The organism is Nonomuraea sp. NPDC005501, assembly GCF_040605905.1.
Classification (GTDB): domain Bacteria; phylum Actinomycetota; class Actinomycetes; order Streptosporangiales; family Streptosporangiaceae; genus Nonomuraea.
Map to the genome: position 1 here is coordinate 1 of NZ_JBEXDT010000036.1, position 54,551 is coordinate 54,551.

Consider the following 54,551-nt stretch of genomic DNA (forward strand, 5'->3'; position numbering starts at 1 on the left):
CCGGCCGAGCTCGCTGCTCGGCACGGCCGCCGCCGCGCAGACCGGCTCCAGCCGCCGCACCGGCCTCCTCGTGGTCGGCGGCGTGCTGCTGGTCGGGCTGGCCTGGCTCGGCTTCGGCCTGTACCGCAGGCGGTCACGCCTCTGAGGGCAGCCCCGCGGGTGAGCCGCTCGACGGCACCGGCGAAGGCGTGGGCGGCGGGCTGAGCCCGGCCGTGGCCGTCCACGCGGCGACGTACAGGACGAGCCGGGCCGAGAAGTTGATCCACAGCAGCAGCCCGACGATGACCGCGAACGCCCCGTACAGCGGGTTGTTGAGTGTGTGGCTCAGCAGCAGCCCGGCGAGCTGCTTGAGCAACCCGAAGCCGATCGCCCCGAGCAGCGCCCCCTTGGCGATCACCCGGAACGGCTGGGTGGGCGGGGCGACCCAGCCGAGCACGACGGCGAACAGCACCCAGTCGGCGACCAGGCCGGCGAACAGGCCCGTCAGGAAGAGCCCGGCCTTGTTCACCGGCGTGTCGTCCAGGCCGAACAGGTGCACCGCCCAGGTCGTGGCCTGGGTGGCGAACCCGCTCCCCACGACGGAGGCGAGCATCGTGACCCCCAGCAGGACGAGCGAGGCGAGGTCGCGCAGCTTGCCACGGAAGTAGTCCAGCGGCGGCGTCGTGGTCATCGACATCTCCCGCAGCGCCCCGCGCAGCGCGTCCATCGCGCCGAGCCCCGCGTAGAGCAGGCCCAGCAGGCCGATGATCCCGGCCGTGCCCTTGGCGGCGGCGATGCTGGAGACGTCGAGCCGGCCCGAGATGCCGGGAAGCTGCTCCTCGGCGGCCTTGCGCATCGCCTCCATGGCGGCCTGGTCGTTGGCCAGGACGTAGCCGAGCACGGCGAAGCCCAGCGCCAGCAGCGGGAAGAACGACAGGAACGCGAAGTACGTGACCGCGCCGGCCAGCCGGTCGCCCGACTGGAGCTGGTAGCGCTGCACGGTCCGGATCAGGTGGTCGACGGACGGCCTGCGGACCCGCCAGTGCTCCCTCAGGCGGCGCCCGCGCGCCTTCACCGCCTCGATCCGCTCGGACAGGCCCATCGTTCTCGTGCCACCTTTCGCCCCGGTCAGTGGCTCCTGCCCGGCACCTGCCCGTCAAGTCTGCCATCGGGAAGTGTTTTCGCCGTTCAAGGCGGTGCCGCGCGGGACGAGGGGCCCGGCGCGGGTGTCAGGCGAGCGCGGCGGTGACGTGGCGCGCCGCGGCGGCCAGCGCGTCGAGCGCCGCGGGCACGTCGTGGCCCACGAGCCGCCCGCCGCGCTTGACCACCCGCCCGCCGACCAGGACGGTGTCCACGGCGCTGGTGTCGGCGTTGAGGACGATCGCTCCGATCGGGTCGTACGAGGCGGCCATGCCGAGCGTGGCCGTGCTGAGGAGCACGAGGTCGGCCTGCTTGCCCGGCCGCAGCGATCCGGTCACGTCGCCGAGCCCGGCCACCCGGGCGCCGTCGATCGTGGCCATGCGCAGCACGTCCCTGGTGGTGAAGCCCAGCCCGGCGCCGCCCGGCCGGCCGCGCTCCAGCGTGTACGCGGTGCGCATGAGGCTGAACATGTCGCCGGGCGCGCACGTCACGGTGTCGGCGCTGAGCGAGACGGGCGCGCCGGCGGCCTGTGCCCGCCCGGTCACCGGGTAGCCGATGCCGAGCGTCATCTCGTCGATCGGCGAGACCGACACGCCGCCTCCGGCGCCGGCGATGACCTTGAGCTGCTCGTCGTCGTAGTGGTTGGCGTGGACGAACGTCGTGCCGGGCGTGAGGTGCCCGTGGGACTCCAGGAAGGCGAGCCCCCTGGCGGCGCTCTCCGGCCCGTGGCCGCCGAGGTGGGCGGTGACGGGCAGGCCCAGCTCGCGGGCGGTCTCCAGCTCCTCCAGCGCGTGGTCCTCGGGCAGGATCTCCGGCCCGAGCGCGGCCATGACCATGCTGACCAGGCCGGGGGCGGCGAAGTGGACGTCGCGCACGCGGCGGGTCTCCGCGGCCAGCCCGGAGCGCGGCCCGCCGTGGCAGTAGCCGAGGACGGCGCGGACGCCCGAGGCCCGCAGCGCCTCCACGGCGGCGTCGGTGTGCTCGGGCGTGAACTGGACGTGCGACCAGTCCAGCAACGTGGTGACGCCCGCGTCGAGGCACTCCAGGGCGCCCGCGAGGTTGCCGGCGTGGACGTCCTCCGGCCGGAAGGCCGGGGCCAGCTCGCCGAGGACACGCCCGAGGTAGTCGCCGAACGTGGCGTCGGGCATCGTCGCCCGGATGGCGGCCTGCCAGGTGTGCCGGTGGGTGTCGACGAAGCCGGGCAGCACGATCCGCCCCGTCGCGTCGATGACCTCGGCCCCGTCGGCGGGGGCCAGCCCGGGGCCGACCTCCGCGATCCTTCCGTCCCTGATCCGGACGTCGGCCGGCCCGATGACGACCGGCTCCGGCTCGGTGTCGACGACGATCCCATTCCTGATCACTGTTTCCATGTCGAAAAGCTTATTGAATAGCTTTCTGAAAAGCAATCAGCCCACAAGTATCCTCGTCTCATGAAGCATGACGAGGTGGACGGGCTCGTCCCGCGCTGGCGCGAGGCCGGCATGCCGTCGGCCCTGATCTCCGCGCTGGAGCTCAGCAAGCGGACGTCCCGCCTCGACATGCTCTTCCAGGAGGCCGTCAAGGCGGAGCTGGCCGACCTCGGGCTCACCTACGCCGAGTTCGACATCCTGGCCGCGCTGTGCCGCACGCCGCCGCCGCACCGCATGAAGCCGAGCGAGCTGTCCAAGGCCCTCTTCCTGACCTCCGGCGGCACGAGCAACGTGCTCCAGCGCCTGACGGCCGCCGGCTACGTCGAGCGCGCCGCGGACCCCGGCGACGCGCGCAGCCGATGGGTGCGGCTGACGCCCGAGGGGCTGCGCGTGGCCGACGCCGCGCTGGCGGCCTCGGGCAAGGCGCACACCGAGGTGATGGCGGGCGTCCCCGAGGAGGCCGTGCGGCGAGCCGCGGACGCCCTGCGCGAGGTCCTGCTCGCGGTGGGCCGGCGCAGGGTCCGCTGACGACGCGAAGAGCGCCCGGCCCCCTCAGGGGCCGGGCGCCCGATCCGGGCGGCTCGTGGCCGGGCCGGCGTCCGGTCCGTCAGGCCCCGGGCAGGAAGCCGATCCTGTCGCGGACCTGCTCCATCGTCTCCTCGGCCACCTCGCCGGCGCGCCGGGCGCCGATCGCCAGCAGGCGATCGAGCTCCGCCTCGTCGGCGAGCAGCTTCTCGGTACGCTCGCGGATCGGCGTGAACGTGTCGACCACGGCCTCCGCCACGTCCTTCTTGAACGTGCCGTAGCCCTGGCCCTCGTAGCGGGCGACCAGCTCGGGGATGGGCGTGCCGGTCAGCGCCGACTGGATGCGCAGCAGGTTGGACACGCCCGGCTTGTTCTCCTCGTCGAACAGCACCTCCGAGCCCGTGTCGGTGACCGCGCGCATGACCTTCTTGCGCAGCGGGCCGGGCTGGTCGAGCACGTCGAGGATGCCCGCCGGGCTGGAGGACGACTTGGACATCTTGGCCGACGGCTCCTGGAGGTCGGTGATCTTCTCGACCTCCTTGAGGATGTGCGGCTCGGGCAGGGTGAACGTGTCGCCGAAGCGGTGGTTGAAGCGCTGCGCCAGGTCGCGGGTGAGCTCCAGGTGCTGCTTCTGGTCCGCGCCGACCGGGACCCGCTCGGCGTGGTAGAGCAGGATGTCGGCGGCCTGCAGGATCGGGTAGGTGAACAGCCCGACGCTCGCGGCGCTCTCGCCGAACTTGGCGGCCTTGTCCTTGAACTGCGTCATCCGGGCCGCCTCGCCCATGCCGGTCAGGCAGTTGAGCACCCAGGCCAGCTCGCTGTGCTGCCGTACGTGGGACTGCACGAAGACGGTCGAGCGCTCCGGGTCGAGCCCGGCCGCGAAGAGCTGGGCGGCGGCCACGCGGGTGCGGCGGCGCAGGTCGGCCGGGTCGGTCGGCACGGTGATCGCGTGCAGATCGACCACGCAGTAGAAGGCGTCGTGGGTCTCCTGCATCGGGACCCACTGACGGACCGCACCCAGGTAGTTGCCCAGGTGGAAGGAGTCCGCGGTGGGCTGGATGCCGGAAAGAACACGAGGTCTGGCCATGGCACACAATTGTGTCAGGAATCCTGGTCGGGCGGCGACTCAACCGCCAGGCCGCGCTTCACCCTCACCCTGGCGATACGGCGTCCGTCCAGCTCCGTGACGGTCAGCTCGAAGCCGGGGATCTCCACCGTCTCGCCCACCTCGGGGACGTGGCCGAGCATCGCCATGACGAAGCCGCCGAGCGTCTCGTACGGCCCGCTGGGCAGCTTGATGCCGGTCTCGGTGGCGAAGTCGTTGAGATTGGTCAGCCCGTCGATCTCGATCTCGCCGGCCGGGAGGATCACGGTGTCGTCCTCGATGTCGTACTCGTCCCTGATATCGCCGATGAGCTCTTCGACCAGGTCCTCCAGGGTGACGATGCCGGCGGTGCCGCCGTACTCGTCGACCACGATGGCCAGGTGGTGGCCCTCGCCGCGCATCTCCGACAGCGTGGTGAGGATGCGCTTGGAGGCGGGCACGTACTTGACCGGCCTGATCGGCACCAGCTCGCTGATCGGCTCGATGCGGCCGGTCAGCACGGGGTCGAGCAGGTCGCGGACGTGGACGAAGCCGATGACCTCGTCGTACGACTCGTGGTAGACGGGGAAGCGCGAGTGGGGCATCCCGGCGGCGAGCACCGCGGCCTCGGCCAGGGGCGTGTCGGCCTCCATGAACTCCACCTCGGTCCGGGGCAGCATCACCTCGCGCACCTGACGCTTGCCCGCGGCGAACACCTCGGCGATGAGGTTGCGCTCGTCGGTGGTCAGGTCGGTGTGGCCGACCACCATGTCGCGCAGCTCCTCGGTGGTCACCTCCTCCCTGTCGGCATGCGGGTTGCCGCCGAGCAGCTTGACCACGCCGTCGGTGGACTTCGACAGGGCCCAGATCACCGGCCGCGACAGCGCGGCGATCCGGTCGAGGAACGGCGCCACGAACAGTGACAACCCCTCGGCCCGCTGCCGGGCCAGCCGCTTGGGCGCCAGCTCGCCGAGCACCAGCGACACGTACGAGATGGCCAGGGTGACCAGCACCAGCGCGAGCACGGGCGCGACGGCGACCGGCACGCCCCAGCCCTCCAGCACGGGGACGAGCTGGAGGCCGAGCCGGTCGGCGCCGAACGCGGCCGAGAGCATGGTGGCGACGGTCACGCCGATCTGCACGGCCGACAGGAAGCGGTTGGGGTCGCGGGCCAGCTTGGCCACCCGCTCGCCGCGGCGGCCCTGCTCGGCGAGCTTGCGCACCTGGCTCTCGCGCAGGCTGACCATCGCCATCTCCGCGGCCGCGAAGAAGCCGCCCACGAGGATGAAGACCAGGACGAGGGCGATGTTGGCCACGACAGCGTCAAACATGGTGGTTGGCAGCGTACTCAACGCCTTTCGGGCGTATGCTGAACGGCAAGTCGTACATAATCAAACATATTCGCACAGGAGTAGACATCATGAGGCTTCTGGTCACCGGCGGCGCCGGATACGTGGGAAGTGTCGTGGCTGCCCAGCTCGTCGAGGCAGGGCACGAGGTGACGGTGCTGGACGACCTGTCGACCGGCCACGCGGACGCGGTGCCGGACGGCGCCCGGTTCGTCGAGGGCTCGATCACCGAGGCGCACGACGCGCTCGCCGGCGCGGAGGCGGTGCTGCACTTCGCGGCCAAGTCGCTGGTGGGCGAGTCGGTGGAGAAGCCGGGCCTGTACTGGTCGCACAACCTCGGCGGCACGCTGGCGCTGCTGGAGGCCATGCACGAGCAGGGCGTGCGCCGCATCGTGTTCTCCTCGACCGCCGCCACGTACGGCGAGCCGGAGCGCTCCCCCATCCAGGAGAGCGACCCCACGCGGCCGACCAGCCCCTACGGCGCCTCGAAGCTGGCCGTCGACACCGCGCTCACCGCCTACGCCGGCCTGCGCGGCCTCGGCGCGGTGAGCCTGCGCTACTTCAACGTGGCCGGCGCCTACGGCCGCTTCCGCGAGCGGCACGCGATCGAGACCCACCTCATCCCGAACGTGCTGAAGGTCGCCACCGGAGAGCGCGAGTCGGTCAGCGTGTTCGGCACCGACTACCCGACGCCCGACGGCACCTGCGTGCGCGACTACGTCCACGTGAGCGACCTGGCCCGTGCCCACCTGCTGGCGCTCGACGCGGTCCGCGAGGGGCGGCACCAGATCTACAACCTGGGCAGCGGCACCGGCTTCTCCGTGCAGGAGGTCGTCTCGGTCTGCCGCGAGGTCACCGGCCACGACATCCCCGCCGTCGTCGGGCCGCGCCGCGCCGGCGACCCGGCCGTGCTGGTGGCCTCCTCGGAGAAGATCCAGCGCGAGCTGGGCTGGAAGGCCGAGCGGGCGTCGATCCGGGACATCGTCTCCGACGCGTGGACGGCGCTTTCCGGCAAATGACGCATGCGGCGGCGCGATATGTGCTGTGATACCGAAATGTGAGGACCTTTTCACCTAGGGTCACGTCTTCGCCCAGGGTCATGAAGCTGCTCTTCGGCTCAGCCGTCGTGCTGGGCAGCCTCTCGGCCGCCGCCGGAGTCGTGTTCGCCACGGCCTCATCAGCTCCTCATGCCCCCTCGGGGATCTCCTGCCCCGGCACGGGCGAGCGGAACACGCCGTCGCCCTCCGCCTCCGCCGTCCTCCCGTGAGCGTCCGCGCCCGCTGTCCCCGCGCAAAGCGAAGCGCGCGCCCCGCGAACGGGACGCGCGCCGATACGGACGGCTCGATGGGACCGGGGGCCGCCGGGGAGGATCAGATGAGGCCGAGGGACCTGACCGCGTCCCGCTCCTCGACGAGCTCCTGCACGCTGGCGTCGATGCGCTCGCGCGAGAACGCGTCGATCTCCAGGCCCTGGATGATCTCGTACCGGCCGCCGGCCGAGCGGACCGGGAAGGACGAGATGAGCCCCTCAGGCACCCCGTAGGAGCCGTCGGAGACGACCGCCGCCGAGGTCCACTCGGCGCCGTTGACCCAGTCGAAGACGTGGTCGATCGCGGCGTTGGCGGCCGAGGCTGCGCTCGACGCGCCCCGCGCCTCGATGATCGCCGCGCCGCGCTTGGCCACGGTCGGGATGAACGTCTCGCGCAGCCACTCGGCGTCGACCTGCTCGGCCGCGACCTTGCCGCCCACCTCGGCGTGGAACAGGTCGGGGTACTGGGTGGCCGAGTGGTTGCCCCAGATGGTCATGTTCCTGATGTCGGTGACCGGCACCTGAAGCTTGGCGGCGAGCTGGGAGAGCGCGCGGTTGTGGTCGAGGCGGGTCATCGCGGTGAACCGCTCGGCCGGCACGTCCGGGGCGTTCTGCTGGGCGATGAGCGCGTTGGTGTTGGCCGGGTTGCCCACGACGAGGACCCGGATGTCGTCGGCGGCGTGGTCGTTGATCGCCTTGCCCTGCGGCCCGAAGATGCCGCCGTTGGCGCCGAGCAGGTCACCCCGCTCCATGCCGGCCTTGCGCGGCATGGCGCCGACCAGCAGGGCCACGTTGGCGCCGTCGAACGCCACGTCGGGGTTGTCGGTGATCTCGATGCCGGACAGCAGCGGGAACGCGCAGTCGTCGAGCTCCATCGCGGTGCCCTCGGCCGCCTTCACGGCCTGCGGGACCTCCAGCAGGCTCAGCTTGACCGGCACGTCCGCGCCCAGCAGCTGGCCCGACGCGATGCGGAACAGCAGCGCGTAGCCGATCTGACCGGCGGCTCCGGTGACGGTGACCTTGACGGGCGTGGCCATGGCCTTCCCCTAACTCACAGGACGAATCATTGACTTTGGGATGCTACCCGTTCGTCATCCGCAGGGTTCCATCGCGGGCGGCTTCAGCTCCAAGGTGAAGTCCACCTTTGCGAAATACCGGGTCAGCAGTTGCTTCATGACGCCCGTCCGGTAGAAGTCGGCGATCAGGCTCCTGACCGTCTTGCAGGCCCGCACGTCACCGCCCCGGATGCCGACCGCGTAACGCTCGTTGCTCAGCTTCGCGCCGAGAATCTTGAAGCGGAGGCTCTCGCGACCGGCGAAGCCGGCCAGGATCAGATCGTCACCGGGCACGGCGTCGACGCGGCCGCTGCGCAGCAGGTCCATGCATTCGGCGTAGTTGCCGGCCGTGACGGGCTCCACGTCCACCAGGGCCTGCACCTTGCCGACCGAGGGGCTGTTGACCGCGCACACCTTGCGGCCCTTCAGGTCCTCGACCTTCTCGATGCCGGCGCCGTCGTGCACCAGCACGTCCTGGTGGGCCAGGTAGTACGGGCCGGCGAACTCGACGCCGCTGTCGTCGATGGAGTACGTGGCGAGCACCAGATCGACGGAGCCGTCGGCCAGCATGTCGTCGCGGTTGCCGACGGACACCCGGACGAACGTCGGGTTCGCCGCGCCCAGCTCGGCGGCGATCCGCCTGCCCAGCTCCACGTCGAACCCCTCGAACCCGCCGTCGCGCGCCAGGCCGATGCCCGGCAGGTCGCCCTTGACGCCGATCACGAGCCGGCCGGTGCCGGCGACCTTGTCGATGACGCTGGCGAAGGTCCGCGACGGCGTGGGCGTGTCGCCGCCGGACGGGCCCAGGCCCAAGGCGCGCTGCGGCCAGCCGTTGGCCAGGGCGACGACGCTCCCGGCCACGACGAGGGCGAGCACGGTGACCAGGGCGATCCACCACGCCTTGCGGCGGCGGGTCCTCGCCAGGCCGCCGAGCTGGGTGGGCGGCGCGGGCGGCACCCCGGTGTGGCCGACGAGCGCCTTCAGACCCGCGTGCTGGTCGCCCGGATGCTGATCGCCGGCGTGCTGCCCGATGGACTGGTGATCGCCGGGCTGCTGGTCGCCGGGACGCTGGTCGCCAGGGTGCTGGTCGCCGGGGGGCGCCTGCTCACCGGCGGTCGTGGCCCGCGCCTCGGCCGGCAGGGCGGAGGCGTGGAAGAACGAGGTCTCCGCGTCGGCGTCCGCGCCGTGATCGGTCCCGCCGCCCGTGTGCCCGGGAATCCCTCCCTCGCGCACCCCGGAGGTCCCTCCGGTGTACGCGGCGGGCGCGCCGCCTGCCGCACCGGCGTCACGCGCGGAGCCGCCCGTCGTCGTGCGGGGATGCCCCTGAGGCGCCAGGGTCGTCGAGACGCGCAGGAACGGCGTGGTGTCGTCGGTGGCCACCTGCGCGCCACGGGTGAGGACCGCCGTGGACGCCCCGGCCGTCTCCGGCTGGCCGAGCAGCCGGAGCAGGATCTGGTCGGCCGAGGGCCGCTCCTCGGGCGACTTGGACAGCGCCGAGCGCACCACGCTCCGCAGCGGCTCCGGCATCATGCTCACGTCGACCTCGTGGTTGAGGATCCGGTTGAGCACGACCGCGATCGAGTTGCCCTCGAAGGCGGCCTGGCCGGAGGCCGCGAAGGCGATCGTCGCGCCCCACGCGAACACGTCGGTGTAGGGGCCCACGTCGTCGCCGGCGATCTGCTCCGGCGCCATGTAGGCGGGGGTGCCGATGGCCCGGCTGGTGATGGTCCCGGTCGAGTCGATGATGCGGGCGATCCCGAAGTCGACCACGCGCGGCCCGTCGGCGGCGATGAGCACGTTGTCGGGCTTGAAGTCGCGGTGGATGATCGAGGCGTGGTGGATGGCGGTCAGCGCGGTCGCGGTGCCGATGGCCAGCCGGTCGAGCACCGTGCCCCGCAGCGGCCCGTCCGTGTCGACGATGTCCCGCAGGGCGCGCCCGTCGATGTACTCGCTGGCGATGTACGGCGCGTCGCCTTCGAGGTCGGCCTCGATGACCCGGGCGGTGCAGAACGACGCCACCCGCTTGGCGGCCTTGAGCTCCCTGGCGAAGCGCGAGCGCGCGATCGTGTCACCGCTGAACTTGACGTGCAGCAGCTTGATCGCCGCCCGCTCGCCCTGCTCGTCGACGCCCAGGTAGACGATGCCCTGGCCGCCCTCCCCGATCCGTCCGGTCAGCCGGAACGACCCCAGCTCGCCGGGGTCGCCGGTCACCAGCGGCGAGATCTGCGGCATTCGTCTTCCCCACACTGTGCTTACGGCCCGACGAGGCAAACTTTACGACGTGCAGGAAGTTCTCAGGGTGGCGTTAACCGTTCGTGATCCACGCCCGGGTCTTCCTGTCCGCAACGGTGACACGCGACCGCGGCGGAGTCACGCCCAGGGGCCGCACACGTCGTCCAGCACGGACGGGCTGTCCGGGTCCTGCTCGACGGTCCCGGTGGAGGTCCCCCACCAGCGGCTCACCTCGAAGACCAGCTCGACCGGTTCCGCCCGCACGGCCGGGCAGTCCTGGACCTCCCACGTGAGGTCCAGCCGTACCTCCTCACCGGGCGCGAGGACGTGCGGGAAGCGGCCGCCGCCGGTCATCGCCGCCGAGCGCAGGACGAGCCCCTCCGTGCGAACGCCCACCCCGGTCAGCGTGACCGGCGTCCATCCTTCGTTGACGAACCGCCGTGTCTCGTGAGTGGTGGCACTCTCCTCGGACGAGTCCGCAAAGAATGTGAGGCCGCCCCCACGTCCTCCGTCCCCGAGGCGCGGCACCACGGCGCCGCTCGCCCACAGCAGCGCCAGGAGGGCAGGCACCAGCGCCACCGCGACGGGCGCCCATCCGAGCCCGCGCGCCCCGGCTCTTCGCGCTGTGGCGGCTTCGGCCACGAGTCGGTCTGCTATTTCACTAGAAAGCACTAAAAATCCCCCAGGCGTGAGATCCCGGATTCTGCTACTTTCTCCGCCGTGACGAAAGCCGATTCTTGTTAGCGGCGGCGTTCCTCGTCGTGCTGGCGGGGGTGACGATCGGGGGCGTCGTTCTCCTCGCCCGTGAGCCGGTCCTCGCCGCAGAATCGGTGACATTCGCCCGGCGACAGCGCCTGACGCTCACCCCGTACAACGCGGCCGGCGTCGCCCGCAGACTGCGCGCGGACCGGCGATTCCGCTATGCGGGAGCAGGCGCCGGAGCCGCGGTCGCCCTGGCCGCGATGGTCCAGGAATCGTTCCCGACTTCGCCTTACTATACCGTTATCGGGTGGTTTTTCGGTGTAATAGCAGCCGAAATAGCGCGCAGCCGTTCAATGCCGGACCGCGTCCGGCCCGCGGGCATGCGCCTGGCCCCGCGCGCACTCGCCGGCATCTGGCGAGTCGCCGCCGTCCTCGCCTGCGGGATCGCCCTGAGCACCGTCGCTCGCTCGTTCCGCATGGAGGTCGGTGTCGCCGAGCGCCTCGGCGCGACGCTGGCGCTCGCCTCGGTACCGGCCGTCCATCTGCTGGTCAGGGACCTGCACCGGCGCGCCCTGCCCGCCGGGCCGGTGGACCTGGTCGCCGCCCGGCTGGCGCTGCGGGCGCGGTCGGCGCGCGCGCTTCTCGCGGGTGGCACCGCCGTCGCCCTGTGGACCGCGTCCAGCGGCGGCCTGCCCGACTTCCCGTACGTGCTGGGTGACTCCGCCTCGCTCGTCTGCGACGTCCTGCTGCCCCTCCTCGCCCTGATCCACGCGATCAGGCCGTGGCAGGTCACCCCTGAGCGGGCCGCCGGGCGCCCACGAGGGGCGCTGAAGCGCCTGGTGGGCGCGGCCCTCGCCGTCGCGACGACCGTCGGCCTCCTCGCGGGCTGGACCGTCTGGGGGACCGCGCGAGAGCCCCGGTACGGTCCGTATGACGGGAGCGGACAGGACGCCTGGCTGACCGGCCGGACCGTGACTCCCTGGGACTATGTCACGGGCGCGGACGGCTGGGGCGTGCGGCGGGCCGCCGCCGCGACCGCGCCGAGGCCGCCCCTGTCCCCCGTCGGCGAACCGCTCCGGTACGCCCGGCTGGACCGGGAGCGGCAGAGGTGGGAGCTGTCCGCCACACCCGGCTTCCCCCGTGTCCTCGGTCCGGCCGTCGCCCGTCTGACGAGCGGCGGGCCGCGCGGCCGGCCCGCCCCGCTCGCGCTGAGCCGGGACGGCCACCACGTCGCCTACCTCGACGGCGCCTCACGCCGCCTGGTGCTGCTCGACCTCACCACCATGCGCCTGATCCACCTCACCGGCCCGCTGGACGACGAGAGCGTGCCCGAGCCGGCCCTCTCAGCCGACGGCGGCCTGGTGGCGCTGACCTCGGCCGCCGGCGTGGAGCTGGTCGAGGCGCGGACCGGAGCCCGCTCACGCCTGTCCGGCGTGGGCCGCGTCCTCGGCCTGGGTCCCGACGGTGTGGTCGCGACCGCCGGCCGGCGGGCCCTCCCCGGCGCGCCGGGCACCGAGCTCCTGACCCTCGACCGCCGGGGCGCCGCGCTCACCCGCGTCCCCTTCGACCCCACCCTGGACGCGCTGGGCACCCCCGACGGGCGCGCGCTGGCCGTGATCGCCGGAGACGACCTCGTGACGATGGATCCCCGCACCGGCCAGGTGCTCCGGCGCGTCCCGATGCGCCTGCCCGCCCACTACGGGGCGCCGGAGACCGCCGGCTGGTCGGCCGGCGGCAGGCTGCTCGTCAGCGTCGAGACACGGGACCCGGGCCAGGCGAGGCATCACCTGGTCGACCCCGCCACCGGCGGGAGCGGCCCGGCCGATGGCCTGCCCGGCGCCCTGGACGACGCGGTGTTCGGCCGGCTCCGATGAGGGGCCCGTGGACGTACGGCGCGGCCGTGCTGGCCGTCGTGGCGGGAGTCTGGGTGACCGCGCCCGTGTGGTCGCAGCCTCCCGTCCGGTTCGTCCGGCCTGACCAGGGCCCGGTCGTGCCCACGCCGGGCCCGCGCGAGCTCAGGGGCCCCGCTCCCGCGCCCGTACGGTACGCGTACCGGCCGGCCTGCGACGACGGGGCGGAGACGTGCAAGCACTGGGTGCTCGTCTCCACCCGCGGGGAGCGGTGGTGGCTGCCCTACGCCTTCGGCAGCGGCCCGCTCACCCTCAGCCGGGACGGCACGCGTGCCGCCTACTGGCATCCGAAGCAGCACCGGTACGTCGTCGTGGACCTGCTCAAGGGCACCACCACGCCCCTCCCGGTGAAGACGGGCGAGCCGCCCGAGCCTGGCCGGGGCGGGCAGGAACCGATGTTCTCCCCCGACGGTCGGCGCCTCCTGGTGGCCGATGACCGGGACGATGACACGGGTGAGGTCGCCCCGGGCATCACCATGATCGTGGACGTGGCGGGCGGCGGGGTCCGTCGCCTGCCGCGGGGCGAGCGGGCCCTCGGATGGACCGACCGCGGCCCGGCCCTCGTGAACGTCAAGCCCTCCGGCCGCTTCCCCGGGCACGTCACCTCCGGCTCGTACGTCGTCCGGTCGGCGGACGGTGACGTGGTGAGCCGCGCCGAGCTGCCCGGCCATCTGGCCACGACGGCCGTCCCCTCACCGGCCGGGGACACGCTGGCCACGGTCGCCACCGAGTCCACGCCGGGCGGGCCCGTGCCACGCGGCGTCGTCCTGACCGACGCGCGCCGGGAGCGGCCCGCGCGCACCGTCGTGCCGCGGCTGCCCGCCGGGTGGCGCGTCCGCGCGATCCTGCGCTGGGAGAGCGAAGACGCGCTCCTCACCGAGACCCGCGGCCCCCATGGCGAGGTCGCCTGCCACCTGCTGAGCCCGGCCGACGGGACCATGACCCCGCTGCGGCTGGACGCGCCGTCGCCGATCGTGGTGGGCACACTGCGATAACTGGGAGCTAGTACGGCAGGGCGCGGGTCGTGTACGTGGTGCGCAGGAACGGGTCCTTGAACTTGGGGAACGCCACCGTCGTCACGTCTCCGTCCGAGGTGTAACGCATGTCCGGGTTGTTCTTCAACCAGTCGAGCCACGCCGTGGAGCAGAACTGCGCGCAGTCGCCCTTCTTGTCCATGGCCCGGATGCGCGGGATGCCGAGCGGGTCGAAGGAGCGGCTGAACGGCGACGGCGCCGGGGTGTAGCCGGCCAGGAAGACGCCGGCGTGCTCGTACGACACGTCGCCCAGCTTGCCCCGGGCCGCCCATTCCTTCCGGCTCGGCTGGTTGCCGTACGGCAGGGCCAGCGTGACGGGCTTGACGTAGGCGAGGGCGCCGATCTGCTGGGCGATCGAGCCGATCTGCTCCTCGACCTCCTTCTTCGACTTGCCGCGCAGGTTGACGTGGTCGCGCGTGTGGTTGCCGATGTCGAAGCCGTTCTGCTTGAGCCAGAGCAGCATCTCCGCCTGCTCCTCGCGCACGGTCTTGCCGAACATGTCGCGCGTCACGTAGAACGTCGCCACCGGCCGGAACCCGGGGTGCCTGGCCGCCACCTCGCGCAGGATCGCGACCGCGGTGTCCGGCTTGGGATTGCCGACCTCGTCCAGGGAGAGCTGCGACGGCGAGGAGTCGTCGAAGGTCAGCACGGCCGGGTGTGTCCCGGCGGGGATGTCCATCTTGCCGGTGACGAACTCGGCCGCGGTGACCGGCACGTAGCCGTCGGCGGCGAGCCGTTCGAGATCGGAGCGGAACTGCTCCGGAGTCCTGTCGTCCGTCGTCGTCGGGTTCCTGATGACCCGGTGGAACATCAGCACCGGCACCTGGCCGAGCTCGTTCGCCTTGACCTTGGCCGCGGCGGCGACCTTGGCCGCCCGGGTCTGTTTGGTCTGGGCCGCCGTGTCGGCCTTGCCGCTGCTGGACGTGGGAGCGGGCTCGCTGCCGCAGCCACCCGCGATCACGACCACCGCCGCCAGGCCCACTCCGCTCAAGACACGCAGTCGCATCCGAACCCCCCGAGACGCGTACGACTCCTTGGGGAGGCTCCTACCCTGGTGATCAACTACGCCACGCCCGCCGGAACCCCAAGAGATGGCCCCGAACAGCGAAAAGGGCCGCCCGGAGGCGGCCCTTCCCCAACGGGACGATCAAGCCATCTTCTTCTTGAGGTTCTCGTCCAGCGCGGCCAGGAAGTCCTGGGTGGTGAGCCACTCGGCGTCGCCGCCGACCAGCAGCGCCAGGTCCTTGGTCATCTGACCGCCTTCGACGGTCTCGATGCAGACCCGCTCCAGCGTGTCGGCGAACTCGGTCACCGCGGGGGTGTTGTCGAGCTTGCCCCGGTGGGCGAGGCCGCGGGTCCACGCGAAGATCGACGCGATCGGGTTCGTGGAGGTCGGCTTGCCCTGCTGGTGCTGGCGGTAGTGCCGGGTCACCGTGCCGTGGGCGGCCTCGGCCTCGACGGTGCGCCCGTCGGGCGTCATCAGGACCGACGTCATCAGGCCCAGCGAGCCGAAGCCCTGCGCGACCGTGTCGGACTGGACGTCGCCGTCGTAGTTCTTGCACGCCCAGACGTAGCCGCCCTCCCACTTCAGGGCCGCGGCGACCATGTCGTCGATCAGGCGGTGCTCGTACGTCAGGCCGGCCTTCTCGAAGTCGGCCTTGAACTCGCTCTCGTACACCTCGGCGAAGATGTCCTTGAAGCGGCCGTCGTACGCCTTGAGGATCGTGTTCTTCGTCGAGAGGTAGACCGGGAAGTTGCGGGACAGGCCGTACCGCATGGACGCCCGCGCGAAGTCACGGATCGACTCGTCCAGGTTGTACATCGCCAGCGCGACGCCCGGGCCGGGGAAGTCGTAGACGTCCAGCTCGATCGGCTCGGAGCCGTCCTTCGGGGTGAACGTCAGGGTCAGCGTGCCCTCGCCGGGGACCTTGAGGTCGGTGGCGCGGTACTGGTCGCCGAACGCGTGACGGCCGACGACGATCGGCTTGGTCCAGCCGGGCACCAGCCGCGGCACGTTCGACATGATGATCGGCTCGCGGAAGATGACGCCGCCGAGGATGTTGCGGATGGTGCCGTTCGGCGACCGCCACATCTTCTTCAGGCCGAACTCCTCCACCCGCGCCTCGTCCGGAGTGATCGTGGCGCACTTCACACCCACGCCGTACTGCTTGATGGCGTTGGCGGCGTCGATCGTGACCTGGTCGTCCGTGGCGTCACGGTGCTCGATGCCGAGGTCGTAGTACTTCAGGTCGACGTCGAGGTAGGGAAGGATCAACTGTTCCTTGATGAACTGCCAGATGATCCGGGTCATCTCGTCGCCGTCAAGCTCGACGACCGGACCCTCCACCTTGATCTTGGGCATGCGAATGGTTCCCCTTCAATGAATTGATGCGTCGAGGCTATCGGACGGCCAAGTCAGCGTGCGAAAAGGGACATGATGAGGGCCTTGAGCTCGTTGTTCCCCAGCAACAGGGAGGTCAGCACGAGCACGAAGCCGAACACGCCCAGCGTGACGGCGTCCGTCCTTCTGCTACGCACGGCCAGCACGCCGCCGTACCCCGCGAAGCGCAGGGCAGCGGCCACCATCACCGCGCCGCCCAGCGCGAACCCGCCCCACCGCGGGTCCACGAACAGGGTCACGGCGACGGCCACGACCGCACCCGCCAGGATCAGCGGGTACGGTCCCCAGCTCTCGTCCGACTGAGTCACCTCTCCTCGATCGGCTTCCACTTCTGGTCCCGCTCTCCGATGTACTCGCTGTCGGGACGGATCAGGCGGTTGTCGGCGTGCTGCTCGATCACGTGGGCCGTCCAGCCCGCCATGCGGCTGATCGAGAAGACCGGCGTGAACAGGTCGGTCGGGATGCCGAGGTAGTGGTAGACCGTCGCGGCGTAGAAGTCGACGTTCGGGTAGAGGCCCTTCGTGTCGAAGACGACCTCCTCCATCTCCTTCGACATCCGGTAGTACGTGTCGTCCCCGGACGCCTCCGCCAGCTCCTGCGACATCCGGCGCAGATGCGTGGCCCGCGGGTCCTCGGTCTTGTAGACGCGGTGGCCGAAGCCCATGATCTTCTCGCCCGCGGCCAGCTTCTCGCGGACCGAGCTCGCCACGTCGCCGGGCGAGATCGACTCCAGGGTCTTCATGACCTGCTCGTTCGCGCCGCCGTGCAGCGGGCCCTTGAGCGTGCCGATGGCGGCGACGATCGCGGAGTGCATGTCGGACAGCGTGGCGGCGCACACCCGGGCGGCGAACGTCGAGGCGTTCATCGTGTGGTCGGCGTGCAGCACCAGGCAGGCGTCGAAGAGCTCCACCTCCCGGGCGCCGGGCTCGCGGCCGGTGACCTGGAGAAGGAAGTTCGCCGCGATGCTGAGCCCCGGGTCCGGGTCCGGCGCGCTGCCGCCGGTGCGGGCCGCGTGGTAGCGGGCCACGAGCAGCGGCTGCTGGGCGGTCAGACGGGCGGCCTTGCGCAGGTTCGCCTCGGGGGCGATCGAGTCGCGGTCGGGATCGTCCGCGGCGGTCAGCGAGACGAGGCTGCGCAGCGCCTCCATGGGTTTCTGCTTCTCGGCGATCTCGGCGATGTTCGCCGCGGCGAGCGCGCCCAGCTCTCGGCCTCGCACCAGCTCGGCCCCGAAGGCGTCGAGCTCCTCCCGGGTGGGCAGCTTGCCCCGCTGGAGCAGATGCGCGGTCTCTTCGAACGTCGCTCTGCCTGCCAGGTCGTGGATGTCGTATCCCCGGTAGAACAGGCGACCGGCCTTACCGTCGATGTCGCTCAACGCTGTGGACGCGGCTACGACGTCGGCCAGGCCTTTCGTGGGCTTGTCCGCCATGAGTCTTTCCTCCGGTTATCTTCGGTGGAAGTCTACCCGTGAGCAGGCAAAACCGTCTGCGAAGGTCCAGACCAATTTCACGCGTCATTCTCCTTATGGCAAAGGCGATTCCCCATCCCCTCGTTTGGGTAAGCCGGAGCTGTAGTAACAGTTACGGCGGGCTACCTGGGGAGGAACTGCCGTGGAGGGGCCGTTCATACGCGTCGAGGACACCGGTGAGGTCGTCCCGTTGCGCCCCGAGATCACGACGGTGGGGAGGGGCCGCGGTGTCGACATCCGGCTGACCGATCCCAGCGTGTCTCGACTCCATGCCGAGTTCGTCAGGCGAGGACCCTACCTGTACGTCGTTGACCTGGGCCTGTCCCGCAACGGCACGCGGGTGAATGGCAGGCCGATCGCCCGGAGGGTCCTGGACGACGGCGACGTCGTCTCCTTCGGAGCGGCGCGCGGTCGCATCGGCGGCGTTCCCCGCGAGGACTTCGCTCCCGAGGTCGAGCTCCGCAGGGCGGCGGCCCCCGAGCTGACCAGACGCGAGGTCGACGTGCTGACCTCGCTCTGCCGGCCGGCGCTGTCCGACGAGGCGTTCGTGGCCCCGGCGACGGCGCGGGAGATCGCCGACGACCTGGTCGTGACGGAGGCCGCGGTCAAGCAGCACCTGCTGCGGCTGTACCAGAAGTTCCGCATCCCGGAGGGCACCAACCGGCGCACCCGGCTGGCCAACGAGGTCGTCGCGCTGGGCCTGGTCCGGCCGACCCCCGTGGTCCCGCCGCAGCGCACGGGCACCCCGGCCGACCAGCCGTCCGCGGCGGGCCGCCGGGCCTCGTAGGTGCTCTAGGCGAAGCGGATCGCGATCGGCGCCTCGGCGAGGGGCGCCGGCAGCGTCAGCGGATCGGAGCCGGGCGTCAGCGTGCCCAGCACCCGTGCCCCGGTGGCGCCCGTGCAGCTCGGCACCGTGGCGGGCAGTCCGTGCGCGGTCAGCCAGCCGAACAGCGAGAAGGCGATCGCCTCCTTGGCCCCGGCGGGAACGCCGAGCTCGTCGCTGGTCACCAGCCGGGCGCCCGGCACGCGGGCGCGCAGCATGCCCATGAGCGTGGGGTTGCGGACGCCGCCGCCCGACACGACCACCGTGTCGAGCCGGTGCCGGCGGATCTCCGCCGCCACGGTCTCGGCGGTCAGCGCCGTCAGCGTGGCCACCAGGTCCGGGAGGGGCAGGTCCGCCTTGACGTAGCCCGGGGCGAACAACTCTTTACCGGTCGATTTCGGCGGCTCCTTGGCGTAGTACGGCTCGGCGAGCAGCTCCGCGAGCAGGCTCTCGTTCACGGTCCCGGCCGCGCCGAGCGCGCCGTCCTCGTCGTACGGCGGGGCGGCCGCGTCGATGAGCGCGCACGCGGGGCCGGTGTCGTAGGCGAGGGCCGGCTCGCGCACGGTCAGGTTGGCGATGCCGCCCAGGTTGAGCGCGCCGGAGCGGCCCGGCAGCCCGGCCATGAGCAGCAGGTCGAGGTACGAAACGAGCGGCGCGCCCTGCCCGCCGGCCGCGACGTCGCGCGCCCGGACGTCCGACACGACCGGCAGGCCGGTGCGCTCGGCGATCCAGGCGGGCTGGCCGAGCTGGAGCGTGCCCCTGACCCGGCCGTCCTCGACCCAGTGGAAGAGCGTCTGGCCGTGTGAGCAGATCAGGTCGGCCCGCGGCGCGTGCCCGGCGGCCTCGGCGAACGCCTGGCCGATGAGGGTGTCGAGCGCGCACACCTCGCCCATGTCCACCCGGTTCGGCGGCAGGGCGGCCACGATGCGGGCCCTCAGGCCGGGCTCGTACGGCTCCTCGCCGGTGTGCTCGACCACACCGGTGAGTGTTCCGCCGGACAGCGACCAGTCGACGACGGCGCTGTCGATGCCGTCGTGCGACGTGCCGGAGATGAGGCCGAGAACCCGCATCGCGCTCCTTCGGAATCGGTTACAGCACCACGAAGCCGTTGCTGGGCTTGCTGGTCCGGTTGACCCGGTCCACGGCCACCACGTGGTAGTGGTCTCCGCGCTTGCCCTCCGGGTCGAGCCAGCGCACCTGCCGGTCGCCGGGGACGACGGCGACGAGGTTGCGCGCGTCGTCGAACGCGCCCGCGGCGGGCCGCCCGGAGAAGCGGAAGATCGCGAACTGGAACGGCTCGTCGTGCCCGGTCGCGACCGCGCGCACCTCGACCCCGCCGGGGCGGCGCAGCGCGTAGGCGAGCACGGGGCGGCGCGGCGGCTCGCCGTCGGCCAGGCGCGGCAGCACGGGCGCCAGGGCGGGACGCGTGTAGTGGTTGGTGACCGCCGTGCTGATCGAGCCGATGCGGTCCGCGCGCACGTCGTTGGCGTTGTACCAGATGTCGCCCGACACCTGCGGGTGGGCGCGGTTGAGCGTGAGGTGGTCGGACAGCTCCGCCGGGTCCTGCCAGTCGACGGCCTGCGCCGGGTCGCCGGCCTTGTAGGCGGCCTGGCCGATCCACAGCAGCGTGTTCGTGCCGTCGGCCACGCTCGCCCACCACGGCACGAGCTTGGAGTAGTCGGCGGGCGGCTGGCCCATGTACCAGTAGAGCTGGGGCGCGATGTAGTCGAGCCAGCCCTTCTTCACCCAGCCGCGGGTGTCGGCGTGCAGCCCGTCGTACGACTGGCCGCCGTTGGTGTCGGAGCCGAGCGGGTCGCTGGCCTTGTTCCGCCAGATGCCGGACGGGCTGATGCCCCAGGCGACCTCCGGCTTGACCTCGCGTACGCGCTGCTGCATCTCCGAGACCATGAGGTCGACGTTGTGCCGCCGCCAGGTGGCCAGGTCGGGGAAGCCGGCGCCGTACTGGGCGAAGGCGGCGCTGTCGTCGAAGGCCGTGGTGTTGGTCGGGTAGAAGTAGTCGTCGAAGTGCAGGCCGTCGATGTCGTAGCGGGTGAGCGCGTCGAGCATGGCGTCCTGGCAGAACTTGCGGACCTCCGGCAGGCCGGGGTTGTAGTACAGCTTGCCGCCGAACGGCAGGATCCACTCGGGGTGCTTGCGGCCCGGGTGGTCGGGGTGCAGCTTGGCGGGGTCGGTCTGCATCGACACGCGGTACGGGTTGAACCAGGCGTGGAAGCCCAGGCCGCGCTTGTGCGTCTCGGCCACGGCGAAGCCGAGCGGGTCGTAGCCGGGGTCCTGCCCCTGGACGCCGGTGAGCCAGTGCGACCACGGCTCGAACGACGACGGCCAGAACGCGTCGGCGGTCGGCCGGATCTGCACGAACACGGAGTTGAGCCTGCGCTGCACGGCCAGGTCGAGCCAGGCGATGAGCTCCGCCTTCTGCTCGTCGGCGGACAGCCCCTGCTTCGAGGGCCAGTTGATGTTGGCCACCGACGCGATCCACATGCCGCGCATCTGGTGCAGCGGCGGGACGTACGCGGCCTCCGAGGCGGTCGTGGTGGCGGTGGGGGTCGTGGTGGGATCGGCGTAGGCGGGCAGCGGCACCGCGGACGCGGCGGCGGCGAGGGCGAGACCCTTGAGGAGTGTCCTTCTGCTCGGCATGGGGGGTGGCCTCTCGGAAGCGGTTGTGTCGAGGGCGACGATGACAGAAAATTACCTTCAGTTCAATAATCGTGAAGGAAAATGCCGCGCACGCCGTCCCCCGGCGTCACGGGAGATCATCGTCAGCCACAGCCGCCTGGTCCCGGGACCGGCGTAGGAGGTCCCATGAGCACTGACCTGTACGGGCTCGCGTCCGCCGTGCTGCAACCCGGCTACGACGGCGTCGAGGTCCCGGACTGGATGCGCCGGGCACTCGGGGAGGGCCTCGGCGGGGTGGTGCTGTTCGCCCGCAACCGCCCGGACGCCGAGGTGGTGCGGCGCCTGCGCGCCGAGAGCCCCGACGTGGTGGTGGCCGTCGACGAGGAGGGCGGCGCGGTGACCCGGCTGGAGGTCGAGCACGGCAGCTCGTTCCCCGGCAACCGCGCCCTCGGCGTCGTGGACGACGTGCACCTGACCGAACGGGTCGCCCGCCAGATCGGCCGGATGCTCGCCGAGGCCGACATCACGCTCGACTACGCGCCCTCGGCCGACGTCAACGCCAACCCCGACAACCCCGTCATCGGCGTCCGCTCGTTCGGCCCCGACCCGGACCTCGTGGCCCGCCACACGGCCGCCTACGTACGGGGCGTGCAGGGCGCCGGGGTCGCGGCCTGCGCCAAGCACTTCCCCGGCCACGGCGACACCACCACCGACTCGCACCTGGCACTGCCCACCGTGCACATCTCGCGGGAGGTGCTCTCGGAGCGCGACCTGCCGCCGTTCCGCGCCGCCGTCGAGGCCGGCGTCCAGTCGATCATGAGCGGTCACCTGCTCGTCCCGGCGCTCGACCCCGAGAGGCCCGCGACGCTCAGCCGTACCATCCTGACCGACCTCCTCAGGGGCGAGCTCGGCTACGACGGGATGCTCGTCACGGACGCCATCGAGATGCGGGCGGTCGCCGCGATGCACTCCCCCGGCGAGATCGCGGTGCGCGCGCTCGCGGCCGGGGCCGACGCCATCTGCGCCGGCCTGGTCACCGAGCGGGGCCTCGCCGAGCTGCGCGACGCCATCGTGGCCGCCGTCCGCGAGGGCGTCCTGCCCGAGGAGCGCCTGGCGGAGGCGGCGGCCCGGGTGCGCGCGGTCTCCCGCTGGTACGGCGCCCAGGCGGCGGCCCGCGAGAAGGCCGTCGCCGACGCCGACCCCGGCGCGGGGCTGGAGGCGGCCCGGGCGGCGTTGACCACGACCGGCACGGCCCGGCTCACCCGGCCGCCGCTCGTCGTGGAGGTCAACACCCGGCTCAGCCAGGCCGTGGACCCGTCCATGCCGACGGGACTCACGGCGGCGCTGGCCGAGCTGCTGCCCGGGACCGAGCGGGTGCGGATGACGGACGAGGGCACGCTGCCACCGCTCAGTGATCGGCCCGTCGTGCTGGCCGTCCATGACGCGGCCCGGCACGCCTGGGTGCGGGAGCGGGTGGAGCAGGCCGTACGGGTGCGGCCGGACACGATCGTGGTGGACACCGGCATCCCGGGCCCGCCCCAGGGGGCGGCACACGTCGCCACGCACGGCATCTCACGTGTGTCGGCGCGCGCGGCGGCGGAATGGCTGACCCGATGACCACCGCGCGCAAGGCCGCGACCGCCTCGCCTGCCGAACCCGCCAACCCGTCCGCCGCCGTCCGGGCCGTGCTGCCGTCCCTCACCCCGGCGGCGCGGGCCATCGCGCGCATCATCCTCGACGACCCCGAGCTGGTGGTACGGAGCACGATCACCGAGTTCAGCGTGGTGTCCGGCACCAGCGAGGCGACGATCGTCCGCACCGCCCGGGTGCTCGGCTACAGCGGCTACTCCCAGCTCAGGTTCGCGCTGGCGGCGGCCGTGGCGGTCGCCAAGGAGCCCGAGCGCCTCGTACCCGGCGACCTCGGCCCCGAGGACCCGCTCACCGACGTGATCGCCAAGGTGGCACGGGCCGAGTCGGAGGCCCTGGCGGACACGGCCGCGCAGCTCGACCCCGGCCAGCTCGGCGAGGTGGTGACCGCCATCGCCGCCGCCCGCCGCGTGGACGTCTACGGAGTCGGCGCGTCGGGACTGGTGGCCACGGACATGTCACAGAAGCTGCTGCGGATCGGCCTGTCGAGCCACCCGTTCGCGGACGCCCACCTGGCACTGACCAGCGCCGCCCTGCTCAGGGAGGGTGACGTGGCGGTGGCCATCAGCTGCAGCGGCGAGACGCCGGACGTGCTCGTCCCGGCCCGCACGGCCGCCGAGGCCGGCGCCCTGGTCGTCGGCATCACCAACAACCCGCGCTCGACGCTGGCGGGACTGGCCCATCACACCATGGTGTCGGCGGGCCGCGAGACCGCCTTCCGCCCGGGGGCACTGGCCAGCCGCATCAGCCAGCTCCTGATCGTGGACTGCGTGTTCGTGGGCCTGGCCCAGCGCACGTACGACACGGCGGACGCCGCCATCCGCGCCACCCGCGAGGCCACGGACCGCTACCGCCTCCGCTGACCCCCACCTCAACCCTCAGCCCGAAGCCCCAGAAACCCAAGCCCCAAACACCGAAACCCCAAAGGCATGGCCCTCGCTCCGCTCGGACGCCCCGAGCGGGGCTCCGCCCCGCACCCCGGTACCGGGGGCCCGGCCCCCGAACCCCCGAGCCCTTGCCCGTACGGACAGACACCCCGCCGGGGCCGCCGACGCTGCAGTAGCCGTTCTGGACCTTGAACAGCGCGCCGATGGCCGCGAGGAACTCGTCGCGCTGTCCGACGGGAACAGGGAGTCGGCCGAGTCGTGGGCCGGCCGGACGCTCTCAAGGTGTCGCGCCGATGGGCGTCCGGGCCGATGCGCCGAGGATCATCCACCGCTGACACGGCTCACTCATCCTCCAGGACAGCGGCCAGGGACTCGCGCGTGTGACCGAAGGCAGCGAGTACTTCATCGAGCGACACCCGCTCCCCTGTGTCGCTGGCGGCTCGCGCCAGCACGAGCGCCAGATCACGCAGATCAGCCGCCGCCGACTCCAGCTCATCGAGCCGGCAAATGCTCACCACAGCCCCAACTGGCTGATGCCGACGAGTCACCACCAGATCGGTCTCCAGCTCCGCATCGGCCAACAGACGGGCAACTTCTCGGTGGGCCGCCTCTGTAACCCCCGATGCCACCGTAACCACAGGGGGGAAGCACGCGGACGGTCTTCAGGCAGCCGGGGCCCGCGGCGTCAAACGAACCTCGACATCCGCGTCCAGGGCCCGCGCCAGGCGCTCCAGAACGGGCAACGTGGGAATGGTGCCACCGGCTTCGAACCGCGCCACCGCCGACTGCGTCATGCCGGCCTCGCGGGCCAGGTCGTCCTGGGTCCAGCCACGCCCTTCGCGCATCCCACGCACCGTCCTACCCAGCTCGTAGGCGAGGCGTGCGGCTTCATATGCCTCGGCTGCCCCGGGCTCGGCCATCCGACGCTCTCGGAGCTCCCGCCAGCTCTCCTGCTCGCTCATATCGCCTCTTCTTCCTCCTCGACGGTGTGCGCCAGCTCGACACAGCGACGCATAGCCCGCCGAGCCCGCTCGGTTTCCCGATCATCGCGCGTCCGCGTCTTGTGGAACACCGTCAAGAGCACGATCCGACGCCCAGGTGCGATCCAATAGGTGATGCGCCAGGCGAACTCGTCGAGGTGGAACCGGAGCTCACGCAGCTTGCCGTCGAGTTGCTTGGTGTAGGGCTCCCCCAGCAGAGGACCCTCTGCGGCAAGCAGATCGACGTAGAAGGCCGCCCTCGCGAAGGATGCCGCAGGCAGGTCTTCAAGCCACTGCCGGACCTCTGGTTCCAGCTCTACGATACCCCAGCTCATAGCATTGATGCTATGACCAAGACTTCTGTCGCGCCTTGCGTTCGCCTGGACACGATGGGCGATCCCATGCGCCCTTGGCCGCGAGCCACCAAGGGATGAGACACGCGACATCCATCACCGCGACAGCGCTACTCCTCCGACATGCCAGGTCTCATCGGGCCTGATCCGGCGGCCGTGCGGTGGGGACGGTTGGCGAGGCGGTGCAGGGCGATGAGCCCGTAGCCGATCAGGACGAAGCAGACGGCCAGCCCCACCGCCATGATCGAGACTCCGCCGTAACCGTACGTGTCCACGTTCAGGAACGGATAGGGGTATCTCTTCCATGCGCCCGGAGGCAACAGGGCGCCCCGGACCAGGGCGAAGGCCAGGTACGCCACCGGATAGGCCAGCCACACGGGAGCGGCCGCCCATCTCGGCCGGGCGGCGGTCCGGTCGAAGAGCAGCCAGTCGACCACGGCCATGATCGGTGTCACGTAGTGGAGGAGGAAGTTGCCGAGGCCGAGACCTGAGTGGGACAGGCGCTCGAAGGGGTTGGCCCCGCGCATACGCAGGAAATGCCAGATCAGCCCGGTGATCACGATGTAGAGGGTCACCGCCCCCTTGACCTCGAGGGAAGGCCGCCGCCTGCTCACCACCCGCCAGGCGCAATAGCCCGCGAGCATCAGATTGCTCTGAACGGTGAAGAGCACCAGCGGGTGCAGCGGGCCGGCCAGGGCCATCCACGTGTAGACCATGCCGGTCACCCCGGCCGCGATCAGTACCAAGCGGAACATCGTCGCCAAGACCATGAAGATCACCTTGGCACATGTACGTGACGACCTTCGCCGTCCACACGTCGGCGTGCGCCCCGGCCGCCGTGACCTCGTCGAGGACGCCGGTGATCCGGTTGAGCCCGGCCCGTTCGCCGCGGACCATGTGGCCCACCCCGCGGCCGGGATCGGCCGCGGGCAGCTCCCCGAACGCGGGCAGCGTGAGGATCGCGGGCCCGCTGGGCGGGAAGCCGATCTCGATGCGGTCGAGCACCTCCTGCACGGGTTCACTCGGGTGCCTCGATCCCGACTGGACACAACCTGTCCTCGATCACGGGCCGCAGCCTGTTGATCACAGCCGTGGGACTGCGATCCGCGTTGCCGTCAGGCGTTGTATCCCAGCACCAGGGCGGCGATCACCGGGGCCATGTACAGCAGGGGGTAGGCGACGGTCGAGTACGAGCGCGCCCGGAGCACGGTGAAGACGGCTCCGGCGAAATACAGCACCAGGCCGATCCCGGCCAGGACGCCGACGACCGGGACGAACAGGCCGACCAGCAGGCCCACGGAACCTGCGGCCTTGGCTGCGCCGAGCCAGGTCCACCACGACTGGGGAACGCCGTACTCCGTCAGCGGCTTCACCACCCACTCGGCGCGGCGAAGGAGGGAGTAGGCAGAGAAACCCACCCAGAGGGCGGCCAGGACGGTGACGACGGTGGCAGTGGTGGACATGGGGGCTCTCCCTGGCTGGTGCTCTCTTGTGAGACCAATCCTGCGAGCCCCGGTTGTCAGATCCGCGATGCGTTCACGATGGGCGGCTTCCCGACACCGCTGCTCGCATCCGGCGCGAGAACACGCGGCTTGACCCCCACGCGGCGTGCAACGCATCCTGTTCTATCGAGAGCTGGACTTCGACCTGGACACCATCGGCGCCATCCTCGCCGACACGACGCTCAGCGACGCCGACCGGTTGCACGAGCAACGCCGGTTGCTGACCGAGCGGATCGAGCGGCATCAGACCATGGTCGCCGTGATCGACAAGGAGTTGGCCGCGCGGAGGATGGGCATCGCCCTCACGCCCGAGGAGCGGCTGGAAGTGTTCGGCAGTACGCGCCTGGAGGACAACGCCGAACCCGCCGAGCAGCGATGGGGCGACTCTCCACTGTGGCGGCAGCGACATCGGCGCACGTCACGGTACTCGGCCGAGGACTGGCGGGAGATCCGTGCCGAGCAGTCCGGAATCCATCAGCGCCTGCTTGAGGCCATGCGTACCGGCATCCCCGCCGGCAGCGCGACCTCGATGGACCTGGCCGAGGAGCACCGGCTGCACATGGAGCGCCGGTTCCATGACTGTGACTACGACACCCACCGTGCTCTGGCCGCGTCCTACCTCGCGAACGAGCGGATCGGCCTCAACTTCGACGACGTGGCCCCCGGCCTGTCCCGCTACATCCACGACGCCATCATCGCCAACGCCGACCGCGCGAAGGCCGACCACTCGTAACCAGCGCTCTGCTCCCCGCCGTACGGGACCAACTCCGGACGTGTTCGCTGGTTCGGAGCGGTGAGCCGCGTGGGCATGTCTACGGGCGAAGCCGGCGAGCGAGGGGGACCGATGAGGCAGCAGGGAGCGGGTGGGGCGGCGACCGTCCGGGAGGCGACGTTCGACGTGCTGAGACGGACCGGGCTGACCACGGTGTTCGGCAATCCGGGGTCCACCGAGGTCACGTTCCTGGGCGGGCTGCCCGACGACCTGAGGTTCGTGCTGGCGCTGCACGAGGGCTCCGTGGTCGGCATGGCCACCGGATGGGCGATCGGGCACGACGCGCCGGCGCTCGCCGTGCTGCACACCACGGCCGGCCTCGGCAACGCGGTGGGGGCCATCGCGACCGCCCGGGTCAACCGGGTCCCGCTGGTCGTCCTCGTCGGCCAGCAGGACCGGCGGCACCTGGCGCTGGAGCCGTTCCTCGCGGGGCGGCTGGCGGGACTGGTGGGCGACTACCCGGTGCGCGTGGACCAGCCGGTCCGGGCGCAGGACGTGCCGGGTGCCGTGGCCAGGGCGGTCCACGAGGCGGTCACGTTCCGGGGGCCGGCGCTGGTGGTGGTGCCGATGGACGACTGGGACGAGCCGTACGAGGGCGAGGTCCTCGCCGCGCCGGGCCGCCTGCTGCGCACCCCCGCGCACGCGACCTCGGGTGGGGCGCCGGCGCCGCTGGCCGAGCTGCTGAGCGGGGCGCGGGCGCCCGTGATCGTGGCGGGGGCGGGCGCGTGCCGGGCGTGGGAGCCGCTGGTCACGCTCGCCGAGCGGCTCGGGTGCCCGGTGTGGCAGGAGCCGTTCGGCGCGCGGCCCGGCTTCCCGCAGGACCATCCGCTGTTCGCGGGCGTGCTGCCCGCCGACCGGCCCCGGCTGCGGGCCGCGCTGTCGGGGCACGACGTGGTGCTCGCCGTGGGCGCGCCGGTGTTCCGGCAGTACCCGTACACGCCGGGGCCGCTGGTCGAGCCGGGCACGGTGGTGGCGCTGGTCACCGACGACCCGTCGGAGGCCCACCGGAGCCCTGCCGATCTGGCCTGCCTCGCGGACCCGGCCGAGACCTGCGCCCACCTGGCGGCCCTGCTGCCCGCGCGGCCCGCCCGGGACGTCGCCTCCCCGGCGGCCGTGGTGCCGCCGGTGCCCGCGGAGGGGCGGCCGTTGCGGGCCGGGCACGTGCTCCGGGAGCTCGCCGACCGGCTGCCGGCCGACGCCGTGCTCGTCGAGGAGACCCCGTCGTCCCGGTCGGACCTGCACCGGCTCGTGCCGGCCCGCAACCCTCTCGGGTTCGTGTCGGCCGCGATGGGCGGTCTGGGGTTCGCGCTGCCGGCCGCCGTAGGGCTGCGCATGGCCCTGCCCGGCCGGCCCGTGGTGGCGGTCACCGGCGACGGCTCCGCCCTGTACGGCCTGCACGCGCTGTGGAGCGCCGCGCACTACCGGGCCGGCGCGCTGTTCCTGGTGCTGGCCAACGCCCGGTACGCCATCCTCGACCGGCTCGCGGAACGGCACGGCGACAAGGCCCCGTGGCCCGCCTTCGACGAGGTGGACGTGGGCGGCCTGGCCAGGTCGCTGGGCTGCCCGTCCCGGCGGGTGGAGACGTACGCGGAGCTGACCGCCGCGCTCGACGAGATCATGCCCACGCTGGCCGGCCGCGAGGAGCCGCTGCTGCTCGACGTGGCCGTGGCCGTGGACCTCGACTTCCAGCCATGAGCGTTCCCCGACAGGGCCCATGACGCCCTCTCCGGGACCCGTCGTACCCTTGCCAGATGTCGTCGGCGAGATCCGCACTGCTGGTCAGCGGCTTCGTGCTGGCCGCACTCAACCTCCGGCCGGCGCTCGCCGGCGTTTCCCCGCTCCTCGACGAGATCATGACGGACGTCGGCCTCGCCCCCGCGGGAGGCGGCGCCATCACCACGGTCATGGTGCTGTGCCTGGGGCTGTTCGGCTGGATGACCCCGTTCCTGGCCCGGCGGATGGGACTCGACCGGACGCTGCTCGCGGGGCTGCTGCTGCTGGCCTGCGGTGTGCTGATCCGCGCGTCGGGCGGCGCGCCCGCCCTCTACCTGGGCGCCGCTCTGGCCGGTACGGCCATCGCCGTCATGAACGTCGCCATGCCGGGCGTGGTCAAGCAGCACTTCCCCGACCAGGTCGGGCCGTACACGTCCGTCTACGTCTCCGGTCTGGTCGTCGGCGCCGCCGCCGCGTCGGCGCTCATGGTGCCGCTGGAGCATCTCACCGGGTACGGCTGGCGCGGCGTGTCGGCGCTGGCGGCGGTGCCGGCGCTGGCCGCCGCGCTGCTCTGGCTCCCCCAGGCCCTGCCCGGGCGCCGGGCCGCGGACGCCCCCGGCCCGGACTCCCCCGGCGGCGCCGGCGCGGGGACGGGGGCAGGGACCGGGACGGCGGTGCGGGCCAGGCCGTTCGCCGCGGTGCTCAGGAGCAGCGTGACGTGGTGGGTGACGGCCTTCATGGGGTTCCAGTCGCTGACGTTCTACATCGTGCTGGCGTGGCTGCCCACGATCTTCCAGGAGTCCGGCGTGCCCGCCGACCGCGCCGGATACCTGCTCGGCCTGACCAACCTGGCCCAGGTCGGCGCCACCCTCGCGGTGCCCGTCCACGCGGGGCGCCGCGCGTCGCAGGTGCCGCACGTGGTGGTGGCGTCGGTGCTCACGATCGCCGGGTACGTCGCCCTGCTGGTCGCGCCGACCAGCGTGCCGTGGCTGTGGATGATCGTGCTGGGGCTCGGGCAGGGCGCGTCGATCGCGCTCGCGCTGCTCATCATCGCCCTGCGCGCTCCCGACCCCGCGTCGGTGACGGCGTTGTCGGCGGTGGCGCAGTCGTGCGGCTACGTGCTGGCCGCCCTGGGGCCGCTGCTGATCGGGCTGCTGCGGCAGGAGTCGGGCGGCTGGACGGTGCCGCTGCTCGCCGGCCTGGCGGCCTGCCTGGTCCAGACCGTGGCCGGCGTGTACGCGGCCCGCCCCCGCCTGTCCCGTCCCTGACCCGGATTCCGGACGATCAGCGACCCCGCAGGTCAGCGGGGATGTCGTCGTTTGATACACAGGAAGGGAAGGCCAACGGCGACAGGAGTGGCCATGCGCGCGACCGTTCTGCACGCGCCCCGCGACGTCCGCATCGAGGACGTCCCCGACCCTGTTATCCAGCAGCCCGGTGACGCCGTGGTGCGCGTGGTGCTGGCCTGCATCTGCGGCAGCGACCTGTGGCCGTACCGCGGCGAGGCCGAGCGGCAGCCCGGCGGGCGCATCGGCCACGAGTTCCTGGGGGTGGTGGAGGACGCCGGCTCCGAGGTGTCCGGCATCCGCCCCGGTGACCTGGTCGTGGCGCCGTTCAACTGGTGCGACGGCGTCTGCGACTTCTGCGCCGAGGGGCTGACGAGCTCCTGCGTGAACGGCGGCTTCTGGAGCGTGCCAGGGTCGGACGGCGGCCAGGGCGAGGCCGTGCGGGTTCCGTTCGCCGACGCGACCCTGGTCAGGCTGCCCGCCGAGGCGGCGTCCGACCAGCGCCTGCTGACCGCGCTGCTCACGCTGGCCGACGTGCTGTGCACCGGCCACCACGCGACGCTCGCGGCGAAGGTCCGGCCGGGCGTCACCGCCGCCGTGGTCGGCGACGGCGCCGTGGGACTGTGCGCCGTGCTGGCCGCGAAGCGGCTGGGCGCCGACCGGATCGTCATCCTCGGCCGCCACACCTCCCGCACCGACCTGGCCCGCGTGTTCGGCGCGACGGACGTCGTCGCGGAACGCGGCGACGCGGCGGTGGAGGCCGTCCTGGAGCTGACCGGGGGCGAGGGCGCGCACGCGGTGATCGAGGCGGTCGGCACCGAGCAGTCCATGCGCACCGCCGTCCACGTCGCCCGTCCCGGTGGCGCCATCGGCTACGTCGGCGTCCCGCACGGCAGCGGCAACGGCCTGGACATGGAGGTCATGTTCACCCGCAACCTCACCGTGGGCGGCGGCGTGTGCCCCGTCCGGCCGTACATCTCCGAGCTGCTGCCCGACGTGCTGTACGGCGACGTGGACCCGTCACCCGTGTTCGACCTGACCGTCGACCTCGACCACGTGCCCGACGGGTACCGGGCGATGGACCAGCGGACCGCGACCAAGACCCTGGTCACGCTCTGACCTCGCCCCGCCTCGGCGTGGCCGGCTCGGGGAGCGTCCGGAACAGCAGCCAGCTCAGGAAGGGCAGCACGACCAGCGGGGCCAGGGCGGTGCGCAGGGAGGTGGCGTCGGCGACGGCCCCGATGACCGGGCCGGCCAGGCCGCCGACGCTGACGGTCAGCCCGAGGGTGATCCCGCTGGCGGTGCCGACGCGCGTGGGCAGGTAGTCCTGGCCGAGGGTGACCTGGAGCGAGAACGGGACGTAGAGTGCGGCGGAGGTCAGCGCCACGAACACGTAGATCGCCGGGCCGGGGACGAACACGGTGCCCGCCACCGCCGCGACAGTCACCAGGTACGCGCCCCGCACGACCGTCACCCGGTCCCGGCGCTCGGCCAGCCTTCCGCCCAGCACGGTGCCCGCCGCGCCGCCGAGGTAGAGGACGAACAGCGCCGCCGTGCCCGCCGCCGTACCGCCGCCGGTGCGCTGCTGGGCGTAGAACGAGATGAACGTGCTGAGCCCGACGAACACCACGGACCGGCACACCACGGCCAGCGCCAGCTTCACGAACGACGCCCTGTCGTCGGCCCCCACCGGGACCGCGGCGCCGGAGCGGGCGCGTGACGTCCGGTCCAGGGCGCGCAGGACGGGCAGGCACAGCGCGCTGCCGGCGAGCGCGGGCAGCACGAGCAGCGGTGTGAGCCGCAGGCCGCCGGTGGCGACGACCGCGGCGACCATGACGGGTGCGACGGCGAACCCGATGTTGCCGCCGAGCGAGAACCAGCCCATCGCGCTGTGGCTGCCCTCGCCGGCGAGCCGGGCGACGCGGGCCGACTCGGGATGGTACGCGGCGACCCCGATCCCCGACCCGGCCACGAACGCCAGCGTCAGCGCGTACGAGCCGCTGAGCCCGCTCAGGCCGATCCCCAGGCCGCCGAGCACCGTGCTCACGGGCAGCAGCCAGGGCATCGCCCACCGGTCGGTGAACGCCCCGAACAGCGGCTGCGCCACCGAGGACAGCAGCGACGCGGCGAGCACGACGCCCGAGGCGGCGGCGTAGGTGTAGGCGCGCTCGGCGACGAAGAAGGGCACGAGCGCCGCCACGGCGCCCTGGTAGACGTCCACGCAGGCATGCCCGACCGACAGCAGGATGATCGCTCTGTTCCTTGGCACCTGCCCATGCTCCCGGCCGGGCTCCCTGTCGTGCTTCCGATAATCTGCCAATCGATGACGAGAATCCGCCACCAGCCGACGGCGCCGACCCGCGCGCAGTGGCTGGCGTCCGGAGCGGCCATCGACGCCCACCGCCATGACGACCACCAGATCGTCTACGCCGCCCGGGGGGTCCTGGCCATCACCACCGGCGCGGGCTCGTGGGTCGCCCCGGCCACCCGCGCCATCTGGGTGCCGGCCGGGACCGTCCACGCCCACCAGGCCCACGGCGAGCTCGAACTCCACTTCGTCGGCCTGCCCGCCGCCGACAACCCGCTCGGCCTGGACGGGCCGACGGTGCTGAGCGTCGCCCCTCTGCTGCGCGAGCTGATCCTCGCCTACACCCGGGCTCCGCACGACGACAGCCCCGAACGTGGGCGGCTGCGGGCCGTCCTGCTCGACCAGCTCCGGGCCTCGCCGCAGCAGCCCGTACACCTGCCGAACCCCACCACCCCACGGCTGCGCGCCCTGTGCGACCTCCTGCGCGCCGATCCGGCCGACAACCGGACGCTGGCCGCCCTGGGCCGGCAGGTGGGTGCGAGCGACCGTACCCTGTCGCGGCTGTTCAAGGCGGACCTGGGGATGAGCTTCCCCCAGTGGCGCACGCAGCTCCGCCTCCACCACGCCCTGGTCCTGCTGGCCGAGAACACGCCGGTGACGGCGGTGGCGCACCAGTGCGGCTGGTCCTCGGCCAGCGCGTTCATCGACGTGTTCCGCCGCGCCTTCGGCCACACCCCGGGCGCGCACCGGCCTTGACCTTGCGAGAATATGTAGACCGGTCTAATTTGTACGCATGGGACAGAAGGGCGCCGAGACGCGGGACCGGCTGCTGGACGCGACGCAGGAGCTGGTCGAGGCAGGAGGATACCTCGGCGCGGGGCTCAACCAGGTGATCGCGGTCAGCGGCGCGCCCAGAGGCTCGCTCTACTTCCACTTCCCCGAGGGCAAGGACCAGCTCGTCGGCGAGTCCGTACGGCGGGCCGGGGAGACGATCGGCGCCGCCCTGGAGGAGCTGGCCGGCTCCAGCTCGTCACCGGCCGAGTTCGTCCGCGACGTGCTGCGGCATCTGGGCGACCGGCTGGAGGAGTCGGGCTGGCGCAAGGGGTGCCCGGTGGCCACCGTGGCACTGGAGATGGCGGCCACCAGCGACCCGCTCCAGGAGGCCTGCTCGGAGGTCTACGCCTCCTGGGAGGCGGCCCTGCGCTCCCTGCTGGCCGGTCACCCGGACGCCGACGACCTCGCCGTCACGGTCCTGGCCATGATCGAGGGGGCGCTGCTGCTGGCCAGGACCCACCGCAGCAGGGAGCCGCTGAGCCGGGTCGCCCGCCAGATCACCGCCCTGCTCCGCTGACCCGGCCCGCCGCACCGGCGGGCCTCTTTCGGCCCACAAAATATGTAGACCGATCTATTTTGGAGTCTCATGGACGCGATCGTCTTCGGTGCCACCGGCTTCGTCGGGCGTCACCTCGTCGCCGAGCTGCTCGGCCGGGGCAGCGGGTGGCGGCAGCCGTGCGAGCCGACACCCTCACCTCCTGGCTGACCTCCCGAGGCGTCGGCACCGGCCGCCTCACCGTCGTCACCGCCGACATCACCCGGCCGCTCGACGGCCTGCCCGAGCCGCGCGACGTCTACAACACCGCCGCGCGGTACGCCTTCGGCCTCGGCGTGGAGGAGGCGCGGGCGACCAACGTGGCCGGAGCGGTCAACGTGCTCGCCTGGGCCGCCGGGCTGCCCGGGCTGCGCAGGGTCGTGCACGTCAGCGGGTACCGGGTGAGCGCGCCCGGCGGCCGGCCGGACTACGCCGGGCTGGGCGCCTACGAAGCGTCAAAGGTCGAGGGCGATCTCGCGGTGCGCGCCCGCGCCCGCGAGCTGGACGTCCCGCTGACCATCGCCAACCCCAGCACCGTCATCGGGCCGGGCCAGTACATCGGGCTCGCCGCCCTGGTCAAGGACCTGTGGAACGGCAGGCTGCCCGCGCTCCCCGGCGGGCGTGACGTCTTCGTGCCGATCGTCACGATCGACTACTTCACGCGGTTCCTGGCGGAGATCCCCGCATCGCCCGCCGGTGAGCACCACTGGGTGCTCGACGACGCCACCCCCCTCCTGCCGGAGCTGATCAGCACGATCGCCGGCCACGTGGGCGTGCCCGCGCCGCGCCGTACCGTCCCGGTCGGCCTGCTGCGGCGCCTGCCGCCCAAGCTCACCGGCGCCGACCCCGAGACGCTGTCGTTCCTGTCGGCCGACCGCTACCCGACCGCCTCCGCCCGCGCCCTGGCCGCGTCCGCCGGCCTGGAGATGCCACCGGCCGCCGACGCCCTGCGCGCGTGGGCCGACGACCTGGTCGCCTCCCGGTTCGGCGCCGCGTCACCCTGGCTGCGCCCGTACGGCTACCGCGACGTGGCGGGCAGCCGTACCTGGGTGGCCGGAGAGCCCCACCATCCGGTCCATGTCCTGCTCCACGGGCTGCCGATGAACGCCGACCTCTGGGCGCCGCTCGTCGCCCACCTCGACGGGCCCGTCCTGGCCCCCGACCTGCCCGGCATGGGCCGCTCGGCCGCCACCGACCGGCCGCTGGACGCCTGGCTGGCCGACCTGCTGCGCCCGGTACGGACCCGCCCCACGCTGGTCGCCCACTCGATGGCCTGCGGGCCCGCGCTCCGCTTCGCCGACGAGCACCCCGACCGCGTCGGCAGGCTCGTCCTCGTCTCCCCGGCGTTCCTGCAGGCGCCCGGCCCCCGTCTCACCCGCTCGATCCTGGCCGTGCCGACGATGCGCCGGATCTCCGCCGAGCATCTGGCCCGCGCGCTGGGCGTCCCGGAGGGGCCCGAGGTGACGAGCGCGGCGGCGGACCTGCGCCGTCCCGGGGTGGCGCGCCGGGTGGTCGCGGCCCTGCGCGAGGACTTCGCCGGGCGGGAGCGGTCGCGGGCCCTGCTGGCCCGGGTGCGGGTCCCCGTCGAGATCATCGTGGGCTCGGCCGACCCGCCGGCCGTGGGCGCCGGCTTCCCGGCGCACGAGATCAGCGGCGCCGGTCACTACCCGCAGCTCACCCATCCGGCCCAGGTCGCCCGCCACCTCAGCACGGTCCACGGCCCGATCGGCGGATGACTCCGGCCGGCGGCCCGGCAGGTGGAAGCGACGGGGACCTCCGGGAGATCAGGCCGATCGTTCCGTTCCCAGAGGTCCCCGTTGAGCGGGCCGCGCTGTCAGCTGATGAGCTTGACGGTGTAGTCCAGCGTGGTGCCCTGGACCTCGTAGGTCGCCGTCTGGCCGTTCTGGGCGTACTGGACCAGCGTGTCGCCGGACTCGTTCTCGCCCCCGTCAGCGTGGACCCGCGGCCTCACCGATGCGCCCACCGGGACCTGGGTCGAGTCGAGCGAGATCGTCCGGGTCTGGTTGATGGGGTAGTTGCCGGTGTCGGGCGGACTCTCGGCGAACTGGCCGGTGTTCGGGTCGAGGAACTCCACATTGAAGTACATGACGAAACCGGCGTTGTTGACACAGGCGATGTTCTCTACCTGAAGCACTATGCCCCCTTGATCTGCGTGAACGTGATCGCGTTCCTCTCCGTGATTCCCCCCGCGTGTGTGGACCCTGTCCGGTTTTCGGCGACCAATTCGCCAAGACTTGTGCATCAAGATCCGGTGATGGCCGCCCGCGGTGAGCCGGCCGGCGACGGGGCCGTGTACCGCTCCTGTGCGTCAAGCAGCTCGTCCCAGTGCTCCGCCGCCCACGCGCACGCGGCATACAGCGGCTCCAACATGCTGCGGCCCAGCGGCGTCAGCGCGTACTCCACCGCCGGTCTCGGATCGGCGCGCACCGTGCGTGAGACGAGTCCCCCTCGCTCCAGGCCACGTAGCGACTGTGTGAGCACCTTCGGGGTGACGCGGTGCAGCGGCACCCGCAGCTCGGAGAACCGGCGGGGGCCGTCTTCCAGGCAGCTCATGACCAGAGCCGCCCACTTGTCGCCGAAGCGGAACGGCAACAGCGAGGACGGACACAGTTCGTCGAACATGTCCCGAGGCAGCGGCTCGCGGTGCGTCATGCTCTCTCCTGCCTGTCGGCTGGGACCGCTAACGGGTCTCGGTATCCAGGAGGTAACCGCTCTCGCGGCTACCTTTCGGGAGCATCGAGTCAACAGGAGGTATTCCGACGATGAGCAGGTTCGTGATTTTCGGAGCTGGTGGCCGGGCCGGCCGGCAGGCCGTCGCTGAAGCGCGCCGGCGTGGACACCAGGTCACCGCGGTGGTCCGCGACCCGTCCCGCTACGGCGGCTTGGCGGACGACGGCGTACGGGTCGCCGCCGGGGACGTCACCGACGTGGCGGACGTCGCCGCCCTCGCGGCCGGGCACGACGCCGCGATCAACACGGCGGCGGAAGTCGGGCCGGATGACTTCTTCACCAACGCCGCGCACGCCCTCATCAAGGGCCTGGGACAGGCCGGGGTGGACAGGCTCGTCGCGGCCGGGCTCGCGCCGCTCCTGCCCGGCCCCGACGGGACCCGCCTGCTGGACCAGCCCGGTTTCCCCGCCGAGTACCGGCCCTTCTGCCTGGCGCACGCCGACGGTCTCGCGGCTCTTCGTACCCAAGGAGGCGCGCTGGACTGGGTGTATGTCAGCCCGGCCGGTGACTTCGACCATGAGGGGGAGCGCACCGGCCGTTACGAGATCCGCGAACACGTCGACCCGGTGGCGTACATCTCCTATGCGGACTTCGCGCTTGTCCTGCTCGACGAGGCCGAGACCCCACGACACCACCGCATCCACCTGGCCGTGTCATGACGGCATGGCGACACCCTTGGACGCGGTTCCCTGGCGGCGCAGCAGGCCACGTACCTCCGCCGCGGGTCAGGTCATTCGCCGGCGAGTTTCGTTCTTCTCGCGGATGACCGCGTGGAGGTCTGCGACGGGACCCAGGTGCCCGAGCTTGTCCGGGTTGATCACCGAGCGGATGGTCTGGATGCGTCCGTCGAGGATGTCGAGCACCCAGGTGTTGATGACCCTGCCGTCGCGGTCGCGAAGGATCGCGCCGGGCTGACCGTTCACCTCGTGCATCTCCAGCGCGGCGCCGATCCGGATGAACTGAGGCGCGGTGGCGGCCAGCGCCCGAGCGATCTTGTCGACGCCGTGGACGGGGATCCTCCCCCCGACCTTGCCGCCGCCGTCATTGACCAGCTGAGCGTCGGCGGCGAGGAGCGCGCGCAGCCCGGCGACGTCCCCTTCCCTGAACGCGTCGAAGAATCGGCCGGCGAGTTCCGCGCGCTTCCTTCGGTCGGCCTCGAACCGGGGCCGGCCGTCCTGCATGTGGCGGCGTGCCCGTGACACGAGCTGGCGGCATGCCGCCTCCGAGCGATCCACCGCCGAGGCGACCTCCGCGAACTCGAACCCGAACACCTCCCGGAGCACGAACACCGCGCGTTCGAGCGGGCTCAGGCGCTCCAGCAGCAGGAGTGCCGCCATCGACAGCGAGTCGGCCAGCTCCACGGAGCGTTCCGGGTCCTGGTAGGGGTCGGCGAGCAGCGGTTCGGGCAACCACGGCCCGACGTACTCCTCCCGGCGAACCCGGGCCGAGCCCAGCACGTCGATCGAGATCCTGGTGACTGTCGTCGAGAGGAACGCCTTGACGGAACGCGGTTGCGTCGAGGTCTTCGCGTAGCGCAGCCAGGTCTCCTGGACGGCGTCCTCGGCCTCGGTCACGCTGCCCAGGATCCGGTAGGAGATCGAGAACAACAGCGGCCGCAGCTCCTCGAATTCCTGCTCTCGCGTCATCCCAGCCCGTCCTCGAAGCCCCGACGCCAGGAAGGCTAGCGCAGCCCCCGGCCGGGCCGGTCACCAGCCCGCGCCCGTCCCATGTCACAACCGAGCGGGCTACGTCGTCTCAGAGGGCATGACGAACTCGGAACACACCTCGGTGCTGATCACCGGAGGCAACAAGGGACTCGGCTTCGAGGCGGCCCGCCGGCTCGGGGAAGAAGGCTGGACGATCTTTCTCGGCTCGCGCGACGAAGGCCGCGGACGGGCCGCCGCCGACAAGCTGACCGCCGGCGGCGCGAACGTGGTCCTGGTCCCGCTGGACGTGACCTCGGACGAGTCGGTGGCCGACGCCGTACGGCTCGTCCGGGAGCACACCGACCGGCTGGACGTGCTGATCAACAACGCCGGCGCGCCGGGACACATCGTCGCGCCCGCGGACGCGACGGCCGACGAGATCCATTCCGTCTACGACACCAACGTGTACGGACCGATCAGGGTCACGCACGCGTTCCTCCCCCTGTTGCAGGCGGCGGACCATCCGCGGGTGGTGATGGTGTCCAGCGGTGGCGGCTCCTTCGCGGTCGTGACCGATCCGGAGCAGCCCGTCTCGAAGATGCACGAGCTCGCCTACAGCTCGTCGAAGGCGGCGCTGAACATGATCACCGTCCGGTACGCCCAGGCGCTCCCGGACATCAAGTTCAATGTCGCCACCCCCGGAGAGGTCGCCAACCGCAAGTTCGCCGCCACGGACATGAACCGCCACACCGGCGAGCTGACGGTCACCGAGGGCACCGACTCGATCGTGAGACTCGCGATGATCGCCCCCGACGGACCGACCGGGACCTTCATCGACCGCCTCGGCCCTGTCGCCTGGTGACCGCCGGGGCCTGACCGCGCCGGGACGTCACATCCCGGGAAGGGCCTTCTCGGCGGCCTCGACCACGTTGGACAGGAGCAGGGCGCGGGTCATGGGGCCGACTCCGCCCGGGTTGGGGGTGAGGAAGCCCGCCACCTCCTCCACGTCCGCCGCCACGTCTCCCGCGATCTTGCCGTCCACGCGGGAGACGCCCACGTCGAGGACCGCCGCGCCCGGCTTGACCATGTCGGCGGTGATGAGGTCGGGCACGCCCGCCGCCGCGACCACGATGTCGGCCCGGCGGACGTGGCCGGCCAGGTCCTGGGTGCCGGTGTGGCAGAGGGTCACCGTGGCGTTCTCGCTGCGACGGGTGAGCAGGAGGCCCAGCGAGCGGCCCACGGTAATGCCGCGCCCGACCACGGCCACCTCGGCGCCCTTGATCGGCACGCCGTACTCCTGGAGGAGCAGCACGATGCCGTGGGGCGTGCAGGGCAGCGGGGCCTCGACCATGTGGACGAGGCGGCCGAGGTTGACCGGGTGGAGGCCGTCGGCGTCCTTGGCCGGGTCCATGCGCTCCAGCAGCGCCATCGTGTCCAGGTGCCTGGGCAGCGGGAGCTGGACGATGTAGCCGGTGCAGGCGGGCGAGGCGTTGAGCTCGTCGATGGCGGCCTCGACGTCGGCCTGCGTGGCGGTGTCGGGCAGGTCGACGCGGATGGAGGCGATGCCCACCTCGGCGCAGTCGCGGTGCTTGCCCGCCACGTAGATCTGGCTGCCCGGGTCGTCGCCGACGAGGACGGTGCCGAGGCCCGGTGTGACACCTCGCTCCTTGAGCGCGGCCACCCGCGTCGTGAGGTCGGCCTTGATGCGGGCGGCGGTGGCCTTGCCGTCGAGTTTCACTGCGCTCATGTCAGCCCATCCTTCCACGTCCGGCCGAGGCCCGAGCACCCCACCCTCGACCCCGTTGACATCGTTGTCATCGCCGGGGCGGACGGCATAGTGTGACGTCGCCAGCCTCGCGCTCACCGAGGGAGTCCCGTTGCCCGCTCGCCTGCCGTCCGTGGAGCCGACCGACCTGTTCGTGGGCTCGCCGGCGCTGCCGTACCAGGTGCCGCGGGTCACGGTGGAGCGCGGCGAGCGGGACGCCGAGCCGGACGTCCGGGGGCAGGGGGTCGCGTGCGCGGAGCCGGGAGTCGCGTGCGCGGAGCCGGGAGTCGCGTGCGCGGAGCCGGGAGTCGCGTGCGCGGAGCCGGTCGACGGGCCGGTGCGTGACGCGCTCGGCCGGCACGCCGCCCCGGCCCGGCCCGAGCCCCCTCGTCGATTCCCGTACCGAACAGAACTCCACGCCGCCGAGGCGGCGCGGCGCCGGGCGTTCGCCCGGTGGCTCGACCAGCAGCGCGCCGAAAGGATCCGACCCGTGCCCGGTCTCGAACACCCTGGCGACCCCCGCCGGCCCGACAACCACCACAAGCACTGATGGGCCACGTACTCGCGATCGACATCGGCGGCACCAAGCTCGCCGCCGCCCTCGTGGACCGGGACGGCTCCGCCGCCCGCTCCGCGACGCGCCCGACGCCGCGTACGGACGTCATGGCCGCCCTGACCGCGCTGATCGGCGAGGTCGCCGGCGACGGACCGGCGCCGCTCGCGGTCGGCATCGGCTGCGCCGGCCCGCTCAACCTGGCGGCCGGCACCGTCAGCCCGGTGAACATGCCGAGCTGGCGCGGCTTCCCGCTGCGTGACGAGGTGCGACGGCTCACCGGGGCGCCCACCGTGCTCGCGGGCGACGCCCAGTGCTTCGCTCTGGGCGAACACTGGCTCGGCTCCGGGCGTGGCAGCTCAGCGCTGCTGGGCATCGTGGTGTCCACCGGCATCGGCGGCGGCCTGGTGATCGACGGCGTGCCGCTGCTCGGCCCCACCGGCAACGCCGGGCACGTGGGTCACATGACCATCGACCCGTACGGCGAGCTGTGCGAGTGCGGCGGGCGCGGCTGCGTCGAGCGGTACGCCAGCGGCCCGAACCTGGCCCGCTGGGCGCTGGCCAACGACTGGAAGGTCCCGGAGGGCGAGCCGGCCGACGCGCGGACGCTCGCCGCGGACGCCGCGAAGGGCGAGCCGGTCGCGGTGGCCGCGTTCGAGCGCGGCGCGCGGGCGCTGGCCGGCATGATCGCCTCCACGGCCGCCGCCACCGAGGTGACCAGGGTGGTCATCGGCGGCGGCGTGTCGGGAGCCGGCCCGGTGCTGTTCGAGCCGCTGGCGCGGGCTCTCGACGAGGTGGCCGGGCTGGCGTTCGTCAGGGCCGTGGAGGTGCAGCCGACCACGCTGGGCGTGCGGGCCGCGCTCGCGGGCGCGGCCAAGCTCGCGTGGGACCACTCCGCCGAAGCCGGCTGACCGCGGCGGAGTTGCCGGGGCGAGGCCGAGCGGCTACTCGGCCTCGCCCGCCGCGGCGTTGCGCCGCTCGATGATCCTGCGGGTGAACGGGATGATCTCCACGACGCGGGCGCCGAGGTAGGCGCCCACGAACGCGAGGGCGATGAGCACGAAGGGGCTCGTGGACATGCCGTTCAGCGTCACGAAGGCGTACAGGATCGAGTCGAGCAGGGCCATAGGGGCACTCCCAGGCGAGGTTTGAGGCGGCGACCACAGGGTAGCCGTACTCGTTTGATGCTTGGGGCCCTTCTGACGCGGTTCAGTGGAAGAAGTGGCGCGTTCCGGTGAAGTAGAGCGTGATGCCCGCCTTCTCCGCCGCGTCGATGACCTCCTGGTCGCGGATGGATCCGCCGGGCTCCACGACGGCCTTGACACCGGCCTCGATCAGCACCTCCAGCCCGTCGGCGAACGGGAAGTAGGCGTCGGAGGCCCCGACCGCGCCGGCGGCCCGCTCGCCCGCGCGGCCCACGGCGAGACGGCAGGAGTCGACCCGGTTGACCTGCCCCATGCCGACGCCCACGGTGGCCCCGCCGGAGGCCAGCAGGATGGCGTTGGACTTGACCGAGCGGCAGGCCCGCCAGGCGAAGGCCAGGTCGGCCAGCACCTCGGGCGAGGCGGGCGTACCCGTCTTCAGCTCCCAGCTCTCCGGCGCGTCGCCCGGCGCGTCCACCTTGTCCACGAGCTGGACCAGCAGGCCGCCGTCGATCTGACGCGACTCGGCCGGCCGCGACGGCCCCTGCGGGCAGAGCAGCAGGCGGATGTTCTTCTTGCGCGTCAGCACCGCGATCGCCTCCTCGGCGAACGCGGGCGCGACGACGACCTCGGTGAACACCTCCGCGATCTGGCCCGCCAGCTCGGCGGTGACCTCGCCGTTGACCGCGATCACGCCCCCGTACGCCGACACCGGGTCGCAGGCGTGGGCCTTGCGGTGCGCCTCGGCCACGTCGGCCCCGACCGCGATGCCGCACGGGTTCTGGTGCTTGATGATCGCGACCGCGGGCTCGGCGAAGTCCCACGCCGCCCGCCAGGCCGCGTCGGCGTCGAGGTAGTTGTTGTAGGACATCTCCTTGCCGTGCAGCTGCTCGGCGTTGGCCAGGCCGCCCCCGCCCGCGGTGTAGAGGGCCGCGCGCTGGTGCGGGTTCTCGCCGTAGCGCAGCGGGTGCTTCAGCGTCCACGTCTCACCGGCGAACTCGGGCCAGGCCTCGTCGCGCTCGGCGGCGCCGGCGGAGAACCAGTTGGCCACGGCCACGTCGTAGGAGGCGGTGTGGGCGTAGGCGATGCCCGCCATCCGCCTGCGCTCCTCCAGCGTGAAGCCGCCCTGGGCGAGCGCGTCGACCACGCCGCCGTAGGAGGACGGGTCGACCACGACCGCGCACGTGCTGTGGTTCTTGGCGGCGCCGCGGATCATCGCCGGGCCGCCGATGTCGATCTGCTCCACGCACTCGGCGTCGCTCGCCCCGGAGGCGACCGTCTGCTCGAACGGGTAGAGGTTGACCACCACGAGCTGGAACGGGTCGATCTCCAGCTCGTCCAGCTGGGCCACGTGGTGCGGCTTGGTGAGGTCGGCCAGCAGCCCGGCGTGGACGCGCGGGTGGAGCGTCTTGACCCGACCGTCGAGGCACTCGGGGAACCCGGTGAGCTGCTCGACCTTCGTCACGGGCACGCCGTACGACGCGATCGCGGCGGCGGTGCCGCCCGTCGACACGATCTCCACGCCCGCGCCGTCGAGCGCCCTGGCCAGCTCCTCCAGGCCCGACTTGTCGTACACCGCGATCAGCGCGCGCCGGATGGCGATGCGAGTCACTTGGATTCCTCTCCTGTTGCGTTCCCGATGCGGACAGTGCGTCCGCTGACCGTCCAGCCCTCACGGACCAGGCGGCCGACGATCTCCACGAGCAGGCGGCGCTCGACGACCTTGATGCGCTCGTGCAGCACCGCCTCGTCGTCGTCGGGCAGCACCGGCACCGCCTCCTGCGCGATGATCGGCCCCGAGTCGACGCCCGCGTCGGCCAGCATCACCGTGCACCCCGTCACCTTCACCCCGTGGGCCAGCGCGTCGCGCACACCGTGGGCCCCGGGGAACGACGGCAGCAGCGCGGGATGGGTGTTGAGCACCGGATGGGCGGCGAGCGTCGGCGCGCCGAGGATCTTCATGAAGCCGGCCGACACCACCAGGTCCGGCTCGTAGGAGGAGATCCGGGCGGCGACCGCCTCGTCCCACGCCTCCCGCGTCGGGTGGTCGCCCAGTCTCTCCACGAAGGTCGGCACACCGGCTCGGGCCGCGCGGGCGAGGCCCTCGATGCCGTCGCGGTCGGCGCCGACGGCGACTATCTCCGCGCCGTACGCCGGGTCGGCGGAAGCGTCCAGAAGGGCCTGTAGGTTGGTTCCAGAGCCGGAGACGAGGACGACGAGCCGCCCAGCCTTTGACACGCGCACTCCAAGAGAGAGAACCGGGGTGGGGCTGCCAGCGTATCCGCTCCTCGCCCGGGCACGCAGAGGAGGTCAGGTGTCGACACCGGTGCAGGCGCCGGCGGGTCAGCAGGCCGCGGATTCCGCGGGCCGCCGCGCGATCTGGTTGTCCATCGCAGCGCTCGCCATGACGTTCATGCTGCCGCTCGCCGGGCTGGTGATGGCGGCGTTCGCACTCATGGCCGGCATCCGGGCCCTGCCCAGCCTGAAGGAGGCGGGCCGGCCCACGGGCACCGCGGTGGGCGGCATCATCGTGTCCGCGGTCGCGCTCGCGCTGTCGGCCATGGCGACGGCGATGCAGCTCTACCTGATGGACGAGTACTCCGCGTACCAGGAGTGCATGAAGGGGGCGGGCACCGTCTCCTCGCAGGGTGAGTGCTTCACCCAGTTCAGGGACGCGGCGCAGCGCAAGCTGCCGACGGACGTGCTGGACGTCCTGGGCGCCGTCCAGCCCTGACGCTCCGCCGCCGTCCCGACGCGGACGCCGCGGCGCGCTACTCCCGGTCTTCGCGGTCGTCGCGGTCCCAGGCGTACGGGTCGACGTAGATGACGTGGCCGCCGCGGTCGTCCGACACGTCCACGATGTCCGTACGCCGCAAGCGCCCCTGCCCCGTCCCCGTGTGAGGGCGCGCCTGGGCCCTGGTCTCCGCCTCGGCCGAGGCGTGCTCGTCCGTCCAGTCGTCGCGGATGACCGGGATGGGCTGGGTGTCGGCCTCGGTGGCGTCGAGCCAGTGGCCGGGCAGCGGCTTGGCGTCGGACTCGGCCAGCCCCACCCTGCTCGCCGCGCGGGCGATCGCGGCCCCGGCCTTGCGCACGGGCTCCGCCGCCTTGTCGAGCGGCGCGCGGGCCCGGCGGTTGAGCAGCAGGATGTTGGTGATCCCGGCCGAGATGCCCGCGGCGACGCCCACCTCCAGCGCGACCGACAGGGCCACCTCCCACGTCGACGGGCCGACGGCCGCCAGCCGGCCGCCGCCGATCGGGCCGCCGGACAGGGTCGCGAGCAGCGCCGACACCAGGCCGGTCGTGACGCCGGTCAGGAAGCCCCACAGCGGGGCGGCCTCGTACGACGGCGAGGGCGAGATGCGCGCGACCACCACGCCCGCCAGCGCCCCGGCCGCGAACGGCAGCGCGACGACGGCCATCATCCAGGCCGGCACGGTGCCGCTGTCGGGCAGGGCGCCCAGCAGCGGCAGGCTCGGCACCGTGCCGAGCTGCACACCCGTGGGCGCGACCAGCGTGCCGGTGCCGATGGCGAAGCCCGGCCCGGCGATGTACGACAGCGCCCAGATGACCACGTTCAGCAGGTACAGGATCTGGACCAGCAGGAGCAGCAGCCCGCCCACGAACCCGGGCGAGAGCACGTTCGTCAGCTCGCGCACCTGGCCGAAGTTGAGCACCACCGCCACGAGCACCAGCGCGAACCCCGCCACCAGCAGCACCGCCGTGGCCACCGCCGTGCCGACGGTCAACGCCCGCACCCGCTCCGGCAGCAGCCTCAGCATCGCCCGCCACGGCCCGATGGTGCGCGCCGTCGCCACCGAGCCGGCCAGGAACGCCAGCGTGAAGTGGCTCAGCAGCGCCTCACCGATGAAGGGCTGGGTGACGTCGTTGCGGGCGACGAGCGCGATCAGGCCCGCCAGCAGCGCGTACGGCGCCGCCAGCGAGACCCCGGCCTGGGCCACCAGCACGAGCTGCGCCCGCCGCCGGGCGTTGGCCTTCTCGCGCGGGCTGTTCTTCGGCAGCCGGGCCGGGAGCCGCAGCCGCAGGTCGGCGTCGCGGGCCATCCAGCGGGCGGCGCGGTAGAGCAGGATCGCGGGCAGCACCACCAGGCCGAGCGGCAGCAGCCCGACCCGGCCGCCGGGCATCGCGAAGCCGGCGTGGTGAGCGGCCAGCCAGATCTGGGCGGCCGTGCGGAACACCCCCGGCAGGCCGGAGCCGAGCGCGCCGCTGGGCGCGGCGATCCAGCCGACCAGGGTGAGCGTGGTGAGCGCCGCCAGGCCGACGCCGAGCGTGGCCGCCGCGGCGAGCATCCCGGAGACGGGCAGCGGACGCCGGGACTCGTCGTCGTCCGAGACCCCGGGAATCTTGCCGAGGACCGAACGGGGGGCCGTCCGCAGCTGGTCGAGAAGCGCCGTCACAGTAGGCGATTTTCTCAAGCTTTCGCGACCGGCGCTTGGTTGACGCGCCGCAGGCGGCCAGCTTTATCCGGCTCTGCCGGGCTTTCCGGCCGCACCGGGGGCATCCGGGTGAACGCGGAAGGCCCCGCACGGCCGGAGCCGGTGCGGGGCCTTCCGCGGAACGTGCGCCGGGTCAGCGCGCCTGCATGATCTCGCGCATGAGGCGGGCCGTCTCGGAGGGGGTCTTGCCGACGCGGACGCCGACCTTCTCCAGGGCCTCCTTCTTGGCCTGCGCGGTCCCGGCCGAGCCGGACACGATCGCGCCGGCGTGGCCCATGGTCTTGCCCTCGGGGGCGGTGAAGCCCGCGACGTAGGCGACGACCGGCTTGCTGACGTGCTGCTCGATGTAGGCGGCGGCCCGCTCCTCGGCGTCGCCGCCGATCTCGCCGATCATCACGATCGCGTCGGTGGCGGGGTCGTCCTGAAACGCCTGGAGGGCGTCGATGTGGGTGGTGCCGATGACGGGGTCGCCGCCGATGCCCACCGCGGTCGAGAAGCCGAAGTCACGCAGCTCGTACATGAGCTGGTAGGTCAGCGTGCCCGACTTGGAGACCAGGCCGATGCGGCCCGCCGTCGTGATGTCGGCGGGGATGATGCCGGCGTTGGACGCGCCCGGCGAGGCGATGCCGGGGCAGTTCGGGCCGATGATGCGGGTCTTGTTGCCCTTGGCCACCGCGTACGCCCAGAACTCCGTGGAGTCGTGGACCGGCACGCCCTCGGTGATCACCACGCACAGCGGGATCTCCGCGTCGATGGCCTCCTTGACGGCGTCCTTGGTGAACGCCGGGGGCACGAAGATGACCGACACGTCGGCGCCGGTCTTCTCCATGGCCTCCTTCACCGTGCCGAACACGGGCAGGCCCTCGTGCGTGATGCCGGCCTTGCGGGCGTTGACACCACCGACCACGCGGGCGCCGGAGGCGAGCATGCGGCGGGTGTGCTTGGTGCCCTCACCACCCGTCATGCCCTGAACGATGATCTTGCTGTTCTCGGTCAGCCAGATAGCCATGTCTCACGCACCTACCGCAGCGAGCTCGGCGGCGCGCTTGGCCGCGTCGTCCATCGTGTCAACCAGCTCGACGCGCGGGAGCGCGGCGTCGGCCAGGATCTGTCGCCCGAGCTGGGCGTTGTTGCCGTCGAGGCGGACCACCAGCGGGTGGGTCACCGCCTCGCCGCGGCTCTCCAGGAGCTTGAAGGCCGCCACGATGCCGTTGGCGACGGCGTCGCAGGAGGTGATGCCGCCGAAGACGTTCACGAAGATCGACTTCACCGACGGGTCGGAGAGGATGATCTCCAGGCCGGCGGCCATGACCTCGGCCGAGGCGCCGCCGCCGATGTCGAGGAAGTTGGCCGGGGACGGCTTGCCGGGGAACGCCTCGCCGGCGTAGGCGACCACGTCCAGGGTGGACATGACCAGGCCCGCGCCGTTGCCGATGATGCCGACGTCGCCGTCGAGCTTCACGTAGTTGAGGTCCTTCTCCTTGGCCCGGGCCTCCAGCGGGTCCTCGGCGGCCTTGTCGGCGTACCCCTCGTGCTCCGCCTGGCGGAAGGAGGCGTTGTCGTCGAGCGTGACCTTGCCGTCGAGCGCCTTCACCTGGCCGTCGGCCGACAGGATCATCGGGTTGACCTCGACCAGCGTCGCGTCCTCGTCGACGAAGCAGCACCAGAGCTTCTCGATGAGCTCGGCCGCGCCGTCGAGCGACTGCTCCGGCAGACCGCCGGCGACCGCGATCTCACGGGCCTTGGCCCGGTCGATGCCGTCGAGGGCGTTGACGGGCACCTTGGCGACCTTCTCGGGCGAGGTGTGGGCCACCTCTTCGATGTCCATGCCGCCGGCGGCGGAGCAGATCGCGAGGAAGGTACGGTTCGCGCGGTCGAGCAGGAAGGAGAAGTAGTACTCCTCCGCGATCGCGCTGGCCTCCTCCACCAGAACCTTGTGGACCGTGTGGCCCTTGATGTCCATGCCGAGGATGGCCGTGGCCTTCCCGACGGCGTCGGCGGCGTCGTCGGCCACCTTCACGCCACCGGCCTTACCGCGCCCGCCGGTCTTGACCTGGGCCTTGACCACGACCCTGCCGGTGAGTTGCTCGGCAGCCGCGCGCACCTCCTCCACGGTGTGGGCGACGATGCCCTTGGGCACCGGGATGCCGTAGTCCGCGAAGAGCTCCTTCGCCTGATGTTCGAACAGGTCCACGAGGGTCCGTCCTTGCTTATCCGACTGATGTTCGACGGCCCGGGCCACCCCGTACGTGCCGGGCGTTTCCGCCAGTGAAGCCTAGCCCCAAGCTTGACGTCCCCTGGTCACCGGGTCGCGGATATGCCGTGATGTGACGGTGATCTCACTTCGGCACGATGTCGCCTCGCATCCGAAGTGGGATGAACTGCGGCCCCCGAAGCACCCGTACGCCGCTATCTGCCGACAAACCCCCTCAAAATGGCCTGGAGGACGGGCATCGACGGGACGGTTGGAGCACCGAGCTGGAGGAGGACCACCCCACTCGGATCGTGGCTTCTCCGTGCGGCCGGGAAAACAAATGGGAAAGAACGCCAGTGGGCCCGCCCTCACCCTCGCCACCGTGCCACCGGAAGACGACGACGGTCACGTACGGAAACGGAACCCGTTCTTCGGCGGTGACGCGCTGCTCACGGGCCGTCGTTTTCTCGCGCGAAATCCAGACCTGCACGAGAAATACACATACTTCCCTCTACAGCGCCCCTCTCCTGAGATATCCTCGTGATCTTTCTTTGCCATGATCCTCCAGCATCCAAATGAGAAACGACAAGGATAGAGAATGAAGCGAATCCTCACCGGCGTCGCCCTGGCGTCCGCCGCCACGCTCATCGCGGCCGCCCCGGCCCAGGCCGCGCCGGTGAACCCGGTCGCCGCGGTCCAGAAGCAGTTCGTGGCGGGCAAGGGCGTCAAGTTCGTCGAGCAGGTCAAGATCGCCAGCGGAGGCGTGCGGCAGATCAGCCTCCGGCGTGCCGGCACGCTGCAGTTCGGCGCCTCCGGCGTCGTCGCCTCCGACCTCACCGGCCAGTTCAACATCAAGAGGGAGGACGCCGAGAAGTTCGCCAAGGAGCTGGGAGCGGATGAGCTCGGCCTCGACCTCGTGACGGCGCTGACGATGCCCGAGCGGATCGTCACGAAGGGCCGGTACACCTACCTCACGGGTGGCCTGTGGAGCGCCGTGTTCAACGCCGGCAAGTCCTGGATCAGGGTTCCCGGCACCCAGCCCATCGGCATGACCGCCATGTACGGCCAGCCGCTGAACATCCTCGCCGAGCCGGCCACGCTCAAGACCCTCCTCAAGGGCGCCAAGGCGACGAAGGACGGCTACACCGGCAAGGTCGCGGCCAAGGACCTGCGCAAGACGTCCCCCGGATTCGCCGCGACCCTGGGGCTGGCTTCGGCCAAGTCCGTGAAGGGCTCCATCGGCTGGAAGCTCACCGTCGACGCCAAGGGCCTGCCGGTCCGGCTGGTGTCGGTCATCCCGGCGGAGGCGCTGGGCGCCGTTGACGCCAAGGGCGCGACCGTGAGCGTCGAGACCACCTTCAGCGACTGGGGCACGCCCGTCACCGTGACGGCCCCGCCCGAGCTGGAGGTCGCCAAGACCCTGGACGAGGCGATCCAGATCCCGGGCCCCAAGACCATCCCGCTGAGCGCCATCGCCCAGTGACGACCGTTCGCGCCCGTCTCCCCCGCATCGGGTGGAGGCGGGCGCGACGCCTGTCCGGGGCCTGTCCGGGGCTCTGCCCGGGACAGGCTGACGTCCTTCTAGGACAGCCTGGAGTCGCGGACGGCCGCCCAGGCGAGGGAGTGCCTGATGCCCTCCTCCAGCGAGTAGCCCGCGCGCCAGCCCAGCAGCCGCTCGGCGAGGTCGCTGCGCGTGTAGGCGCCCACCACGTCGCCCGGCCGGCGCGCCGTCTCCAGGACCTCCACCGGCCGGTCCGCCACGCGGTTGAACGCGTCGGCCAGCTCCCGCACCGTCGTGCCCGACCCGGTGCCGAGGTTGATGATCGAGCCCTCCGGGAACAGCCCGTCGAAGCGCCGCAGCGCCTCCACGTGGGCCTGCGCCAGGTCCCAGACGTGGATGTAGTCGCGGATGCCGGAGCCGTCACGGGTCGGGTAGTCGGTGCCGGTGATCTGGAACGGCGTCCCCTCCTCGTACGCCTCGATGAGCTTGCCGAGGGCGTGGCTGGGCCGCCGGAGCTGGAGCCCGGTGCGCATGCTCGGGTCGGCGCCGATGGGGTTGAAGTAGCGCAGCGACAGCACCTTGACGGGCTGGGTGGCGGCGATGTCGGCGAACATGGCCTCGCACACCGCCTTGGTACGCGCGTACGGGCTCTGCGGGTCGAGCGGTGAGCGCTCGTCGACGGTGTGGTCGTCCCCGGCGCGGTAGATCGACGCCGACGAGCTGAAGATCATCCGCTCGCACCCGTTGCGCAGCAGGTGATCGACGAAGTCGAGGCTCTTGGCGACATTGGCCCGGTAGTAGCCGACGGGGTCGGCCACCGAGTCCGGCACGACGATGAGCGCCGCGCAGTGGATGACGGCCTCGATGTCGGGCCGCTCCGCGAACACCTTGTCGACCAGCGCGCCGTCGCTGATGTCGCCCTCGTAGAAGGCCCGCCCCTCGGTGAACTCGCGCCGCCCGGTCACGAGGTTGTCCAGGATCACCGGCTCGATCCCGGCGTCCAGGCACGCCGAGGCCACCGTGCTCCCGATGAACCCGGCGCCGCCGGAAATCAACACGCTCATGCCAGCCCCCTGCTCCTCACCATCACCGCCCACCGGCCTGCCCGGTCGAGCTCCCCACCACGTCCGCCGGCGCCTGCCGGCGGACGTCGCGACCCGGCGGGCCGCCCGGCCCCGGAACCGCCGTGCCCGACCATCCTCGGTCACCACGCGGGGCGCTCGTGACCATTGGCGACGCCCCGGTCGTGTCGCTCCACCGGCAATCCAACGGCGTTATGTGATCGTTACAACTTACGGCCCTCAGAACGCCGGTTTCGTTTGTCTACCTATGAGACGCATGCGAAGCACATAAGTTCTGGAGTGACCCGTGAATCCCCTCACCCGGTTGCCGGCCCTGATCGCCATGGCGGCTCTGGTCTCGATGACGGCCTGCGCCGCCGAGAGCGCGCCCGCCACGCGGGCGCAGCCGACGCCGGCCGCCGGCGCACCCACCAAGAGCGCCACGGCCGCACGCAAGCCGCTGGCCGCCGGCGCCGCCAAGCAGGCCGCGCCGAAGAAGCCCAAGCTGGAGATCGCCGACATCACGCCCATGGGCGAGACCACGGAGAAGGTCGGCGTCGGCTTCCCGATCATCGTGACGTTCGACCGTGACGTACGGGACAAGGCGGCGGCCGAGGCGGCGCTGGAGGTACAGGCGGACAAGCCGGTCGACGGCGCGTGGCGCTGGGTCTCCGCGCGCAAGGTCATCTACCGCACGAAGACGTACTGGAAGCCGCACCAGAAGGTGCTGTTCACCGCGCACCTCAGCCAGATCCCGGGCAACGAGGCCGCCAAGGACGTCTCCCGCCGCTTCGCCGTGGGCACCGCCAACATCTCGGTGGTCGACACCCGCCGGCACGTCATGAAGACCTACCGCGACGGCAAGCTCGCCAAGCGGATCGCGATCAGCGCCGGCCGCGGCGGCCTCGTGCGCAACGGCGTGGACGTGTACCTGACGACCAGCGGCACCCACCTGACCATGGGCAAGAAGCGGGTCGAGACCATGACCTCGTCCTGGATGGGCGTCACGGACCCCAAGGACCCGCAGTACTACAAGGAGGAGATCCCCTGGGCGGTGCGGATCTCCGACAGCGGCGAGTACGTCCACCAGAGCGCCGGCTACTACCAGTACCTCGGCCGCTCCAACCAGAGCCACGGCTGCGTCCGCGCCACCCCGGAGGGCGCCCGCTGGTTCTACACGATCGCCCAGCGCGGCGACGTGGTGAAGATCACCGGCACCAAGCGCAAGCTCGACTGGCGCAACGGCTGGAGCTACTGGCAGCTCAACTGGACCGAGTGGAAGAAGGGCAGCGCCCTGACCGCCGCCAAGAGCTGACCCGCCGACGGTCCGGACCCGGCCGGTGAGCGGGCGCGTCGTCTCACCGGCCGCCGTCCGGCACGCGGTCGCCGGGCCGTGGGGCTGGTGTGGCAGCCGATAAACCTGGGATGATGGGATGCCTCGTCCCGCGGTGGAGAAAGGGTCCGCTACGTGAGTCCGTCCCCCAAGTTCCTCCCGCAGGCGGGGTTCCTGTTCTCCGCCGCCGGTGTCGCCGGCGTGGTCCTGCAGATGCTGAAGGTCGCCTACCCCGACGGCGACCCGGCCAAGGCGCGCGAGGTCGCGCAGCTGTTGCGGCAGCTGGCCACGCGGACGGATGTCAGCCTGGACGACATGGAAGAGGTCGCGGGCAGGCTGTGGCGGCCACCGAACTCCGGCGCGGGCCTCGATGCCTTCAGGACCTACTTCACCGAAGAGATCGCGCCCTATCCGCCGCTGGTCTCCGCGTACATCCGCGGGTTCGCCGACGCGATCGACGACTACGCCGACATGCTGGAGCAGACCCAGCACACGCTCCGGACGATGGCCATGACCCAGTGGATCGAGCTGCTGATGTTCTTCTGCTGGCCGGCGATCGACAAGAAGGTCCAGGTGCTGATCAACTGGGCGATGCGCAAGCGGCAGGCACGGCTGCTGCTCAGCATGTTCGAACACGCCGTGGGCAAGCGGTTCATCTACGCCGTCGGGGGCAGCCTCGCCTACACGGCCCTCGACCAGGCGATCGTCGACGGGTTCAAGCTGGCGAGGGGCGAGGACATGGGCTCGTGGGGCGACCGCGGCATGTACATGGTGAACAACTTCGCGGCGGCCCTGGTCTTCTACCATGTGGATCCGGCCAATTTCGGCAAGGTCGCGAAGCTGCTGCCGCAGAACAAGGCGGCGCAGAACGCCATCGTGTTCCTGACCGGGTCCAGCGTCTTCACCACCACCGCGAACGCGCTCAACAGGCCCGGCGACGTGGTCGACGATCCCGCCAGTCTGCTGCCCACCTGGGAGCAGATGCTCGCGAAGCTGGGTGTCGCCGCGGGCCAGGACCAGTTCAGGCGCTGGCGCGGGTATTACCCGGCACCGACCAGGTAGTCAGTCCTGGTTGAAGCGCCTGATCTCGTCGGCGAACGGGTTCAGGCCGTCCGTCATCAATCCCGCCATCTGCGCGGTCAGGTCCGCGGTGGCGTCGTTCGCGGCGGCGACCACGGCCTCCGCCAGCGCGTCCGCGCCGAGCCGCATCGCCCGCGGGTCGATCCGCAGGCTGCCGAGCGCGCCGCTCGGCAACACCTCGGCCCGCACCAGGCCATCGGCCGCCTCGCCGCGGCCGCGAACGGCATCGAGGCTTTCCCGCAATTCTTCCAGCGGCGCGGTGTCGGCCTGGAATTGGGAGAGGAAGCGGCTCATCTCTTCGTCGAGGAAGGGGGCGCCGTCGTCCGGTGTGGTCATCAGGTCTCCAAGAAACGTCAGGGCTTGAGCTTCCCGTCCGACGCCGAGAACTTCGGCGGGTCGGACACTTTCGGCAGGGATTCGATGACGGCCCAGTTCGCGACGTCGAAGGTGGTCCTCATACCGGCCAGCCTTTCCGCGATCTCCGGATAGACGTCGCTCAGCGCGTTGACGTACGTCGATACTTTCTTCAGCGCGGTGGAATAGCCCTGCCTGAACGTCTTCGCCGTGTCATCCGTGCCGGCGAAGTCACCCAGCGCGGCGATGGCGTCGAGAATCCGGCGGGTATCCCCCGCGAGGTCGTCGTGCTCGGTGACGAACGCGCCGGCCGCCTTCGTGAAGTTGCTTCCGTAGAAGTCGGTCGGCGGCATGGCCGGGGTCCCATGGCTCGGCGAGGCCGGCGACGGATCGAACGGCGGGGAGGTGGTGCCGGGGGTGACCGACGGGGAAGCGGAGGGAGCCGGCCACGCGGGAGGCGCTCCGGTCGGCGTCGGTGTGGGGCTCGGAGTCGTGGGGCTCGGAGTCGTGGGACTCGGAGTCGTGGGGCTCGGTGTGGGCGTGCCGGACGGGCTCGGTGTGGGCGTGCCGGACGGGCTCGGTGTCGTCGGACTGGGCGTGGGGGTGGGCGTGTCGGACGGGCTGGGCGTCGTCGGGCTTGGGGTGGGCGTCGGCGACGTCGTGGCCGTGGACGACGGCGTGGGTGAAGGTGATGGAGTGGAGTTATCCCCTGAAGACATGACATCCTCCTCTGGGTGTGCCTTATCGCGTTGGCGCAGGCCACTGGCCGCCTTCACCGATTGCCGATATTACCTAGAGGTAAAGTGTACTTTGGGCCGCAGGGGTGCGCCGCCAAGGCCGGTACGAA

At 71.9% G+C, this 54,551-nt stretch carries 56 protein-coding genes; 24 read left to right on the top strand and 32 right to left on the bottom strand.

Annotation, left to right across the window (positions count from 1 at the left end; genetic code table 11):
• Positions 1–133: 133 nt before the first annotated feature.
• Complete coding sequence (locus ABZS51_RS19085) at positions 134–1,081, bottom strand: YihY/virulence factor BrkB family protein (RefSeq protein ID WP_310708344.1); 948 nt, start codon at positions 1,079–1,081, stop codon at positions 134–136.
• A gap of 127 nt (positions 1,082–1,208) precedes the next feature.
• The gene (locus tag ABZS51_RS19090; RefSeq protein ID WP_355442447.1) at positions 1,209–2,489 is read right to left on the bottom strand and encodes an amidohydrolase family protein; all 1,281 of its coding nucleotides are present in this window, start codon (positions 2,487–2,489) and stop codon (positions 1,209–1,211) included.
• A gap of 60 nt (positions 2,490–2,549) precedes the next feature.
• Here ABZS51_RS19090 and ABZS51_RS19095 point away from each other — a divergent pair, with 60 nt between their 5' ends.
• The gene (locus tag ABZS51_RS19095; protein WP_310708346.1) at positions 2,550–3,056 is read left to right on the top strand and encodes a MarR family transcriptional regulator; all 507 of its coding nucleotides are present in this window, start codon (positions 2,550–2,552) and stop codon (positions 3,054–3,056) included.
• Between the two features lie 79 nt (positions 3,057–3,135).
• On the opposite strand, the gene trpS is transcribed toward ABZS51_RS19095, so the two are convergent.
• Entirely contained in the window at positions 3,136–4,140 is a 1,005-nt protein-coding gene (trpS, locus tag ABZS51_RS19100; RefSeq protein WP_355442450.1) for a tryptophan--tRNA ligase, read from the bottom strand.
• Between the two features lie 14 nt (positions 4,141–4,154).
• The gene (locus tag ABZS51_RS19105) at positions 4,155–5,468 is read right to left on the bottom strand and encodes a hemolysin family protein (protein WP_355442453.1); all 1,314 of its coding nucleotides are present in this window, start codon (positions 5,466–5,468) and stop codon (positions 4,155–4,157) included.
• Between the two features lie 89 nt (positions 5,469–5,557).
• Between ABZS51_RS19105 and galE (ABZS51_RS19110) the strand changes: the two genes are divergently transcribed.
• Positions 5,558–6,505, top strand: a complete 948-nt coding sequence (galE, locus tag ABZS51_RS19110; RefSeq protein ID WP_355442456.1) for a UDP-glucose 4-epimerase GalE — start codon at positions 5,558–5,560, stop codon at positions 6,503–6,505.
• Between the two features lie 80 nt (positions 6,506–6,585).
• Complete coding sequence (locus ABZS51_RS19115) at positions 6,586–6,753, top strand: hypothetical protein (RefSeq protein WP_310708350.1); 168 nt, start codon at positions 6,586–6,588, stop codon at positions 6,751–6,753.
• A gap of 103 nt (positions 6,754–6,856) precedes the next feature.
• Here ABZS51_RS19115 and ABZS51_RS19120 read toward each other — a convergent pair whose 3' ends face one another.
• The 3 genes from ABZS51_RS19120 to ABZS51_RS19130 all read right to left on the bottom strand — a co-directional run bounded on the left by ABZS51_RS19120 (position 6,857) and on the right by ABZS51_RS19130 (position 10,477).
• Positions 6,857–7,831 carry a malate dehydrogenase gene (locus ABZS51_RS19120; RefSeq protein ID WP_310708351.1) on the bottom strand — a complete coding sequence of 325 codons (975 nt, stop codon included), beginning with the start codon at positions 7,829–7,831 and terminating at the stop codon, positions 6,857–6,859.
• Between the two features lie 54 nt (positions 7,832–7,885).
• Positions 7,886–10,081, bottom strand: coding sequence for a serine/threonine-protein kinase (locus tag ABZS51_RS19125; protein WP_355442460.1), 2,196 nt, complete (start codon positions 10,079–10,081; stop codon positions 7,886–7,888).
• Positions 10,082–10,219: 138 nt separating this feature from the next.
• On the bottom strand, positions 10,220–10,477 hold the full coding sequence (locus tag ABZS51_RS19130) for a hypothetical protein (RefSeq protein WP_355442463.1): 258 nt from the start codon (positions 10,475–10,477) through the stop codon (positions 10,220–10,222).
• Positions 10,478–11,136: 659 nt separating this feature from the next.
• On the opposite strand from ABZS51_RS19130, the gene ABZS51_RS19135 reads away from it, so the two are divergent.
• Together ABZS51_RS19135 and ABZS51_RS19140 are read left to right on the top strand one after the other, a co-directional pair.
• Positions 11,137–12,657, top strand: a complete 1,521-nt coding sequence (locus ABZS51_RS19135) for a hypothetical protein (protein WP_355442466.1) — start codon at positions 11,137–11,139, stop codon at positions 12,655–12,657.
• Positions 12,654–13,688: a hypothetical protein gene (locus ABZS51_RS19140; protein WP_355442469.1), complete on the top strand. Its 1,035-nt coding sequence runs from the start codon at positions 12,654–12,656 to the stop codon at positions 13,686–13,688. The genes ABZS51_RS19135 and ABZS51_RS19140 overlap by 4 nt, the downstream gene beginning before the upstream one ends.
• A gap of 7 nt (positions 13,689–13,695) precedes the next feature.
• Here the strand turns inward: ABZS51_RS19140 and ABZS51_RS19145 are convergent, their stop codons facing one another.
• The 4 genes from ABZS51_RS19145 to ABZS51_RS19160 form a co-directional block, all read right to left on the bottom strand.
• On the bottom strand, positions 13,696–14,733 hold the full coding sequence (locus ABZS51_RS19145) for a polysaccharide deacetylase family protein (RefSeq protein WP_355442472.1): 1,038 nt from the start codon (positions 14,731–14,733) through the stop codon (positions 13,696–13,698).
• Between the two features lie 141 nt (positions 14,734–14,874).
• Positions 14,875–16,089 carry an NADP-dependent isocitrate dehydrogenase gene (locus ABZS51_RS19150; RefSeq protein WP_310708357.1) on the bottom strand — a complete coding sequence of 405 codons (1,215 nt, stop codon included), beginning with the start codon at positions 16,087–16,089 and terminating at the stop codon, positions 14,875–14,877.
• A gap of 53 nt (positions 16,090–16,142) precedes the next feature.
• On the bottom strand, positions 16,143–16,436 hold the full coding sequence (locus tag ABZS51_RS19155) for a DUF3017 domain-containing protein (RefSeq protein WP_355442475.1): 294 nt from the start codon (positions 16,434–16,436) through the stop codon (positions 16,143–16,145).
• Positions 16,433–17,554: a citrate/2-methylcitrate synthase gene (locus ABZS51_RS19160; protein ID WP_310708359.1), complete on the bottom strand. Its 1,122-nt coding sequence runs from the start codon at positions 17,552–17,554 to the stop codon at positions 16,433–16,435. The genes ABZS51_RS19155 and ABZS51_RS19160 overlap by 4 nt, the downstream gene beginning before the upstream one ends.
• 181 nt (positions 17,555–17,735) lie before the next feature.
• On the opposite strand from ABZS51_RS19160, the gene ABZS51_RS19165 reads away from it, so the two are divergent.
• Positions 17,736–18,380 (top strand): FHA domain-containing protein, encoded by a 645-nt coding sequence (locus ABZS51_RS19165; RefSeq protein WP_310708360.1) that lies wholly within the window; start codon positions 17,736–17,738, stop codon positions 18,378–18,380.
• Positions 18,381–18,385: 5 nt separating this feature from the next.
• On the opposite strand, the gene ABZS51_RS19170 is transcribed toward ABZS51_RS19165, so the two are convergent.
• Positions 18,386–19,486, bottom strand: coding sequence for an anhydro-N-acetylmuramic acid kinase (locus tag ABZS51_RS19170; protein WP_355442479.1), 1,101 nt, complete (start codon positions 19,484–19,486; stop codon positions 18,386–18,388).
• A 19-nt stretch (positions 19,487–19,505) separates the two neighbouring features.
• The gene (locus ABZS51_RS19175) at positions 19,506–21,074 is read right to left on the bottom strand and encodes a family 10 glycosylhydrolase (RefSeq protein WP_355442482.1); all 1,569 of its coding nucleotides are present in this window, start codon (positions 21,072–21,074) and stop codon (positions 19,506–19,508) included.
• A gap of 165 nt (positions 21,075–21,239) precedes the next feature.
• On the opposite strand from ABZS51_RS19175, the gene ABZS51_RS19180 reads away from it, so the two are divergent.
• Together ABZS51_RS19180 and ABZS51_RS19185 are read left to right on the top strand one after the other, a co-directional pair.
• Complete coding sequence (locus tag ABZS51_RS19180; RefSeq protein WP_355442485.1) at positions 21,240–22,670, top strand: glycoside hydrolase family 3 protein; 1,431 nt, start codon at positions 21,240–21,242, stop codon at positions 22,668–22,670.
• The gene (locus ABZS51_RS19185; protein WP_355442487.1) at positions 22,655–23,563 is read left to right on the top strand and encodes a MurR/RpiR family transcriptional regulator; all 909 of its coding nucleotides are present in this window, start codon (positions 22,655–22,657) and stop codon (positions 23,561–23,563) included. Before ABZS51_RS19180 ends, ABZS51_RS19185 begins: the two co-directional genes overlap by 16 nt.
• 365 nt (positions 23,564–23,928) lie before the next feature.
• Here the strand turns inward: ABZS51_RS19185 and ABZS51_RS19190 are convergent, their stop codons facing one another.
• The 5 genes from ABZS51_RS19190 to ABZS51_RS19210 form a co-directional block, all read right to left on the bottom strand.
• Positions 23,929–24,168, bottom strand: a complete 240-nt coding sequence (locus ABZS51_RS19190) for a prevent-host-death family protein (RefSeq protein WP_355442490.1) — start codon at positions 24,166–24,168, stop codon at positions 23,929–23,931.
• Positions 24,169–24,249: 81 nt separating this feature from the next.
• On the bottom strand, positions 24,250–24,549 hold the full coding sequence (locus tag ABZS51_RS19195) for a helix-turn-helix transcriptional regulator (RefSeq protein ID WP_355442494.1): 300 nt from the start codon (positions 24,547–24,549) through the stop codon (positions 24,250–24,252).
• Positions 24,546–24,902, bottom strand: coding sequence for a type II toxin-antitoxin system RelE/ParE family toxin (locus tag ABZS51_RS19200; protein ID WP_355442497.1), 357 nt, complete (start codon positions 24,900–24,902; stop codon positions 24,546–24,548). Before ABZS51_RS19200 ends, ABZS51_RS19195 begins: the two co-directional genes overlap by 4 nt.
• A 128-nt stretch (positions 24,903–25,030) precedes the next feature.
• A complete protein-coding gene (locus tag ABZS51_RS19205; protein WP_355442500.1) occupies positions 25,031–25,690 on the bottom strand; it encodes a Pr6Pr family membrane protein in 660 nt (219 codons plus the stop codon).
• A 345-nt stretch (positions 25,691–26,035) separates the two neighbouring features.
• The gene (locus tag ABZS51_RS19210; RefSeq protein WP_355442503.1) at positions 26,036–26,383 is read right to left on the bottom strand and encodes a DoxX family protein; all 348 of its coding nucleotides are present in this window, start codon (positions 26,381–26,383) and stop codon (positions 26,036–26,038) included.
• A 145-nt stretch (positions 26,384–26,528) separates the two neighbouring features.
• Here ABZS51_RS19210 and ABZS51_RS19215 point away from each other — a divergent pair, with 145 nt between their 5' ends.
• The 4 genes from ABZS51_RS19215 (at position 26,529) to ABZS51_RS19230 (ending at position 31,312) form a co-directional block, all read left to right on the top strand.
• The gene (locus tag ABZS51_RS19215; protein ID WP_355442506.1) at positions 26,529–27,155 is read left to right on the top strand and encodes a TipAS antibiotic-recognition domain-containing protein; all 627 of its coding nucleotides are present in this window, start codon (positions 26,529–26,531) and stop codon (positions 27,153–27,155) included.
• A gap of 111 nt (positions 27,156–27,266) precedes the next feature.
• Positions 27,267–28,889 (top strand): thiamine pyrophosphate-dependent enzyme, encoded by a 1,623-nt coding sequence (locus ABZS51_RS19220; protein ID WP_355442509.1) that lies wholly within the window; start codon positions 27,267–27,269, stop codon positions 28,887–28,889.
• 56 nt (positions 28,890–28,945) lie between these two features.
• The gene (locus ABZS51_RS19225) at positions 28,946–30,175 is read left to right on the top strand and encodes an MFS transporter (RefSeq protein WP_355442512.1); all 1,230 of its coding nucleotides are present in this window, start codon (positions 28,946–28,948) and stop codon (positions 30,173–30,175) included.
• 93 nt (positions 30,176–30,268) lie between these two features.
• Positions 30,269–31,312 (top strand): zinc-dependent alcohol dehydrogenase family protein, encoded by a 1,044-nt coding sequence (locus tag ABZS51_RS19230; RefSeq protein ID WP_355442515.1) that lies wholly within the window; start codon positions 30,269–30,271, stop codon positions 31,310–31,312.
• On the opposite strand, the gene ABZS51_RS19235 is transcribed toward ABZS51_RS19230, so the two are convergent.
• Positions 31,302–32,462, bottom strand: a complete 1,161-nt coding sequence (locus ABZS51_RS19235) for an MFS transporter (protein WP_355442518.1) — start codon at positions 32,460–32,462, stop codon at positions 31,302–31,304. The genes ABZS51_RS19230 and ABZS51_RS19235 overlap by 11 nt on opposite strands.
• A 54-nt stretch (positions 32,463–32,516) precedes the next feature.
• On the opposite strand from ABZS51_RS19235, the gene ABZS51_RS19240 reads away from it, so the two are divergent.
• The 4 genes from ABZS51_RS19240 (at position 32,517) to ABZS51_RS19255 (ending at position 35,606) form a co-directional block, all read left to right on the top strand.
• Positions 32,517–33,257 (top strand): helix-turn-helix transcriptional regulator, encoded by a 741-nt coding sequence (locus ABZS51_RS19240; protein ID WP_355442521.1) that lies wholly within the window; start codon positions 32,517–32,519, stop codon positions 33,255–33,257.
• A gap of 37 nt (positions 33,258–33,294) precedes the next feature.
• The gene (locus ABZS51_RS19245) at positions 33,295–33,852 is read left to right on the top strand and encodes a TetR/AcrR family transcriptional regulator (RefSeq protein WP_355442524.1); all 558 of its coding nucleotides are present in this window, start codon (positions 33,295–33,297) and stop codon (positions 33,850–33,852) included.
• A 69-nt stretch (positions 33,853–33,921) separates the two neighbouring features.
• Entirely contained in the window at positions 33,922–34,041 is a 120-nt protein-coding gene (locus ABZS51_RS19250) for an NAD-dependent epimerase/dehydratase family protein (RefSeq protein ID WP_355442527.1), read from the top strand.
• Positions 34,011–35,606: an alpha/beta fold hydrolase gene (locus tag ABZS51_RS19255; protein WP_355442530.1), complete on the top strand. Its 1,596-nt coding sequence runs from the start codon at positions 34,011–34,013 to the stop codon at positions 35,604–35,606. Before ABZS51_RS19250 ends, ABZS51_RS19255 begins: the two co-directional genes overlap by 31 nt.
• A gap of 98 nt (positions 35,607–35,704) precedes the next feature.
• Here ABZS51_RS19255 and ABZS51_RS19260 read toward each other — a convergent pair whose 3' ends face one another.
• Both ABZS51_RS19260 and ABZS51_RS19265 read right to left on the bottom strand, forming a co-directional pair.
• Positions 35,705–36,025 (bottom strand): hypothetical protein, encoded by a 321-nt coding sequence (locus ABZS51_RS19260; RefSeq protein ID WP_355442533.1) that lies wholly within the window; start codon positions 36,023–36,025, stop codon positions 35,705–35,707.
• 107 nt (positions 36,026–36,132) lie between these two features.
• Entirely contained in the window at positions 36,133–36,543 is a 411-nt protein-coding gene (locus ABZS51_RS19265; RefSeq protein WP_355442536.1) for a helix-turn-helix domain-containing protein, read from the bottom strand.
• A gap of 110 nt (positions 36,544–36,653) precedes the next feature.
• Between ABZS51_RS19265 and ABZS51_RS19270 the strand changes: the two genes are divergently transcribed.
• Positions 36,654–37,280: an NAD(P)H-binding protein gene (locus ABZS51_RS19270; RefSeq protein WP_355442539.1), complete on the top strand. Its 627-nt coding sequence runs from the start codon at positions 36,654–36,656 to the stop codon at positions 37,278–37,280.
• 66 nt (positions 37,281–37,346) lie between these two features.
• Here the strand turns inward: ABZS51_RS19270 and ABZS51_RS19275 are convergent, their stop codons facing one another.
• Positions 37,347–38,267 carry an RNA polymerase sigma-70 factor gene (locus tag ABZS51_RS19275; RefSeq protein WP_355442542.1) on the bottom strand — a complete coding sequence of 307 codons (921 nt, stop codon included), beginning with the start codon at positions 38,265–38,267 and terminating at the stop codon, positions 37,347–37,349.
• A gap of 118 nt (positions 38,268–38,385) precedes the next feature.
• On the opposite strand from ABZS51_RS19275, the gene ABZS51_RS19280 reads away from it, so the two are divergent.
• Positions 38,386–39,129 (top strand): SDR family oxidoreductase, encoded by a 744-nt coding sequence (locus ABZS51_RS19280; protein ID WP_355442545.1) that lies wholly within the window; start codon positions 38,386–38,388, stop codon positions 39,127–39,129.
• 27 nt (positions 39,130–39,156) lie between these two features.
• On the opposite strand, the gene ABZS51_RS19285 is transcribed toward ABZS51_RS19280, so the two are convergent.
• Entirely contained in the window at positions 39,157–40,014 is an 858-nt protein-coding gene (locus ABZS51_RS19285) for a bifunctional methylenetetrahydrofolate dehydrogenase/methenyltetrahydrofolate cyclohydrolase (protein WP_355442548.1), read from the bottom strand.
• 130 nt (positions 40,015–40,144) lie between these two features.
• On the opposite strand from ABZS51_RS19285, the gene ABZS51_RS19290 reads away from it, so the two are divergent.
• Positions 40,145–40,582: a hypothetical protein gene (locus ABZS51_RS19290; protein WP_355442552.1), complete on the top strand. Its 438-nt coding sequence runs from the start codon at positions 40,145–40,147 to the stop codon at positions 40,580–40,582.
• Positions 40,582–41,496: an ROK family protein gene (locus tag ABZS51_RS19295; RefSeq protein ID WP_355442555.1), complete on the top strand. Its 915-nt coding sequence runs from the start codon at positions 40,582–40,584 to the stop codon at positions 41,494–41,496. Before ABZS51_RS19290 ends, ABZS51_RS19295 begins: the two co-directional genes overlap by 1 nt.
• Positions 41,497–41,529: 33 nt before the next feature.
• On the opposite strand, the gene ABZS51_RS19300 is transcribed toward ABZS51_RS19295, so the two are convergent.
• The 3 genes from ABZS51_RS19300 to purN form a co-directional block, all read right to left on the bottom strand.
• Positions 41,530–41,712 carry a hypothetical protein gene (locus ABZS51_RS19300; protein ID WP_310708382.1) on the bottom strand — a complete coding sequence of 61 codons (183 nt, stop codon included), beginning with the start codon at positions 41,710–41,712 and terminating at the stop codon, positions 41,530–41,532.
• An 82-nt stretch (positions 41,713–41,794) separates the two neighbouring features.
• The gene (gene purH, locus ABZS51_RS19305) at positions 41,795–43,339 is read right to left on the bottom strand and encodes a bifunctional phosphoribosylaminoimidazolecarboxamide formyltransferase/IMP cyclohydrolase (RefSeq protein WP_355442558.1); all 1,545 of its coding nucleotides are present in this window, start codon (positions 43,337–43,339) and stop codon (positions 41,795–41,797) included.
• Entirely contained in the window at positions 43,336–43,965 is a 630-nt protein-coding gene (purN, locus tag ABZS51_RS19310) for a phosphoribosylglycinamide formyltransferase (protein ID WP_355442561.1), read from the bottom strand. Before purN ends, purH begins: the two co-directional genes overlap by 4 nt.
• Positions 43,966–44,041: 76 nt before the next feature.
• On the opposite strand from purN, the gene ABZS51_RS19315 reads away from it, so the two are divergent.
• Positions 44,042–44,461 carry a hypothetical protein gene (locus ABZS51_RS19315; protein WP_355442564.1) on the top strand — a complete coding sequence of 140 codons (420 nt, stop codon included), beginning with the start codon at positions 44,042–44,044 and terminating at the stop codon, positions 44,459–44,461.
• Positions 44,462–44,498: 37 nt separating this feature from the next.
• Here ABZS51_RS19315 and ABZS51_RS19320 read toward each other — a convergent pair whose 3' ends face one another.
• From ABZS51_RS19320 to sucC, 3 genes are all read right to left on the bottom strand, one after another.
• Positions 44,499–46,142 carry a DUF6350 family protein gene (locus tag ABZS51_RS19320; RefSeq protein WP_355442566.1) on the bottom strand — a complete coding sequence of 548 codons (1,644 nt, stop codon included), beginning with the start codon at positions 46,140–46,142 and terminating at the stop codon, positions 44,499–44,501.
• A 172-nt stretch (positions 46,143–46,314) separates the two neighbouring features.
• Positions 46,315–47,190 (bottom strand): succinate--CoA ligase subunit alpha, encoded by an 876-nt coding sequence (sucD, locus tag ABZS51_RS19325; protein ID WP_355442569.1) that lies wholly within the window; start codon positions 47,188–47,190, stop codon positions 46,315–46,317.
• 3 nt (positions 47,191–47,193) lie between these two features.
• A complete protein-coding gene (gene sucC, locus ABZS51_RS19330) occupies positions 47,194–48,375 on the bottom strand; it encodes an ADP-forming succinate--CoA ligase subunit beta (RefSeq protein WP_310708388.1) in 1,182 nt (393 codons plus the stop codon).
• Positions 48,376–48,973: 598 nt separating this feature from the next.
• Between sucC and ABZS51_RS19335 the strand changes: the two genes are divergently transcribed.
• The gene (locus tag ABZS51_RS19335) at positions 48,974–49,858 is read left to right on the top strand and encodes a hypothetical protein (RefSeq protein ID WP_355442572.1); all 885 of its coding nucleotides are present in this window, start codon (positions 48,974–48,976) and stop codon (positions 49,856–49,858) included.
• A gap of 98 nt (positions 49,859–49,956) precedes the next feature.
• Here the strand turns inward: ABZS51_RS19335 and galE (ABZS51_RS19340) are convergent, their stop codons facing one another.
• On the bottom strand, positions 49,957–50,940 hold the full coding sequence (galE, locus tag ABZS51_RS19340; RefSeq protein ID WP_355442574.1) for a UDP-glucose 4-epimerase GalE: 984 nt from the start codon (positions 50,938–50,940) through the stop codon (positions 49,957–49,959).
• A gap of 304 nt (positions 50,941–51,244) precedes the next feature.
• Between galE (ABZS51_RS19340) and ABZS51_RS19345 the strand changes: the two genes are divergently transcribed.
• Positions 51,245–52,252, top strand: a complete 1,008-nt coding sequence (locus tag ABZS51_RS19345) for a L,D-transpeptidase (protein ID WP_355442577.1) — start codon at positions 51,245–51,247, stop codon at positions 52,250–52,252.
• 153 nt (positions 52,253–52,405) lie between these two features.
• Positions 52,406–53,332, top strand: coding sequence for a hypothetical protein (locus ABZS51_RS19350; RefSeq protein ID WP_355442579.1), 927 nt, complete (start codon positions 52,406–52,408; stop codon positions 53,330–53,332).
• Here ABZS51_RS19350 and ABZS51_RS19355 read toward each other — a convergent pair whose 3' ends face one another.
• Both ABZS51_RS19355 and ABZS51_RS19360 read right to left on the bottom strand, forming a co-directional pair.
• The gene (locus ABZS51_RS19355; RefSeq protein ID WP_355442582.1) at positions 53,333–53,686 is read right to left on the bottom strand and encodes a YbaB/EbfC family nucleoid-associated protein; all 354 of its coding nucleotides are present in this window, start codon (positions 53,684–53,686) and stop codon (positions 53,333–53,335) included.
• 17 nt (positions 53,687–53,703) lie between these two features.
• Positions 53,704–54,057 carry a hypothetical protein gene (locus ABZS51_RS19360; RefSeq protein ID WP_355442585.1) on the bottom strand — a complete coding sequence of 118 codons (354 nt, stop codon included), beginning with the start codon at positions 54,055–54,057 and terminating at the stop codon, positions 53,704–53,706.
• Positions 54,058–54,551: the final 494 nt, after the last annotated feature.

Coding starts and splice junctions, on each gene's coding strand:
- ABZS51_RS19085 (WP_310708344.1), bottom strand. CDS start 1,081: ATGGGCCTGTCCGAGCGGATCGAGGCGGTGAAGGCGCGCGGGCGCCGC.
- ABZS51_RS19090 (WP_355442447.1), bottom strand. CDS start 2,489: ATGGAAACAGTGATCAGGAATGGGATCGTCGTCGACACCGAGCCGGAG.
- ABZS51_RS19095 (WP_310708346.1), top strand. CDS start 2,550: ATGAAGCATGACGAGGTGGACGGGCTCGTCCCGCGCTGGCGCGAGGCC.
- trpS (WP_355442450.1), bottom strand. CDS start 4,140: ATGGCCAGACCTCGTGTTCTTTCCGGCATCCAGCCCACCGCGGACTCC.
- ABZS51_RS19105 (WP_355442453.1), bottom strand. CDS start 5,468: ATGTTTGACGCTGTCGTGGCCAACATCGCCCTCGTCCTGGTCTTCATC.
- galE (WP_355442456.1), top strand. CDS start 5,558: ATGAGGCTTCTGGTCACCGGCGGCGCCGGATACGTGGGAAGTGTCGTG.
- ABZS51_RS19115 (WP_310708350.1), top strand. CDS start 6,586: ATGAAGCTGCTCTTCGGCTCAGCCGTCGTGCTGGGCAGCCTCTCGGCC.
- ABZS51_RS19120 (WP_310708351.1), bottom strand. CDS start 7,831: ATGGCCACGCCCGTCAAGGTCACCGTCACCGGAGCCGCCGGTCAGATC.
- ABZS51_RS19125 (WP_355442460.1), bottom strand. CDS start 10,081: ATGCCGCAGATCTCGCCGCTGGTGACCGGCGACCCCGGCGAGCTGGGG.
- ABZS51_RS19135 (WP_355442466.1), top strand. CDS start 11,137: ATGCCGGACCGCGTCCGGCCCGCGGGCATGCGCCTGGCCCCGCGCGCA.
- ABZS51_RS19140 (WP_355442469.1), top strand. CDS start 12,654: ATGAGGGGCCCGTGGACGTACGGCGCGGCCGTGCTGGCCGTCGTGGCG.
- ABZS51_RS19145 (WP_355442472.1), bottom strand. CDS start 14,733: ATGCGACTGCGTGTCTTGAGCGGAGTGGGCCTGGCGGCGGTGGTCGTG.
- ABZS51_RS19150 (WP_310708357.1), bottom strand. CDS start 16,089: ATGCCCAAGATCAAGGTGGAGGGTCCGGTCGTCGAGCTTGACGGCGAC.
- ABZS51_RS19160 (WP_310708359.1), bottom strand. CDS start 17,554: ATGGCGGACAAGCCCACGAAAGGCCTGGCCGACGTCGTAGCCGCGTCC.
- ABZS51_RS19170 (WP_355442479.1), bottom strand. CDS start 19,486: ATGCGGGTTCTCGGCCTCATCTCCGGCACGTCGCACGACGGCATCGAC.
- ABZS51_RS19175 (WP_355442482.1), bottom strand. CDS start 21,074: ATGCCGAGCAGAAGGACACTCCTCAAGGGTCTCGCCCTCGCCGCCGCC.
- ABZS51_RS19180 (WP_355442485.1), top strand. CDS start 21,240: ATGAGCACTGACCTGTACGGGCTCGCGTCCGCCGTGCTGCAACCCGGC.
- ABZS51_RS19185 (WP_355442487.1), top strand. CDS start 22,655: ATGGCTGACCCGATGACCACCGCGCGCAAGGCCGCGACCGCCTCGCCT.
- ABZS51_RS19195 (WP_355442494.1), bottom strand. CDS start 24,549: ATGAGCGAGCAGGAGAGCTGGCGGGAGCTCCGAGAGCGTCGGATGGCC.
- ABZS51_RS19200 (WP_355442497.1), bottom strand. CDS start 24,902: ATGAGCTGGGGTATCGTAGAGCTGGAACCAGAGGTCCGGCAGTGGCTT.
- ABZS51_RS19205 (WP_355442500.1), bottom strand. CDS start 25,690: ATGGTCTTGGCGACGATGTTCCGCTTGGTACTGATCGCGGCCGGGGTG.
- ABZS51_RS19210 (WP_355442503.1), bottom strand. CDS start 26,383: ATGTCCACCACTGCCACCGTCGTCACCGTCCTGGCCGCCCTCTGGGTG.
- ABZS51_RS19220 (WP_355442509.1), top strand. CDS start 27,267: ATGAGGCAGCAGGGAGCGGGTGGGGCGGCGACCGTCCGGGAGGCGACG.
- ABZS51_RS19225 (WP_355442512.1), top strand. CDS start 28,946: ATGTCGTCGGCGAGATCCGCACTGCTGGTCAGCGGCTTCGTGCTGGCC.
- ABZS51_RS19230 (WP_355442515.1), top strand. CDS start 30,269: ATGCGCGCGACCGTTCTGCACGCGCCCCGCGACGTCCGCATCGAGGAC.
- ABZS51_RS19240 (WP_355442521.1), top strand. CDS start 32,517: ATGACGAGAATCCGCCACCAGCCGACGGCGCCGACCCGCGCGCAGTGG.
- ABZS51_RS19245 (WP_355442524.1), top strand. CDS start 33,295: ATGGGACAGAAGGGCGCCGAGACGCGGGACCGGCTGCTGGACGCGACG.
- ABZS51_RS19250 (WP_355442527.1), top strand. CDS start 33,922: ATGGACGCGATCGTCTTCGGTGCCACCGGCTTCGTCGGGCGTCACCTC.
- ABZS51_RS19265 (WP_355442536.1), bottom strand. CDS start 36,543: ATGACGCACCGCGAGCCGCTGCCTCGGGACATGTTCGACGAACTGTGT.
- ABZS51_RS19270 (WP_355442539.1), top strand. CDS start 36,654: ATGAGCAGGTTCGTGATTTTCGGAGCTGGTGGCCGGGCCGGCCGGCAG.
- ABZS51_RS19275 (WP_355442542.1), bottom strand. CDS start 38,267: ATGACGCGAGAGCAGGAATTCGAGGAGCTGCGGCCGCTGTTGTTCTCG.
- ABZS51_RS19280 (WP_355442545.1), top strand. CDS start 38,386: ATGACGAACTCGGAACACACCTCGGTGCTGATCACCGGAGGCAACAAG.
- ABZS51_RS19285 (WP_355442548.1), bottom strand. CDS start 40,014: ATGAGCGCAGTGAAACTCGACGGCAAGGCCACCGCCGCCCGCATCAAG.
- ABZS51_RS19295 (WP_355442555.1), top strand. CDS start 40,582: ATGGGCCACGTACTCGCGATCGACATCGGCGGCACCAAGCTCGCCGCC.
- ABZS51_RS19300 (WP_310708382.1), bottom strand. CDS start 41,712: ATGGCCCTGCTCGACTCGATCCTGTACGCCTTCGTGACGCTGAACGGC.
- sucD (WP_355442569.1), bottom strand. CDS start 47,190: ATGGCTATCTGGCTGACCGAGAACAGCAAGATCATCGTTCAGGGCATG.
- ABZS51_RS19335 (WP_355442572.1), top strand. CDS start 48,974: ATGAAGCGAATCCTCACCGGCGTCGCCCTGGCGTCCGCCGCCACGCTC.
- galE (WP_355442574.1), bottom strand. CDS start 50,940: ATGAGCGTGTTGATTTCCGGCGGCGCCGGGTTCATCGGGAGCACGGTG.
- ABZS51_RS19355 (WP_355442582.1), bottom strand. CDS start 53,686: ATGACCACACCGGACGACGGCGCCCCCTTCCTCGACGAAGAGATGAGC.
- ABZS51_RS19360 (WP_355442585.1), bottom strand. CDS start 54,057: ATGCCGCCGACCGACTTCTACGGAAGCAACTTCACGAAGGCGGCCGGC.